Source organism: Allobosea lathyri (genome assembly GCF_900108245.1).
Taxonomy (GTDB): domain Bacteria; phylum Pseudomonadota; class Alphaproteobacteria; order Rhizobiales; family Beijerinckiaceae; genus Allobosea; species Allobosea lathyri.
This window is the reverse complement of the sequence record NZ_FNUY01000020.1, coordinates 7,501-61,863: the sequence shown is the minus strand read 5'-3', so window position 1 is coordinate 61,863 and position 54,363 is coordinate 7,501. Positions and strand designations below refer to the sequence as shown.

The following is a 54,363-nucleotide window of genomic DNA, read 5'->3' as shown; positions in this document are numbered from 1 at the left end:
TGGGCTGTCCTGTGCGTAGAGCAGCCATTCGTCGGCGCGGAACGGCCGATGGAACCAGAGCGCGTGGTCGAGGCTCGCCCCCTGGATCTTCTGGTCGAAGACGGTCGTGCCATGCGCGATCAGGCTGGAATCGAGCAGCATCAGGTCCGAGGCGTAGGCGAGTACGCTGCGGTGGATCGCCGGGTCGTCGGGCAAGGGATGCATCGCCTTGATCCAGACGTTGAACTTCGGCTCCATCTTGCCGCCGGTGGCGTAACGCGCCAGCTCGACCGGCCGGACCTCGATCGGCCTTTCGCGCTCGTAATAGGCGCGGACGGCCTTGGGCATATGCGGCAGCACGCTGCGCTTCATTTCCTCTCTATCGGGAAGCTCCTCGGGCATCGGCACGGCCGGCATCGGCATCTGGTGCTCGTAGCCGGGTTCCTCGATCTGGAAGGAGGCCGACATGGCGAAAATCGCCTCGCCCTTCTGGATTGCGAGAACCCGCCGCGTGGTGAAGGACCGGCCGTCGCGCAGGCGGTCGACTTCGTAGACGATCGGGATTTCGGGATCGCCCGGCAGCAGGAAATAGGCATGCAGCGAATGCGGCTGACGGTCTTCGACCGTCTTGCAGGCGGCGTAGAGGGCCTGGCCGATGACCTGCCCGCCGAAGACGCGCGGCCAGCCGATCTGGGGGCTGCGACCGCGGAACAGATTGCGTTCGAGCGGCTCGAGGTCGAGGATCGACATCAGGGAGTCGCTGATCTGTGACATGCTCTGCTCTGCTGAGGCGGGTTGAAGGGTGGAGCGGCTTGACGGGCCGGCCGGCGGCTCGCAGAGGATGGCCGGTCGTTTCGCATCAGCACCGACGCGTCCCGCGCCGTCAAGCTGACGGTGCAGCAGGAGTGGCCTCCGTCGATCCGTGTCGGAGGTCCGGTCGATGTCGGAACTTGGAGAAGCATGATGGCTGTAGAAACCAAGGCATCCGGCGATCGCATCGTGATCGCGGGAGGGGGGATTGCCGGGCTCTCCTTGGCGCTGGCCCTGAAACAGGCGCTGGGCACCGCATTCTCGGTCGTTCTTGCCGATCCGGCGCTGGCAACGCCTGTTCGCAACGACAATCGCGCCTATGCCGTTGCTGCCGCCGCACAGGCGATGCTGCAGGCACTCGGCATCTGGGAGGCTGTCGCGGCGACAGCGCAGCCGATGACGGAAATGATCGTCTCGGACAGCCGCAATGGCGACGCCGTCCGCCCGGTCTTCCTGACTTTCGACGGCGAGGTCGAACCGGGCCAGCCCTTTGCCCATATGGTCGAGAACCGCGCTTTGCTGACGGCCCTGCTCGAAGCCGCCACTGCGGCCGACGTCGAGTTCAGGCGGGAGGGTGTGCGCCGCTTCGAGAGTGATGATGCGGGTATCGAACTCACTCTATCGGGTGGCGAGAAGTTACATGCGACCTTGTTGGTAGCGGCCGATGGTGCGCGCTCGAAGCTGCGTGAACTTGCGGGTATCGGCTGGGTCGGCTGGGGTTACGGCCAATCGGGGCTGGTCGCGACGCTCAGCCACGAGCGCCCGCATGGCGGCCGCGCGGTCGAGCATTTCCTGCCATCGGGGCCTTTCGCCATCCTGCCCTTGACAGATGGCGGCAAGCTCGGACACCGCTCGTCGATCGTCTGGACGCAAGCCAGCGAGGATGTTCCGGCGCTGCTATCGCTTGATGAGGCCGACATGCTCGCCGAGATCGAGCAGCGTTTCGGTTTGGAACTGGGCGAGATCGCGCTGGAAAGCGCTGTTAGGTCGCATCCGCTGGGCTTCGGCGTGGCGCGACGCTTCGTCGGCGAGCGGCTGGCGCTGCTGGGCGACGCCGCCCATGTGATCCACCCGATCGCCGGACAGGGGCTCAATCTCGGGCTGAAGGATGTCGCGGCACTGGCCGAGACCATCGTGGACGCTGCTCGCCTGGGGCTCGATCCCGGCACGCTCGACGTGCTCGAAGGCTATGAGCGCGCCCGGCGCTTCGACACGGTGGCGATGGGCGCCGTTACGGACGGGCTCAACCGCCTGTTCTCCAATGACGTCACGCCGGTCCGGCTCGCGCGCGATCTCGGCCTGGGGCTGGTCGACCGCCTGCCGGGGCTGAAGCGCTTCTTTATCCGCGAGGCGGCGGGGCTGACGGGCGCGACGCCGCGATTGCTGAAGGGCGAGGCGCTGTAGTTTCAAGCGTCATGGTCGGGCTTGACCCGACCATCTCTCGCGGACGGAAGTGCCATTGCCCGCGCTTTTTCCGGGAAAGGATTCTCGGGTCTGTGCTTCGCTCCGCCCCGGGAATGACGGCTTCCTTCACCCTTCCAGCTGCCGCGCCTCTTCCGGCAGCATGATCGGGATGCCGTCGCGGATCGGATAGGCGAGCTTGGCCGCCTTGCTGATCAGTTCCTGCCTGGCGGCATCATATTCCAGCGTGCTCTTGGTCAGCGGACAGACCAGAATCTCGAGCAGTTTGGGATCGATCCGTGTCGTGGGTTCGGTTTCGGTCATGATCTCGTTTCCGATTCAGATGTGCTTGCGCGGCAGATCGGCAAGCATGCCGGCCGCTACCATCAGCTTGGGCAGCGAGAGGCCCGACGTGGCGATGGCCTGGACGGTGTTGCGGGTCCGCTCGGCCTCGGCTCCGCGTTCGCCGAGCCAGCTTTCGAGCGTGCCGGCGCCATTGGTGCCCGAAGCGATCTCCTGCGTCAGGCCGGAATGGGCGTCGTCAAGGGTCTCGACCGCGCGCTCGCGGGCAAGGCGCTCATAGTCGTCCGTGGCCGGCACGGCGGCGGCCGAACCACCGAGATTGGACAGGCCGAAGACCGAATCGACTCCGAAATGAATCCGCGCGACGTCGGTGATGCTGCGTCCTGTCCGCTCGGCGATATCGACGATATCGGTCGCCTCAGCCAGAGCCGGCAGGCTGGCGACACGGGCTGCAAGCACGTCGGGCACTCCCTCCGAGACGAGAACGGCGATGCGAGCGAGACGCGCTTGCGCCGCGGCCTCGGGCAGCAGGCTGTCCAGCCCCTCCGCCAATTCCGCGACGCCCTTGGCATAATGCGCGACGGTCTGCTCGATCGAACCGGGCTTTGCTACCCCGCGACGCAGGAACCAGCTCATCCGGTCGGAGACGAGCGCCTGTGCCGCGCCATAGAGGCCGAGCTGCGTCCTGCCGGGCACCTTTGCGTCGAGCGCATCGATCGCGCCGTTGAGCGCGATCAGGTCGAAGGAATCGCGCGCGATCGCATAGGCGGCGGCGATGGCCGGCGCTTCGGCGCGCGTCCGGTCGGCCAGCGTGGTGACGATGGCGGGGCCGCCACGGTTGATGATCGCGTTGGCAAGCTGGGTCGCGACGATCTCGCGGCGCAGCTTGTGTGTCGCGATTTCCGGCCCGTAGCCGTCGCGCAGGGCCTTGGGGAAATAGCGGACGAGCTCGCTGTTCAGATAGAGATCGTCGGGAACCGTCGATTCCAGCAGCGCATCGTGCAAGGCGAGCTTGGCGTAGGCGAGCAGGACCGCGAGCTCCGGCCGGGTCAGGCTCTCGCCGCGCTTCTCGCGCTCGGCGATGATGGCGTCGCTGGGCAGGTACTCGACCGTGCGGTCGAGCCGGCCTTCGGCCTCCAATGACTGCATCAGCCGACGCAGATCGGGTATTGCCGCCACGCCTTGAGCTTCCGTCAGCGAAAGCGCCAGCGGCTGCAGGTAGTTGTTGCGCAGGACGAGCAGGCCGACCTCGTCGGTCATCGTCGCCAGCAATGCGTTGCGGTCGTCCTCGGCCAGGCGGCCATCCTTGACCGGCCCTGCGAGGGCGATCTTGATGTTGACCTCAAGGTCGGAGGTGTTGACGCCCGCCGAGTTGTCGATCGCGTCGGTGTTGAGCTTCACGCCCTTGCGGGCAGCCTCGATGCGTCCGCGCTGGGTGCTACCCAGATTGGCGCCCTCGCCGATGACGCGGGCCCGGAGATCGCCGCCGGTGATGCGGATCGCGTCATTGGCGCGGTCGCCGACCTGAGCGTCAGTCTCGTCGGCCGCGCGGATATAGGTGCCGATGCCGCCGAACCAGAGCAGATCGACGCGGCTTTTAAGGATCGCCGTCATCAGTTCCGGCGGCGAAACCTCGGACTTGGGCAGATCGAGCATGGCCTGCACCGCCTTCGAGAGCGGAATGCTCTTGGCCTGGCGCGAGAACACGCCGCCGCCTTCCGAAATCAGCGACTTGTCGTAATCGCCCCAGGAGGAACGCGGCAAGGCGAACAGACGCTGGCGCTCGGCCAGGGATTTCGCGGTGTCCGGCTCGGGATCGAGGAAGATATCGCGGTGATCGAAGGCGGCGATCAGCTTGATCGCAGGCGAAAGCAGCATGCCGTTGCCGAAGACGTCGCCCGACATGTCGCCGACACCGGCAACCGTGAAGGGGGTCGTCTGGATGTCGATGTCGACCTCGCGGAAGTGGCGCTTGACCGCCTCCCAGGCGCCGCGCGCCGTGATGCCCATGCCCTTATGATCGTAGCCCTGCGAGCCGCCGGAGGCGAAGGCATCGCCGAGCCAGTGATGCTTCTCCAGCGAGAGCGCGTTGGCTGTGTCGGAGAAGGTCGCGGTACCCTTGTCGGCGGCGACGACGAGATAGGGGTCGTCGCCGTCGTGACGCACGGTGTCGGGCGGGGGCACGACGGTTTCGCCGTCGAGATTATCGGTCAGTTCGAGCAAGGTGCGCACGAAGATGCGGTAGCTCTCGGTGCCCTCGGCGAGCCAGGCCTGCCTGTCGGTCGGGGCCGGCAGCTGCTTGGGCACGAAGCCGCCCTTGGCGCCGACCGGAACGATGACGGCGTTCTTGACCTGCTGCGCCTTGACGAGGCCGAGCACCTCGGTGCGGAAATCCTGCGGCCGGTCGGACCAGCGCAGCCCGCCGCGCGCGACCTTGCCGAAGCGCATATGGATGCCCTCGACGCGGGGCGAATAGACGAAGATCTCGTAGAGCGGGCGCGGCAGCGGGAGCGAATCGACCTTGGCGCAGTCGTATTTGATCGAGATCGTGCCGCGCGGCTGCCCATCCGTGCCGATCTGGAAGAAATTGGTGCGCAGGCTCGCATCGATCAGATTGACGAGGCGGCGCAGGATGCGGTCCTCGTCCAGGCTGGTGACGGCATCGAGCGCGGTCTCGATCTTGGCGCGCTCGGCGGCGCAGGCTTTGTCGCGTTCGCCATCCGTCAGGCGGGGATCGAATTTGGCGACGAAGAGCGCGATCAGGCCGGATGCGATGCCGGCATGGCGGGTCAGGGCGTCGGCGATATAGCTTTGCGCATAGGGTGCACCGACCTGGCGCAGATAGCGCCCGAGCGCGCGCAGCAGTGCCGCCTCGCGCCAGGCGAGGCCGGCCGCCAGCACCAGTTGGTCGAAGCGATCGGATTCCGCGAGGCCGCGGAACTGCGCCATCAGCGCCGCCTCGATGGTCGGGTCGAGGCTGATGACGTCGATTTCGCTGTCGTCGGCGCGTTCCAACGTCATGTCATGCAGCCAGACGCGGGCATTCTCCGCGCCATTGCCGGCCGCCGTCTGCGGCATGATGTTGTAGGTGCGCTCGTTGACGACGCGGAAGCCCATGTTTTCCAGCACGGGCACGCGGGCCGAGAGCGAGATCGCCGCGCCGCGCGAGAACACCTTGAGATTGGCGCGCGTCGCCGGGTCGCCCTCGCGACGGTAGAGATTGACCGCGCGCGGGCGCTCGGGCGTGAGCTTCTGCAGCATGTCGATATCGACAAGCGCATCGCCGGCGGCGAAGCGCTCGCGATAGGCAGCTCCAAAAGCCTCGGCATAGCGCTCGGCCAGCGCGCGCGCGGCGGGGCCGGCCTTTTCCTGGTCGAGAACCTCCTTCAGCCCGTCGCCCCAGGTCCGCACGATCGCGGAGATCCCCGCTTCCAGGGTAGCGCGATCGACTTTCGGGGTTTTGCCCTCGTCGCGGCCGATAATGTAATGCGTGCGGGAGAGCCGCCCGTCGGGATAGGCCGGATAGGCAGCCGAAACGCGCCCCTGATAGATGCGCGCGAGGAAATCGCCCACGCGGCGGCGAACCTGCGTGTCGTAACGATCCTTCGGAATGAAGACCAGGATCGAGACGAAACGGTCGAATTCATCGACACGCGCCAGCGCGCGGATACGCGGCCGCTCGGTCAATTGCAGGATGTCGAGCGCAAAGCTCTCCAGCGTTCCGGCGTCGATCTGGAAGAGCTCGTCGCGCGGAAACGCGTCGAGAACATTGAGCAGCGCCCGGCCGGAATAGCTTGCGGCATCGAATCCGGTGCTCTTGGCGACGCGGGCGACTTTCAGACGCAGATAGGGGATCGCGCGGGCGCTGCCGGTATAGGCGTTGGAGGTGAGCAGGCCGAGAATGCGCAGCTCGCCGTCGAGACGGCCATCGGGCGTGAACAGCTTGACGCCGACATAGTCGAGATGGACGCGGCGGTGCACCCGGCTCTTGACGTTGGCCTTGGTAATGATGAGCGCTTGCGGCTTGGCGAGGAAGGCGCGGATTTCCGGCGTCGTCGTGACCATCTCGCTGTTCTTGCGGAGGACCTTGACGTCGGGATCGCGCAGGATGCCCAGGCCGGAGCCTTCGATCGGGTCGGCGGCAACGTCGCCGCCCGGAAAGCGATAGGCCCGCATGCCGAGCAGGGTGAAATTGTCGCCGGCGATCCATTCCAGGAACTGCAAGGCCTCTGCGACCTCGTCCTCCGGCAGCGGCGGCGGATTGGCGCGGTAGGCCTGGATGACCTCGGTAATGCGGCCGCGCATCGCGGCCCAATCCTCGACGGCGAGGCCCACATCGGCATAGACGCGTTCCAGTCCGGTCCGCAATCTGTCGCGGGCCTCGGCCGTGTCGATCCGGTCGAGATGGATATGGATCAGGCTTTCGCGACGCGTGCCTTCTGGCGCGCGGCCGGCAGCCTCGCCGGCCAGCGCGAGAAAGTCGCCCTGCGCATCACGCGAAACCGCCAGGATCGGGTGCGCAACGAGGCGCGGCTCATAGCCCTGCTCGGCCAGCTCGGCCAGCGTCGAATCGAGCAGGAACGCCTTGTTGTCGTTGACGACTTCGAGAATCGTCAGCTGCCGCTCGCGGCCCTCACTGCTGAAACCGTCGTCGCGGAAACGCAGATTGATGGTTTCCGGCTTCCTCGGCGCAATCAGGTGGTCATAGGCGGCAGCAGCGGCGCGCGCGAGCATATCGGGTGGCAGCGCATCGAGATCCTCGGCGACGGCCCGTCCGAAAAGCAGTCGCGGAAACTCCTGCGGCATGGCGCTTCCCAATCCGGAAGCCGCGGCCTCGATCGCGGCAATTGCCGCTGCCGTTGCATTCGTCACCCGCTTGGCCATCTTCCACCCCTGTTATTTTGCCGCAGCGATGACATAGGCTGTGCGGCCTTTCAACTTTGTCGCGCTTAACCTGCGGCAAATCCACGGCTCGAAGCGAGGCGACAGGACAGACCATGGCGATAAAGCATGACAAACCGAAGGTCGGTGAAATCCCGGCGCAGCAGGACGTCTCGCCACCGGCGATGGCGCTTGCCCTGCCCCAGGCCGAGCTTTCGGCGGAGAATCGGGCCTATTTCGACAAGTGTCTGGAAAAGCTCGGCTTCGTGCCGAATGTTCTTTTGTCTTACGCGCATGACGACGCCAAGCTGACAGCCTTCGGCGCCTTCTACAATGATTTGATGCTGGCGCCGTCGGGATTGTCGAAGCTGGAGCGCGAGATGATCGCGGTCGCGGTCTCCAGCGTGAACCGCTGCTACTATTGCCTGACCGCGCATGGCGCCGCTGTTCGCCAGCTTTCGGGCGACGCGGTGCTCGGTGAGCTGATGGTGATGAACTACCGGGCGGCCGCATTGTCTGCGCGGCATCGTGCCATGCTCGATTTCGCGGTGAAGCTGACCGAGACGCCGCATCTCATCGAGGAAGAGGACCGTGCGGCCCTGCGCGCGGCCGGATTCGGCGAGCGTGACATCTGGGACGTCAGTGCGGTGGCGTCGTTCTTCAATATGTCGAATCGGATGGCGTCGGCGGTCGATATGCGGCCCAATGCGGCTTATCACGGTCAGGTGCGCTGAGGCTTGCTCACGACGAGGCCGACAAAGAAAAACGGCCGACGCGAAGCGTCAGCCGCTGAGTTGGCCTCGACTCGCTGGCCCGACCCCACCGGAACTCCGGGGGGCTGGGGGGCTGACAAACCGGAGAACGGCAAGGTCGGGCCGTCGAGGCAACGATCCAGAGTTGAGCGCCGCAACTTGTCGGTGGCTTGGCGCGTTTCGGGCGAAAATGCGGCATTGCTGACGAAGGCGTGATCCGCCGCCGGGCGCATCCCAACGGGGTTGCTTGCCAGCGCAGCATCACGGGCGCATCATCGGGGCGATGAAACGGCGCGGCCAGCCGGCCGCCGATCGGGAGGCGCAATGAGCGAGAGCGAAACGCCGCAATCGCCGGTGGCCGGCGGGGTCGTTGCCTTCCCCAGCCCGGCCAGACCCGCGACAGTTACCTTCGATCGCCGCGAACTCTCCGAACTGCTGAACCTCTATGGGCGCATGGTCGCGGCCGGCGAATGGCGCGACTACGCCATCGATTTCCTCAAGGATACCGCGCAATTCTCGGTCTACCGCCGCGCCTCCGAGGTGCCGCTCTACCGAATCGTCAAGAATCCGGCACTGGCGAGACGCCAGGGCGCCTATTCGGTGGTGGCCGCGACAGGGCTGGTGCTGAAGCGCGGTACGGAGCTGTCGCGTGTGCTGCGTGTGCTCGACAAGCGGTTGAGCGTCGTGAGCTGAAGCTCACGCTTGAGGCGGCGTCCTGTCCGCTTCGCCCAGTTCCTTCTGCATCAGCATCTGATCGAGCCAGCGGCCGTGCTTGTAGCCGACCTTTTCAGCGACGCCGATCAGCCTGAAGCCGGCGCGTTCATGCAGGCGGCGTGAGCCGACCGAGGCGCCGGTGCCGTCGCCGATGACCGCGACCATCTGGCGAAAACCTCGCATCGTGCAGGCTTCGATCAGAGCTGCGAGAAGCGCTGCTCCGACGCCGGAGCCCTGCGCGCCGGGAGCGACGTAGATCGAATTCTCGACGGTGGAGCGGTAGGCCGGGCGCGGGCGGTAGGGGCCGGCATAGGCATAGCCGAGCAGCGCGCCATCGCGCTCGGCGACGAGATAAGGGTAACCGCCGGAGAGGACAGCGCCGAGGCGTCGCTGCATCTCCGCTTCGTCGGGCGGTGTCAGTTCCCAGGAGGCGGTGCCGTGGGTGACGGCGTGGCCGTAGATCGCCGTGATGGCCAGGATGTCGGCGGGCAAAGCCGGGCGGATCGCGAAGGTCGTCATGAGACGATCATGCCAAGCTCCACAACCAAAAGAAAAGCCCCGGCCTTGCGGCCGGGGCTCATGACCTCCGCCGAGGCGGAGACTTATGATCAGCGGCGATCGCCGAAGAGCGACAGCAGCATCTGGAACATGTTGATGAAGTTTAGGTAGAGCGACAGCGCGCCGTTCACCGAGAGCTTCGCAGCCGATTCCGCATCCATGTCCGAATGCAGGTACATGTCCTTCAGGCGCTGCGTATCCCAGGCGGTCAGGCCGGCGAAGACCAGCACGCCGATCACCGAGATGGCGAAGGACAGCGCGCTCGAGGCCAGGAAGATGTTGACCACCGAGGCGATCACGAGGCCGATCAGGCCCATGATCAGGAACGAGCCCATGCCCGAGAGCGACTTCTTCGTGGTGTAGCCGTAGAGGCTGAGGCCCCCGAAGGCAGCGGCCGTGATGAAGAAGACCTTGGTGATCGACTCGCCCGTGAAGACGACGAAGATCGACGCCATCGAGACGCCCATCACCGCCGCGAAGGCGAAGAACATCAGGCGCGCCGAAGCCGAGCTCATGCTTTCGGCCTTGAACGAGAAGAGCATGATGAAGGCGAGCGGCGCCAGCATCACGACCCATTTAAGCGGGCTGGTGAAAAGCGTCACACCGAACGGAGACAGGATCGCCTTGCCGCTCGGCGCAAATCCGGCAATCGCCAGCATGCTGATGCCGATGGCGGCGAGGCCGGTGATGGCCAGGCCGATCGTCATGTTGTTGTAGACGCCGAGCATGAACGAGCGCAGGCCCTGATCCATCTCGACGGCGCTGGTCTGCTGTGCGCGGCCGGCACCCCAGACTGGAGCATTGCGGTCGAAGTTGCTCATCGAGCGAGTTTCCCCTGTGATTTCGAAGACGGGCCTGCCTCCGCAGGCCGTCATCGCGCGCAATCGCGACGATGAGGGGAATATGATGGGGTTTGGCCGTCCTTACAAGGGGGCTCATGGTTAAGACGAGGCTCGCAATAGAAACGGCGGCCCTCAGTCATGCAAACTTACATGATTGTAATGTCTATCATAGGTCCGCTCCAGATAGTCATCATAAATTCCGCAGATGAGAAGCGGGCGCTTTCGATAGTATTCTCAGCGTGCCAGCGAGCCCGAACAGGACGGTAACGCCTACGGCAGCAGTCGCGGCCAGTAATGCCCCAGTGGGATCACTGACGAAATCGATCTTCATCACTTGAGTCACGACGCCCCAGCCCGCCAGAGCCCCAGCGACAACGCCGAACAGCGCCGAGACGAGGCCGATCGCGGCGTATTCAAGGGCGTACGACGAAAGTATAAAGCGCCTTGTCGCGCCGAGCGTCTTCAGGATCATCGCGTCATAGAGCCGCGCCCGCTGCCCGGCGGCGAGTGCGCCGCCCAGCACGAGCAGGCTCGCGGCGATGGCGAGGCCCGATGCGCCGCGGATCGCAGTGGCGAGCTGACCCACGATGGTGTTGACCGCTTCCAGCGCATCCTTGACCCGCACCGCCGTCACCGAGGGGAAGTCGATGGCGAGCCGGCGCATGAGCGCGGCGTCGGTCGCGCCGGCGCCATTGGGGGCCGTCGTCACGGTGGCGAGGTTGGTATGCGGCGCGCCGGCAAAAGTGTTGGGTGAGAACAGCATGACGAAGTTGATGCCGAGCGAGCGCCATTCCACCGTGCGCAGATTGGCGACGCGGGCGGTGATGTTGCGGCCGAGCACGTTGACGGTGAGCCGGTCGCCCAGTTTCAGGCCGATGCCGGCTGCGTTCTGCGCGTCGAAGGAAACCAGCGGCTCGCCGCGATAATCGGCCGGCCACCATTCGCCGCTGGCGATCTTCGAGCCCTCCGGCATGACGTCGGAATAGGTGATGCCGCGATCGCCATCGAGCACCCAGGCCGATTGCTCGGTAGCCTTGATGTCCTCGGCCCGGACGCCGTTTATGCTGACGATGCGGCCGCGCATCATCGGCACGCGCTCCAGCGTTGCGCCCGGCCGCTCCTGCGCCACGAAGGTGTCGAAACGCGCGGATTCGGCGTTGGGAATGTCGAGGAAGAAGAAGCTTGGGGCCTTCTGCGGCAGCGCCTGTGTGAGCTGCCGGGTGAGGCTGACATCGATGAAGGCGAGCGCCGAAAGCAGAGCGACGCCCAGGCCAAGCGAGAGCACGAGCGAAGGGGTGAGCGCGCCCGGCCGGTGGCTGTTGGCCAGTGCCATGCGCAGCGAGGGGCTGCGCGGGCGCGGGCTGCGCCGAGCCAGCGCCATCAGACCCCAGGAGACGCAGCGCAGCAGCAGGAAGATGCCGCTCATCACGCCGATATAGATCAGCGCGATGCGCCGCTCATAAGCGAAGGCGAGCGCGACGCCGACGAGCCCGGCCAGCGCCAGCGCGCAGATCACCAGATAGATCGCACGCGGCCGGCGCGCATCGGGCTCGATCTGGTCGCGGAACAGGGCGGAGACCGGCACGTCATGGGCACGCCCGAGCGGCAGGATGGCGAAGACGAGCGCAGTCAAAAGCCCGTAGAGCGCGGCGACGGCGAGTTCGCCCGGCGCCAGCGTCGGCTCGAAGGGCAGCGGCAGGATGCCCGACAGCGCATAGCCCAGCGCGAAGGGCGCGGCTGCTCCGAGGACAAGACCGATCGCGGTGCCGAGCGCAGCGACCAGCATGACCTCGGTCAGGTGGATCGCGACGACGCGGCCGCCGGTCGCTCCGATCGCCTTCATCGTAGCGAAGTCGAGCTTCTTGGCCTCGACAAAGCGGCGCACCGCATTGGCGACACCGACACCGCCGACGAGAAGCGCGGTCAATCCGACCAAGGTGAGGAACTGAGTGAATCGTTCGAGATTGCGCTGGAAGCCAGGCGCGGCATTGGCGCGCGAGCGGATCTCCCAGCCTGCATCGCGCTGTTCGCGGCCTGCTGTCGAGAGCAGCGTGTCGAGCGCTGCATCGTCGGAAGCCGCGGCGGGCAGCGAGACGCGGTAGGTCCAGCGCACGAGGCTGCCCGGCTGGAGCAGGCCGGTGGCGCGCAGGGCGTCCTGCGACATCAGCAGGCGCGGGCCGAAACCGACGCCGGCGGCGATCTTGTCGGGTTCTGAGACGAGATTGGCGCGAAGCTGGAGTTTTGCAGCACCCACGCTGATCACGTCGCCGGGCTTCAGGTCGAGCCGACCGAGCAGGACGGGATCGGCGACGGCGCCGAAGACATCATCGCCCCGGGCCAGAAGGCTCTGGATGGGTGCCTGCGGTTCGGTGACGAGATCGCCGATGCGGGGATAGGTCGTATCGACGGCCTTGATCTCGACCAGAGCCGCGCCTTTTTCGCCCGCATTGGCCATGCCACGCAGGGTCGCGATGGTCGACACGCTGCCATGTGACTGAAGAAAGGCGAGTTCCGGCGGGGTCGCTTCGCGGTGGATCAGGCTGAAGGCCGCGTCGCCGCCGAGAATGCGACGGCCCTCGCGTGACAGACCCTCTGTCAAGCCGCGTGAAGCTGAGGCTACGGCTGCGATCGCCATGACGCCGAGTGCGAGGCAGGCGATGAAGATGCCGAAGCCGCGCAGGCCACCGCGCAGATCGCGCCAGGCGAGCCTGAGCGCCAGGCCGAGGCCCGGTGAGCGGTAGGAGGGCGCGGGAGCAGGTTTGACGGGCGCATGCATGGTCAGGCAACCGCCATATCGGCGGAGGATTCGATCCGCCCGGCGCGGAGCCGCACTGTCCGGTCGCAGAGCGCGGCGAGCTGGAGATCATGGGTGACGAGCACCAGCGTCGCACCGCGCTCGCGCCGCAAGGCGAAGATCAGGTCGACGATCGAGCGGCCGGTGCCCTCGTCGAGATTGCCGGTGGGTTCGTCGGCGACGAGAATGGCGGGGTCGGGCGCGACGGCCCGTGCAATCGCGACACGCTGCTGCTCGCCGCCCGAAAGCTGCGCCGGATAATGGTCCATGCGGTCGCCCAGGCCGACATTGCGCAGTTCCGCCTCGGCGCGGGAGAAGGCCTCCGTTGCGCCTGCCAGTTCCAGCGGCAAAGCGACATTCTCGCGGGCCGTCATGGTCGGCACGAGATGGAAGGACTGGAAGACGATGCCGATGCGCCGGCCGCGAAACACCGCAAGCCCGTCCTCGTCGAGCGCGCCCAGATCCTGCCCCGCGACCCGGACGATGCCGGAATCGGGGCGCTCCAGCCCGGCCATGGTCATCAGCAGGGTGGACTTGCCGGAGCCGGACGGGCCGACCAGTCCGGTGGCCTCGCCTGAGGCCAAGGCCAAAGAAACACCCTTGAGGATATGGACGCGGGCAGCGGCACGCCCCAAACTAAGATGGACATCCTGCAATTCGATCGCCGGCAATCCGGCGGCTGGGACGCGCTCTTCGCTCATCGCTCAATGATCCTGACTTCAAAATCCATGACTTACCCCGCTCGCACCGGATCGCGGCCCGAGCGGGGCCAAATCGCGTCGCGCCCCGTCCTGCGGCGATATGGGCGCTGCGTTGCGCTTGTCCAATCGCTGTCGGCGCTTTTTCTGTTCGCCCTCACGCTGGCACTCTCCGCTGCAACCATGGCCCAGGCCCAGACACCCCCGCGAAAGCTCGTCGTTCTCGGGGACAGTCTCTCAGCCGGCTACAACCTGCCGGGCAGCGCCGCCTTTCCCGCGGTTCTGGAGCAAGCGCTACGCCAGAAGGGTATCGCTATCGAGATCGTGAATGCGGGTGTCTCCGGCGATACGGCGCAGGGCGGGCTCGAACGGCTCGACTGGTCGGTGCCGGACGGGACGGATGGCGTCATCCTGGAACTGGGCGCCAATGACGCGCTGCGCGGTCTCGATCCCGCAACGACCAAAAAGGCGTTGGACGCGATCATCTCCCGGCTCAAGGCGCGCGGTATTCCGGTCCTGCTTGCGGGCATGTATGCGCCGCGCAATCTCGGGGCGGAATACGTCACGCGGTTCGACGGGCTGTTTCCGCAGCTTGCCGAAACCTACGGGCTGGTGCTTTACCCGTTTTTCCTGGAGGGCATCGCAGGCGACCGCGCGCTGAACCAGGCGGACCTGCTTCATCCCACGGCCGAGGGCGTCCGCGTCATCGTCCGCAACATCCTGCCCACGGTCGAGCGCTTCCTCGCGACGTTGCCCGCCAAACCCTGAAACGGCCGTTCGGCCCGATCATTGCCAGTCACCTTTCACGGCGCCTTCCGCCCGTTTCTTCCGGAGTTGCATTGCCATGGAATATCGCCGCCTCGGGCGCACCGATCTCAACGTCTCGGTGATCTGCCTTGGAACCATGACCTATGGCGAGCAGAACACCGAAGCCGAAGGTTTCGAGCAGATGGATTACGCGCTCGACCAGGGCGTGAACTTCTTCGACACCGCCGAACTCTACTCGATTCCGCCCAGGGCCGAGACGCAAGGCTCGACCGAGCGCATCATCGGCAACTGGTTCAAGGCCCGGGGCAACCGCGACAAGGTGATCCTCGCCAGCAAGATCGTCGGGCGCTCGGCCAATGACTGGTTCCGCGACGACAAGGGACCGACCCGCGTCAACAGGGCGCAGATCCGGGAAGCTGTCGACAAGAACCTGAAGCGGCTGCAAACCGACTATATCGACCTCTACCAGATCCATTTCCCGGACCGGCCGATGGCCTGGGGTTCGAACCCGACGCGCTTCAACACGAGCGCATTCGAAAAAGCCGATGACGAGACGCCGATCGCCGAACAGCTCGACGCCTTCGCGGAGATCGTCAAGGCCGGCAAGATCCGCCATCTCGGCCTCTCCAACGAGAGCGCCTGGGGCACGATGAGCTTTGTGCACGATTCAGAAGCGCGCGGCGGCCCGAGGGTCCAGTCGGTCCAGAACGCCTACAACCTGCTTAACCGCACCTTCGAGACCGCTTTAGCCGAGATCGCGCTGCGCGAGGATGTCGGGCTTCTCGCCTATTCGCCGCTGGCACAGGGTTTCCTTACCGGCAAATATCTCGACGGCGCCCGCCCGGCAGGCGCCCGCACGACGCTGTTCGACCGCGGCCAGCGCTATCAGGGGCCCGGCTCCGAGGATGCGATCAAGCGCTACATCGCGTTGGCGCGCGAGGTGGGGCTCGACCCCGCCCAGATGGCGCTGGCCTTCGTCAATTCGCGTGCCTTCCTGACATCGAACATCATTGGCGCGACCACGATGGAACAGCTGAAGACCGATATCGCCTCGATCGACGTGGCGATTTCCGCCGAACTCGAGGGCAAGATCGACGCGATCCACCAGCTCGTCGGCAATCCCTGCCCCTGAGCAGCCAACCCTGCCCTTGAGCATGGTTATGTTCCGGGCTCGCTTCGCTGCGGGCCCGGAAAGCTCGCGGGGACGATGATGTCCGCCCCGTGAATTCCCGGCGCTTTGCTTGCGCATGACGCGCAAGCGGGGCGACCCTGTGGATGGAACCTCCCCGCTCACGGCTTTTCGTCTCGCCAGAGTCACAAAAAGCTGGCACTGATTCGTCATGCCGAGGCTGTTCACAGCTCTGGAGATACCCGCCGAGGTCGCCTCGGCGTTGACGCTGCATCGGGGCGGGCTGGTTGGCGCGCGCTGGATGGAGCCGGCGGACTATCACATCACCCTGCGTTTTCTGGGGGATGTCGACCGGCGCACGGCCAATGACGTCAACGACTTCCTGTCCGATGTTCAGTCCTACCCATTCGACGTCACGCTCGATGCGCTCGGCAGTTTCGGGGGCGACAAGCCGCGAGCGGTCTTCGCCCGCGTCCAGCCGAGCCAGAAGCTCACTGAACTCCAGGCCGATCTCGAAAGGCTGATGCGGCGGTTGGGCCTGCCGGCCGAGGGCCGCAAATTCGTACCGCATGTCACGCTGGCGCGGCTGCGCGACACCTCGCCCGTCGATGTCGCCGATTATCTCAGCATGCATCCGATCATCCGGCCGATCAGCTTCACGGCGCGGCGGATCGTGCTGATGTCGTCGCGCGATTCGATCGGGGGCGGACCTTATGTGGTTGAGGCGGCCTATCCGCTTGGACCCTCCTATCCGAACCGGCTGCCCCGCGCCGGGCTGCAGCGGAGATGACCATGCCCAAGCGACTCGGCATCGAGGCCCGCAACGAGGTACTGGCGACGCTGACCGGCTGGAAGCTCGTGGACGGGCGCGAGGCGATCACGAAGCGCTTCGTCTTCCGCGATTTCAGCGAGGCTTTCTCGTGGATGACGCGGGTCGCCATGCTGGCGGAGGCGATGAACCACCATCCCGAATGGTCGAATATCTACAAGACCGTCGATGTCACGCTGGCGACGCATGATGTCGGCGGCCTGACCGAACTCGACGTCAAGCTGGCGCGCGCCATGGATGGGTTCACCGGCTGAGGCGAAGGGCGCCGCGGGTTCAGGCCTTGCCGCTGGCCGCCCAGGCGGCGATGCGCCGGGTGACGGGAGCGGGCAGGCGCTTCAGCGTCGCTTTCAAGGCGGGGCGCAGTTTCGCGATGCCCAGACTGCAGGCGATCCTGCCCTTGAGCGAGAGCGGCAGCGCCAGATCGCTGACGCCCGTCTGCCCGTCGGCATGTTCGAGCTTGTAGGGATCGGCCGGGGCCAGAAGATCGAAGATCGCGTTGCCGCGCTCCCTGGCGCTGGCGAAGCTGTGATGGATCAGGATGCCGCCGAGGCCGCCGCGCTCATGGTCGGGATTGGTGGCGATGACGTGGCCGAAGCTGGTGCCCTTGCAGTCCAAAGCGAGATCGATGCCGACCGGCTTGTCGGCGCAAAGTATCAGGGCAACGCGGAGTGGCGAGCCTCCTGCGGCGTCACCGGCGAGATCGCGGAAGAAGGCCATGAAGCGCGGGTCCGAAATCGCCGGAGCTATGATGCCGTGGCGTTGCAGGGTGGCCTGCTTCATCGCGACGGCCTGTTCGACAAGTGCCGCGGCTTCCGGGCCCGGCGTAACGCAGGAAAAGCTGATCGGCCCGCGCTCGGTGAGCCGGCGCAGCCTCCTGCGATGGTTCGAGCGTTCGCGCGGGCGATAGGCCTGGCTCGGCCCGTCCGGCCCGACCCGAAAGTCGAGATCGGCGAAGGGCGCTTCCAGCCGGTCGCGCTCGACTGCGCCGCGGAGCAAGCCGGACGAGGCGAGCGCCGAGTCGGCGCGCAGTTTGCGGGCCTCGAAGATATCGCTTCCCAGCGATCTCACAGCTTTCCAGCCGGCCTGGAACAGGTCCTGGGCGTCGTCGCCGGCCTCGACCAGCACGTCGCCGAACTGGGCGACTGGGATGCCCATGAAACGCAGCGTATCGATGCCGAAACGGCGCTGGCGAATGAGCGGCCAGATCATGGCCAGCCTGCCATCGCGACGCACCGTCACGATGCTCAGCTTGCTCTGCGCGTCGAGATAGTGCCTTGCCCAATGGCGCAATACGACGTGGCTCTGGAAGACCTGCTGCGGCAGGGCGGCGCGGGCAAACAACGCCTCCCACTCCTCACGCAGCGCGATGAAATCCTGGGGGTTGTCGATGATGGCGATCGTCGGCGCCTCTTGTGCCGATGGCCTGTGGCGGCTTGCTGCGGGAGGAGCCGGGCTCGGCCGCGCCTTGACCCTAACCATGGCTCAGCTGCCGGCCCGGACATGCGCGATCAGCCGCTTCGTGCCGGCAAGCGGAAAGCGTGCCAGATAGGGCAGCAGGAGCAGGGGGTGGCGGGCCGCGAAGGGCGCGTCCTGCTCGACCATGTGGCGGATCGCGAGAACCGGCAGGGGCGCGCGCAATGGCCGGAAATCCGGGTTCCACAGGCCGGGCGCATCCGATTGCGCATACATCAGCCCGATCATCCGGTTGCGCACCAGCGAGTAGAATTTATGCCGCTTCTGCACGCGCTTGAGCATGGCGATGCCGTCCGCATCCGCGCAAGCCGGGAACCCGACGATCACGGTGCGGAACTGGGCCATGGAGGGCTTGGCCGGAATGGCCTCCAGCGTGCGAAAGCTCTCGCGGATCAAAGCGAAGGCCGAGTCCTCGTCGTCGGGGACGGCCTGCGAGATTCCGATGCGGACAGTGTCGAGCCGTGCCGCCTGCCGGGTGAAAGGACAGACCGCGCCGGTTCGCCCGAGATCGGGATGGGCGCTCATCAAATAGCCCTCGACCCAGGCAAGCAGCGTCGCCAGCGGCGGATTCCGGCCACCAGCGCAGCATTCCCTAGCCGCCGCGAAGGTCAGCAGGGCCTGGCTTGTCTCAGGTTCTAAGGTTTGCGTCTCGGGCATGCCGCGTTCCGGTTGTCCGGTGCGAGCCATAGCAAGGCCGGATTAGGGAAGCGTTGCAGGCGATAGTGCGCGGCTATGGGGTCGCGTTAGGAGTTTCGAAAGCCTCCAACCAGCCGCAGGCCTGCAAGGCTGCTTGCATATGCGACGGCGGCGGTGCCTCGACATGAACAGGCGCGCGCTTGCGGTAGAGCGGGACGGAGATCGAGCGGGCGTGCAATTGCAGGCCGGGACCGCCCTCGCGCGGTGCGGATCCGTAGATTTCATCGCCCAGCATCGGCCAGCCCGAAGCCGCGCAATGCACGCGCAACTGATGGGTACGCCCGGTGAGAGGCTCCAAAGCGAGCCAAGCCAACGGCCCGTTCTCGCCCGCAGCGCGCCCCAGCACACGGAAACGTGTCTGCGAGGGCAGGCCCTCGGGATCGACCTTCATCCACCAGCCGCGATCGGGCGCGCGCTTCCCCAGCGGGAGGTCGATCAAGCCCTCGTCCCGGTCGGGATGTCCCTCGACGACGGCCCAATAGGTCTTGTCGATGCGGCCTTCGCGAAACATCTGGTTGAGCTCGGCCATGGCGCGCGGGTGCCGGCCGAGTACGAGGCAGCCGGAGGTGTCCTTGTCGAGCCGGTGGGCGGCTTCCGGCCGGCGTGGCAGGCCAAAGCGCAGCGCGTCGAGATGATCTGTAAGCACCGGGATGACGCGGCGCTTGGCCTGGGGCCCGCGATGCGACGGCAGGCCGGCCGGCTTGTCGATGACCAGCATCATCGCGTCGCGATAGAGCAGCGGCACGGGCAGCGCGGAATCGCGCTCGGCGTGCGAAATCTCTGGTTGATCCGGTTCGGTCATGGCATTGCGCTAGCGAAGGCGGCCGGGCGAAGCAACCTCGGGATGAGGGCTGAAGATCGAATGGCCGGACGACAGGACGAGCGATGAGCGAGACCGAACCCAAGAAACGCGGCTTCTTTTCAAGGCTTTTCGGGCTTGAGGGCGAGCAGGCCAAGCAAGCGGAGCAGGAGGCCGCTCCGGGCGCCGTGGAGGCGGTGCCCGAAGCCGGGCCGCAGCCGGAACCCGATGGCCCTATCGCGCCGGAAGTCCTGCTGGGCGAGGCCGCGCCGCTGCCGATCGCGATGCCGGAGCCCGCGCCGCTGCCTGCCCCGCCGGTGATGGAGCCGCCCGTCGTTGCCGCACCGCCGGTGCCGAAGCGGAGCTGGTGGCGCCGGCTGACCGAAGGGCTGTCGCGGACCTCCTCGGCGCTGACGACCGGGATCACCGACCTCTTCACCAAGCGCAAGCTGGATTCCGGCACGCTTGAAGACCTCGAAGACATTTTGATCCAGGCGGATCTTGGCCTGGCAACCGCCGCCCGCATCGCCAAGGCGGTCGGCGACGGTCGCTACGACAAGCAGATCGAGCCCGACGAGGTCAGGGCGATCCTTGCGCGCGAAGTCGAGGAGATTCTGACGCCGGTCGCGCTGCCGCTTTCGATCGACGCCACGAAAAAGCCGTTCGTGATCCTGATGGTCGGCGTCAATGGTTCAGGCAAGACGACGACCATCGGCAAGCTCGCGGCCAAATTCCGGGCCGAGGGCAAATCCGTGATGCTGGCTGCCGGCGATACCTTTCGCGCCGCCGCGATCGAGCAACTCAAGGTCTGGGGCGAACGCACCGGCGCCGAGGTCGTCTCGGGGCAGCAGGGCGCAGACGCGTCGGGCCTGGCTTTCGAGGCCCTGCAGAAGGCGAAAGCCGCAGGAACCGATGTGCTGCTGGTCGATACGGCCGGCCGGCTGCAGAACAAGACGGGGCTGATGGACGAATTGGCCAAAGTCGTGCGGGTTATCCGCAAGCTCGATCCCGACTCGCCGCATGCGGCGCTGCTCGTGCTCGATGCCACGGTCGGCCAGAACGCGATCAGCCAGGTCGAGGCGTTCCAGCAGATCGCCGGCGTGACCGGGCTCGTGATGACTAAGCTCGACGGCACGGCGCGTGGCGGCATTCTTGTGGCGCTGGCGGCCAAATTCGGCCTGCCAGTGCATTTCATCGGCGTCGGCGAAAGCGTCGAGGATCTGGAACCGTTCTCGGCCCGCGATTTCGCGCGCGCCGTGGCGGGATTGGGAGAAGTGGCGTGAGTGAAACCGTGGTCGAGACGAAGCCTGGCAACACAGTGCCCGGCAAGGAGACAGCCGGCAAGGGCAAGGGCGTCAATCCGCTTTTGAAGCTCGCGCTCGAATTTGGACCCCTGGCGATCTTCTTTTTCGCCAATTCCTATGGCGACCGCCTGTTCGGCATCGCCTCGGACCGGCGCATCTTCGTCGCGACCGGCATCTTCATCGTGGCCTCGTTGATCTCGCTGGCGCTTGCCCGTGTGCTGCTGGGCCATCTGCCGCGCATGGCGATCGTCAATGCGGTCGTCGTATCTGTCTTCGGCGGGCTCACCATCGCGCTGGACGATGCCTTCTTCATCAAGGTCAAGCCGACGATCGTGAACGCGCTGTTCGGCTGCGTGCTGCTCGGCGGGCTCTATTTCGGCCGCTCTCTGCTGGCGCTGGTGCTGGAGACCGTGCTGCAGCTCGACGAGGAAGGCTGGCGCAAGCTCACTTTGCGCTGGGGCCTGTTCTTCTTCGTGCTGGCGGCGCTGAACGAGGTGGTCTGGCGCACCCAGACGCAGGACTTCTGGGTCGCCTTCAAGGTCTGGGGCGTGATGCCGCTGACCATGGCCTTCGCATTGGCGCAGACGCCGCTGATCCTCAAGCACGAACTCAAGAGCGCCGACGCTGCGGCTGAATAGCATCTGCCGAGTCAACATTGCCATTTGGCAGGATTGTATCTATTTTAGGCCAAATGGAGTTTTGCCATGACGGCCTTGCTGCGCATCGAGACGGCCCAGCGCGATTTCATCCCCGATCCGATTTCGGATGACGAGGCGGCGGCGATGTTTCGTGCCGCCATCAATCTGTTCCGGCTCTGGCGGGTCTCCGACGAGGAGGCCGCGACACTGGTGGATCTGCCATTGCGGACCTATCGGCGCTGGAAGGCCGGCGAAATCGGCCGGATTTCGCGCGATGGCAAGGCGCGCCTCTCCAATCTGATGGGCATCCACAAGGCGCTGCGGCTGATCTTCGTCGAGCCTCAGCGCGGCTACGACTGGATCCAGGCTCCCAACGCCGAATTCTCAGGTCGCTCGGCGCTCGCGCTGATGCTTGGCGGGGAATTGACCGACCTCATGCGGGTACGGCGCTATCTCGACGCCGAGCGTGGCGGCTGGTGATCGATCCCGCCAAGATCGATCCCGCCAAGATCGGTCGCACGGAGGTCGGATGGCGGGGGGCGGCACGGATCATCCGCAGCCTGTTCCCGCCGATCGACCTGTTCGAGGATATTGCCGATCCCGCCGACTGGCCGCTCATTCTCGCCGCGGAGCAGAAGACCAACCCCCGCCTGATGGAGAGCGTCGGCAATCTCGACCTCGTGCCGGTCAAGCGGCGCGTTTCGGGGCCGGGTGCGAGCTATCTGATGGCGCCGTTTACCCATGTCAGCCCCGATCGACCGAGCCGCTTCAGCGATGGCAGTTTTGGAGTGCTCTATGCCGGCGACAGCTTCGAGGTCGCGCTGCTGGAAACCGTGCATCATCATGCGCGATTCATGGCGGCGACACGGCAACCGCCCGGCTGGACCTCGCAGTTCCGCGAAATTCGGCTCGACATCACGGCGCGGCTGCATGATCTGCGCGGGCTTGGCGCCGAGGGGGCCGTCATCTTCGATCGCGATGACTATGCCCAGAGCCGGATTTTGGGCGCCGGGCTTCGGAAGGCGGGCTCCGATGGCATTGTCTATCCGAGTGTTCGTCGTGCAGGTGGCGAATGCGTCGGCCTGTTCTATCCGGATTGCGCGTCCGGCCCGGTTCAGGGCCGGCATCTCGACTATCATTGGGACGGGCAGCGCGTGGACCTCTATCGCGACCGCAGCGCAGGCGAGGTCTACCGGATCCTCTGATACCAACGGTTCCCAGGCTTGCCGTCTCGCAACCTTTCCGTCTCGCAGCCTTGCCGTCATTGCGAGCGTAGCGAAGCAATCCAGAAGGGCTCGCTCGACTACTCTTGGATTGCATCGTCGGTATCGCTCCTCGCAATGACGATAATCTGTCCGAAAAGGCTGTTGGGGAGCGCTATTTCGGCGCGAGGCGGATTGCGCCATCGAGGCGGATCGCGGTGCCGTTGAGCATATCGTTCTCGATGATGCTCCGGACGAGGGCGGCATATTCCGCCGGCCTGCCGAGGCGCGAGGGATGCGGAATCGAGGCCTCGAGCGCAGTCCGGAAGTCGTCGGGGACGCTGGCGAACATCGGCGTCTCGAACAGGCCGGGCATGATCGTCATCACACGGATGCCGAGCTGGGCGAGATCGCGCGCGATCGGCAGGGTCATGCCGACGATGCCGCCCTTCGAGGCGGAATAGGCGGCCTGGCCGATCTGGCCGTCCTCGGCCGCGACCGAAGCCGTGCAGATGAAGACGCCGCGGCTGCCATCTGCGGTGATGGGCTCTTCGCCGGCCAGTGCGAGCGCGCTGCGCGCGATCATGCGAAAGGTGCCGCTGAGATTGATCGCGATGGTTTTTTCGAAGGTGGCGAGGTCATGGGCGATCAACTCGCCGGTTTCACGCTTCTTCGAGACGATGCGGCGGCCGGGCGCGATGCCGGCACAATTGACCAGGATGCGCGCGACGCCATGGGCGGCGCTGGCCTTGGCCAGGGCAGCATCGACGGAGGAGTCGCTGGAGACGTCACAGGATACGAACACGCCACCGATCTCGGCGGCCACGGTCGCGCCGCGTTCGGCGTTCATGTCGAGGATCGCGACCTTGACGCCCTGGCTTGCCAGCATGCGCGCGGTGCCTTCGCCGAGGCCGGAGGCGCCGCCGGTTACGACGGCAGCGAGGGAGGAATCGAGTTTCATGGGCGTTTCCCGGTTTTGGCTCTGCTGCTCTTGGCTCTGCCATTCTGGCCTTGAATTCGGTTTAGAGGCCGCGCCGCGTCGCTCCAAGGGTGATTCTTCGCGAGCCTCTTGTGCAGCGTTTCAGCTGCGCCCACATTTTTTGACATTCACAAACCGGGCCCGAACCGGAATCATGCTGCAGGCCAGCAGAGGAGAGGCAAGACCATGACCGACGCGTTCCATTCGCGTTTCAGCGCCGAGGAGATGGCGGCGATCCGCCGGAGCCTGCGCGACGAGGCACGATTCGGCTCGGAGTTCATGGGCCGGCTGAAACGTGTGGCGAAGCGGATTCCCTTCGCAGAGGATTTGCTGGCAGCCTGGTTCTGCGCTCGCGATCCGGCGACGCCGCGTCGCGTCCGGATGACACTTCTGGCCGCAGTCGGCTATTTCGTGCTGCCGATCGACGCCATTCCCGATCTGCTGCCGTTCCTCGGCTTCACCGATGACGCCGCCGTGCTTGCGGCTGCCATTGCCGCTGTGGCGGGCTCGATCACGCCTGTGCATCGCGAGAAGGCGAAGCAGGCGATGGCGGAGCTTTGAGGCGCTGCCGGGATGTTCAGCCCTCATCCTGAGGAGCCGCGAAGCGGCGTCTCGAAGGATGATGCAGTGGACACAAGAGCCTCCTGAACCATCCTTCGAAACGCGCTCCGGTGGGGCGCTCCTCAGGATGAGGGCTGTGGGTTTTGCGCGTTGCGCTCACAGCGTCAGGACGATCTTGCCCTTGGCCTTGCGGTCGCCGATCAACGCGTAACCCTCCGTCCAGCGCTCCAGCGGGATCGTCGCATGGACATGGGCGCGGATATGCCCGCGCGCGGCCCAATCGAGCAGGCGCATCATGTTGCGGCGATGTGCCGCCGGCTCGCGGGTTACGAACTCGCCCCAATACACGCCGCGCAGGTCGCAGCCCTTGAGCAGCAGCAGGTTGAGCGGGATCTTTGGAATCGCGCCGCCCGCGAAGCCGACGACGAGATAGCGCCCTTCCCAGGCCATGGCGCGCAAGGCCGGTTCTGCGAGATCGCCCCCGACGGTGTCGTAGAGCACGTCGACGCCGCGGCCCTCGGTCAATCGCCGAAGTCCGACCTTCAGGTCATCAGCGATGTAGTCGAGTTCCTCCTGCGCGCCATGCTCGCGGGCCAGCGCAAGCTTTTCAGGGGAGGAGGCGCAAGCGATGACATGGGCGCCGAGCAGGGCGCCGATCTCGACCGCAGCCAGCCCCGCGCCACCCGCGGCACCGAGAATCGCGAGCGTCTCGCCGCCTTTAAGCCCGGCGCGCTGGATCAGCCCGTGCATCGCAGTGCCATAGGTGACGAAGAGGCTCGCTGCCTGCGCATCGTCAAGCGCATCGGGCACGCGCACGATCGAATCGGCGGAGACGGCGACCTTTTCTCGGGCCGCCCCGAAACCCAGCCAGGCAGCGACACGCTCGCCCACCCGCCATCCGGTGACGCCTTCGCCGACGGACGCTATCGTTCCCGCGCATTCCGCCGATGGCGAGAAGGGCAGAGCCGGCTTGGTCTGGTAGCGGTTCTGGATGATCAGCGTATCGAAGAAGTTGAGCGCGGCCGCCTTGACCGCGATGACGACCTCGCCGGGGCCGGGCTCAGGCTCGGGCAGGTCGCGGATGACCAGCCCTTCGGCTGGCCCATAAGTCTCGCAGAGCAATGCTCTCATCGTCGTCCCACCCCACGCGACGGCGTATTGTCGCCGAATGTCGCATGTCCGCGCGCCGAGCGGAACAGTGGGGCTGGGGTTTCGCCTTCAGCAGCCGACATTCGCATTTTCGCCAGGATCGTGACATCCTATGGTTGCTGCGATCTTGAGGTTCTGGGCCAAATGCCCCGGAAATAGAGACGTTGTTAAGATTTCTGCTGATTGATGGCGGTCGATGATTTTCAATTCCCTCCGCACCGGCGTCACCGCCTCCTCCCGTATCCGTCTGGTTCTGGCGCTCGGCGCCGGGCTGGTGGCGGTGTTACCTGCCCATGCGCAGACGAAGCCGCGTGCGGCAGCCGCTGCGCCGGCGGCGTCCGGCCAGGCGCAGGCGATGCTGCTCGAAACCGCCGGCAAATGGCAGGCCTTCTCCTCGCAGCAGGGCCGCAACAAGGTCTGCTACGCGCTATCGAAGGCCGAAGCCCGCATTCCCACCAATCTCAAGGATGTCGAGGGCCTGCTCTTCGTCTCCAGCCGCCCGGCCGAGGGCGTGCGCAACGAGATCAGCTTCGTGATGAATTTCGACCTCAAGGAAGATGTCGAGCATCAGGCCATCATCGGCTCCGAGCGCTTCGCTCTGGTCGCCAAGGGCCAGAACATGTGGCTGAAGAATCCGGCCGAGGAGCCGCGCATGCTCGATTCGCTGCGCAAGGGCGCCGGGCTCGAGATCAAGGGCACCTCCAAGCGCGGCAACCCGACCAGCGACAAATACTCGCTCGCCGGCATGAGCCAGACCGTCAAGCGCGCCGAAGACGCGTGTAAATAGGAAAGACGCCTGCAAATAGGACGGCGCCGCTCCATCTGGAGTCACACCGTCTGTCATAAGCTCCGACGTCATCCCCCGGACGAAGCGAAGCGTAGATCCGGGATCCATCGTAGAGTGTGGTGGCTTCCGATGGATCCCGGATCTGCGCCGCTGAAGCGGCTTGTCCGGGATGACGGAGGTCGTGCTTGCACGCGCGATTTCGCGGCTGGGCGATCTTGTGCTATGAGCGCGCCCATCCGGGCCCGAGCGCTCCGATCCGAACAGAGTTCCGATGACCCTTGCTGTCCTAGAATCCGCCGCGCCTGCGGCCGAAGCCGTTGTTTCAGGCCGCGTCTCGCTGATCGGGCGCACGCGCGTCGGTCTCGCCGAGGCGCTGGCCGAGATCGGCATTCCCGAGAAGGAACGGCGCATGCGCGTCGGCCAGCTCTGGAACTGGATCTATCACTATGGCGTGCGCGATTTCGCGGCCATGACCACGATCGGCAAGGGGCTTCGCGCCGCGCTGGCCGAGCGTTTCACGCTCGATTTGCCGGAGGTCACCGCCGAGCAGGTCTCGACGGACGGTACCCGCAAATGGCTGATCCGGATGGCCCCGACCGGCCCGCGCGATCGCGGCGCCGAGATCGAGTGCGTCTACATTCCGGAAGTCGACCGCGGCACGCTTTGCGTTTCCAGCCAGGTCGGCTGCACGTTGACCTGCACCTTCTGCCACACCGGCACGCAGCGCCTCGTGCGCAACCTCACCTGCGAGGAGATCGTGGCGCAGTTGATGGTGGCGCGAGACCGGCTCGGCGATTTCCCCAATCGGGCCAAGCCTGACGGTGCCTTCGTGCCGAATGATGGCGGGCGCTTCGTCTCCAACATCGTCTTCATGGGCATGGGCGAGCCGCTCTACAATTTCGACGGCGTGCGCGACGCGATCGATGTGATCTCTGATAATGAGGGGCTGTCGCTCGGCCGTCGCCGCATCACGGTCTCGACCTCGGGCGTCGTGCCGCAGATCGGCCCGCTGGGCGATGAGATGGGCACGATGCTGGCGATCTCGCTGCATGCGGTGCGCGACGAGCTGCGCAACGAACTCGTGCCGCTGAACAAGAAGTATCCGATCGCCGAGCTGCTCGATGCCTGCCGGAATTATCCCGGCGTTTCGAATTCCAAGAGAATCACTTTCGAATACGTCATGCTCAAGGGCGTCAATGATAGTGACGCGGACGCGCGCGAGCTCGTGCGCCTGCTCAAGGGCATTCCGGCCAAGATCAACCTGATCCCGTTCAATCCCTGGCCCGGCACCAAATACGAGTGCTCGGACTGGGACCGGATCGAGCGCTTCTCGGAGATCGTCTTCCGGGCGGGCTACGCCTCGCCGGTGCGCACGCCGCGCGGGCGCGACATTCTCGCCGCCTGCGGCCAGCTCAAGAGCGAGACCGAGAAGCTTTCTGCCCGCGCAAGGCTGATGCTCGATCAGGACGAGGCGGCCGCCGCTTCGGTCGCTGGCTGAAGCACATGTTGCGCTGGCTGCTGTTGATTCCCTTTGCACTGCTCTTCGCCATGGGCACGGGGCTGTTCGCCATGATGGCGGCGAGCGTCGTCTCGCCCGGGATCGCGCTTCTGATCGGCGGCGGCGTCGAGCGGCTGCTGGACGCGCTGTTCGGTCTGGCCGAGAACGGCATCGACCCCACTCCCGCTGCCCAGGCGGCAGTCAGCCTTCTCGGACGGCTCGGCCTTGCGATCATCGTCGCACCAGTCGTGCTGGTGGCGGTCGGATCGGAGCTGTTCCGGCTGCGCAGCGGCTTGATCCAGAGCGGGCTCACCGGCCTGCTGGCGGCGCTGCTGCCGCTTGCCATGCTGCGTCTGGCACGCACGCCGACAAGTGCGGAGTTGCAGGTGATCAGTGCGCTGTTCCTGATCGGAGCCGCCATGGGCTTCGTCTACTGGCTGATCGCCGGGCGAGGCGCTGGCGGCGAACGATCGGTCACCGGCTGACCGCTTCAATCACCGATCGCGACGCCCTCGCGCCGGCCGTCGGCCCCTCCGACAAAGCCCTCCGGCGTCTTGACGATAGCCTGGATGCCAGAGGTCATCTCCAGCAGGCGGACCTCGTGGCCTTTGGCTTCCAGCGCCGGCTTCCAGGCCTCGGCCTCGGTGCCCTGCTCCAGCTCGGTCGGGCCGTTGCGGCTGCCGAGATTGGGGAAGTCGACGGCGGCCTGCGGATCCATCTTCCAGTCGAGCAAGGCGACCAGAGTCTTGGCGACGAAGCCGATGATCTGGCTGCCGCCGGGCGAGCCGACCACCGCATAGAGCCGGCCGAAGGCATCGAAGACGATGGTCGGCGCCATCGAGGAGCGCGGGCGCTTGCCCGCCTCGACGCGGTTGGCGACGGGCTTGCCATCGTCCTCGGGCACGAATGAGAAATCGGTCAGCTCGTTGTTGAGCAGGAAGCCGCTTTTGGTCATCAGCCGCGAGCCGAAACCGTCCTCGATCGTCGTGGTCATCGAGACGGCGTTGCCATCGGCGTCGACCACGGAGATGTGGCTCGTGCCGTTCTCTATGCCATCGGAAGGTGCGAGGAGCTGCGCGCGCTTGTTGGGCGGATCGCCGGCCGTGGCGCGACCCATCGACCTGTCGGGGCTGACGAGCCCGGCGCGGGAGCGGATATATTCGCGGTCGATGAGGCCGGACACGGGAACGCTGATGAAGGCGGGGTCGGCGAGATAAAGGGCTCTGTCGGCGAAGGCTAGCCGCCCGGCCTCGCTGAACCAGTGCGCGGCGTCCGGGCCAGCGCCGATTCGCCCCAGATTCTGCGTTTCCAGGATGCCGAGCATCTGCTGGACCGCGATGGCACCGGAGCTCGGTGGGCCCATGCCGCAAATCCGCCAGACACGATAGGGCCCGCAGACGGGCTCGCGCTCCACGACTTTGTAGGCGGCGAGGTCGGCCAGCGTCATGTCGCCGGGGCTGGTGGGATGGCCGGTGACGGTCGACACGATGTCTTCAGCAACGGGCCCGGCATAGAAGGCATCCGAGCCCTTTTCGGCGATGGCCTTCAGGGTCGCGGCGAAAGCGGGGTTCTTCAGGACCGTGCCGACGGCCTTCGCCTTGCCGTCGGCCTCGTAGAAATAGGCGGCGGCGCGAGCGTCCTTGGCCAACGATGTTTCACGTGAAAGCAGACCGTTCAGCCGGGGCGAGATCGTGAAGCCGTCCTCGGCCAGCTGGATCGCGGGTGTCAGCACCTGCGCCCATGGCAGCCGGCCCCAACGTTTGTGCGCGTCCTCCAGCAGCTTCAGCGTGCCGGGAACGCCGACAGAGAGACCACCGACGACCGCGTCGACGAATTTCAGCGGCTTGCCGTCGCGGCCGATGAAGCGGTTCGGCCTTGCCGCCTGCGGCGCGGTTTCGCGGCCATCCAGTGTAAGCAGGCTCTTCCTGGCCTCGTCCCAATGGACGAAGAATGCGCCGCCGCCGATGCCGGAGCTCTGCGGTTCGACCAGATTGAGCACAAGCTGGATCGCGATGGCAGCGTCCGTCGCGCTGCCGCCTGCACGCAGGATCTCGCGGCCGGCGCTGGCGGCGAGCGGATTGGCAGCAGCGACCATGAAGCGCTGCGCCGTGCCATGCGTCTTTACGATGCGTCCGGTGGCAGCTTCGGGTGCCGCGGGCAGCGTTTGCGCGGCTGCGGGCAGGGCGAGTGCGGCGATGGCGAGCAAGGCGAACGCAGCTCGCAAGGGCATGCGGTTTGCCGACGAAGAGATGTGCATGATCCGAACTCCGGCCCGGCGGCGATCAGCCCGCCTGTTTGCGAGACTAGCGCATATCCGTCGGGGCACGCCATCCGAGCATCCGCTTGATGCATTCGCCTTGAAGCATTGCCTTGAAGCATTGCCTTGGAGCCGTGATGTTGGAAGGCTAAGGTCCGAATCGTACTTCCCTGACACTGCCAAAAGGGGTTTGGGCATGTCGTTCGCGCTTCCCACGATTCTTCGCCGCCATTTCGCCTTTCTGGCGGTCGCCCTGCTTGGCCTTACGCTTGCCGGCTGCGGTTACAACAATGTCCCGACGCTCGAGGAAAAGGCGAAGGCAAGCTGGAGCGAGGTGCAGAATCAGTATCAGCGCCGCGCCGACCTGATCCCGAACCTGGTCGAGACCGTGAAGGGCTATGCGGCGCAGGAGCGCGATGTGCTCACCGCGGTGGTCGAAGCGCGCGCCAAGGCGAGCTCGATCAAGGTCGATGCATCGACGATCACCGATCCCGCCAAGTTCAAGGAATATCAGGACGCGCAGAACCAGCTCACGGGCGCGCTGGGGCGGCTTCTGGTCACGGTCGAGCGTTATCCGGACCTGAAGTCCAACCAGAACTTCCTGGCCCTGCAGTCGCAGCTCGAAGGAACGGAAAACCGCGTCACTGTCGCGCGACGCGATTACATCCAGGCCGTGCAGGCCTTCAACACCGAAATCCGGACCTTTCCGGGCGTGATCTGGGCAAAGCTGTTCTGGGGCGCCAAGGCGATGGAGACGTTCACGGCGACTGCGGGCGCCGAGCGGCCGCCAGCGGTGAAGTTCTGACAGCGTAGAGGGGTTCAGCGTGAGCGCGCAGGGCACGTCATGCGCGGGCTCGGCCTGGGCATCTCGTGAGGGAAGCTCCCGGGTCTTCGCTTCGCTGCGCCCGAGAATGACGCAAATCCTTTGTTCGGGATCATTGCGTCTGGCTGCCGCGCTTGTCCTCTCGCTTGTCCTCGCCCTCCTGAGCCCGCTATCGGGCTTGGCTGCCGATCCGTCCTATCCTGCCCTCACCGGCCGGATCGTCGACGGGGCGAAGCTGATCGGGACTGATGCCCGCGAGCGCATCGAGGCCAAGCTCAAGGCCCATGAGGACAAGACCAGCGACCAGCTCGTGGTCGCGACCGTGCCGTCGCTTCAGGGCATCGGCATCGAGGATTTCGCCAACGGGTTGTTCCGCTTCTGGAAGCTCGGCGAGAAGGCGCGCAATAACGGCGTCCTGCTGCTGGTCGCGCCAAACGAGCGCAAGGTTCGCATCGAGGTCGGCTACGGGCTGGAAGGCGCGCTGACCGACGCGCTGTCCAAGGTCATCATCACCACGGCGGTGGCGCCCAAATTCAAGACCGGCGATTTCGCGGGCGGTATCGAAGGTGGCGTCGACGCGATCCTGACCATTCTCAGCGGCGATGCCGAGGAGTGGCAGCGCCGTGCCACGGTCCGCGACGATGAGAGCAGCTTTTCCGAGGATATCGCCGTCATCGTGGCGATGATCTTCATCTTCCTGTTCATCGTCGCCTTCCTGCGCGGCATCAATCAGCAGGGCGGTGCAAGGAGGCATCGGCTGCGTGACGGGCGCTGGGTCACCCTGCCGCAAAGCACGGGCTGGAGCAGGGGCTCAGGCTCGGGGTGGAGCGGTGGAGGGGGCGGTTGGAGCTCCGGCTCCGGTGGCGGTGGCTTTTCGGGCGGTGGAGGCTCGTCTGGCGGCGGCGGGGCCTCGGGAGACTGGTGATGGATTCAGAGGACAGGGACGCGATCGCCGAGGCCGTCGCGCAGGCGGAAAGCCTGACATCGGGCGAAATCGTCGTGGTGATCGACCGCGCCGCCTCGAGCTATCGGACCGTGCCGGTGGTGATGGCGCTGGCGCTGGCCTTGTTCGTGCCCTGGCCTTTGCTGGCGCTGACCGCGACGAGCGCGCCGCGCATCTTCCTGATCCAGCTGATCTGCGCCGCGCTGCTGCTCGGCGTGCTGCTCTGGTATGGCCGGGCCGGGCGCTTCGTGCCCGGCTTCGTCAAGCGCCGGCGGGCTCATGATGTCGCTTTGCGGGAATTCACCGCGCGCGGCCTGACGCGGACGCAAGGGCGCACCGGCGTGCTGCTCTATGTCGCCCTCCAGGAGCGCTATGCCGAGATCGTTGTGGATACGGGCATCGAGGGCAAGGTCGATCAGGAGACATGGCGCGGCATCATCGAGCCGCTGCTGGCGTCGGCCAAGCAGGACTTGCTGCGCGAAGGGCTGATCGAGGCGGTGGGAGCGGTCGGGCGCGTGCTGTCGAGCCATGCGCCGCGTGCGGCGGATGATATCGACGAGCTGCCGAACAAGGTGGTGATATTGTAGGGCGCCTCAGCGCGTGCCGCGTGCCGCGCCGAGGATCGCGCCAGGCATCATACCATAGCGGCCCGGCTGATCGGCCTGGACGATGACGACATAGCCATCAGCCTCGGGAGCCTGGGTCGCCGTCAACGGCGCTGTCACCACGGCTGCCTTGCCGTCCCAATCGCCGACCCGCACCATGCCGCGCACGACATTGGCATAGGAAATCGTCTTGCCCTGGTTTTCGCCGCGCGTGATCGGAACGGTGACCATGCGCGTGATCGGGAGCACCCAGACACCGGCGGTCTTGTCCAGATCGCTGTCGACGGGGGTGAGCCTGATCCGCAGCGTCCCGTTATCTTCCTCGACTTCGACCTTTGCCGCCAGGCTCGCAGTCGGCAGCTGCTTCACCGTGCGCTCGATCTCGTGCTTGTCCGAGCCGACAATATGGGACGCGCCGTTGATCACCGCCTGCGGGGTGTAGACCTGACCGTCGCCACGCGCCTTGGCGTAGAACTTCTGGCGCTTGGCGAAGCTGTCCTTGCCGAGCGTGTCCTTCCAGCCAAGATAGTCCCAATAGGTGACGGGCATGGTCAGCGCGATCAGGTTTGGATTCTTGCTGAGTTCGACGAACAGCGCGTCGGCCGGCGGGCAGGAGGAACAGCCCTGGCTCGTGAACAGCTCGATCACCGCGTTGGGTTGTCCGCCCGGATTCTGGGCAAACGCCACCGCGCCGCCGAGAATAAGGGCGGCGATCGTGGCTGAGAAAAGGCGCGTGCGCAGGACCATGATTTTGAACTCGAGGGGACATTATACTGTCAGGCCTTACCAAAGCCCTCAACAGCCCTCACTTGGAAATCACGTTGCCTTGAAAAGCGGCGTTCTCGCAATGGTGTGATCATATTCGGCCAAAGCGGCGGCGCTGATCATGTTCGGGCGCCAGCGCCGATGCATCCAGAGCCATTGTTCGGGGTGTTCGCGGACCCAGCCCTCGACCACCGCCGTCATCATCGCCATCGCGCCCTTGACGTCGATCTCGCCGCCGGCGTCGCGCGGCAGATCGAGCTGTGGCGTCAGTTCGAGCCGAAAGCGCTGGTTAGGCAGGCGGATGACGCGCACGCCATGAACGGGGCATTCGAAGCGGCGGGCGAACTTGCCGAGAATCGGATTGGTCAGGGCCGGGCGGCCCATGAAGGGCACCACCACGCCGCGCGTGAAATGCTGGTCGATCAGCATGCCGAGATGGCCGCCTTTCTCCAGCACGCCCTGCATGGCGAAGGCTGCGCCCTGCTTGGCGGCGGCGAGGCCACCCATGGCGCCCGAGCGGATCTCATGCACGATGCCGGCGATCGCAGGATCGTTGGGCGCGCGGAAGACGGCGGTGGTGTCGAGATCGTAGGCGGCGGCGCAGATCGCCGGCAGCTCCCAATTGGCGAGGTGGGAGGAGAAGATCAGTCCGGGCTTTTCGTCATCCTTGAGGGCGATGAAGTGCTCGATGCCGGAAACCTCGACGCGAGAGGCTGCATCGGGGTTGAGGTAGTCATAGTCGAACAGCGTCTTCAGATGGGCATATTCCGCGGCGGTGCGGCCGAGATTGTCCCAGGCGCCGCGGGCGATGCGCTTGACCTCCGCCTCGTCCTTCTCGGGAAAGGTCGCGCGGATATTGGCGAGCGCGACACGGTTGACCGGGATAAGCGGGCTCACCGTCCGCAATAGCCAGCCGCCGAGATCGCTGGAGCGCTCGGGACCGAGCAGTCTCAGGAATCCGAACAGCGCCCGAATCAGGCCGATCATCGCCAGCGCGCCGGCTTGCGCGGCGAAAGCTTTCAGTCGTCTCAAGGTGCCCCGGCCCCGTATCGCCCGTGAGTTTGCTTCAAACCAGGCAGGAAACCGGCGACTTGCGGCAGGAATGCCACCCCCGTCAAGCCTTTCGGTCCGCCAGGGTCCCTGTCAGAAGGTGACGACGACCTTGCCGAAGACCTGACGGCCTTCGAGCCGCGCGAGGCCCTTCTCGAAATCGGCGAGGGGAAACACGGAATCGATCACCGGTTTCATGCCGCCGGCCATCTTTTCAAGCGATTGCGCGATGTTCTCGATGCGGCAGCCGAAAGAGCCGGTGATGCGGTATTGCTGCTGGAAAAGCTGCATCAGGTTCATCGTGGTCGAGGCGCCCGAGGTCGCGCCGCAGGTAACCAGCCTTCCGCCGCGCTTCAGGCAGAGCAGCGAGCCGTTCCAGGTGTCGGCCCCGACATGCTCGAACACGACATCGACGCCCTTGCGCTTGGTGAGCTGGCGGACCTCGCCCTCGAAGCGCTCGGTCTTGTAGTTGACCACGAAATCGGCGCCCAATTCCTTGGCCTTGCGACCCTTCTCGTCGTCGCCGACTGTCGTGTAGACGGTGCAGCCGATCGCCTTGGCCATCAGGATCGCGGCGGTCCCGATGCCAGAGCCGCCTGCATGGACGAGAATGGACTCGCCGGGCTCCAGCTTGGCGTTGTCGAACAGCATGTGCTGGACAGTGCCGAAGCCGATCGGCGCGCAGGCGGCGTCCTCGAACGAAACGCCGGGTGGTGCCTTGATGACCAGACGGGCGGATTTGTTGAGCAATTCGCGAGCGAAGCCGTCGATATGGAAGCCCATGATGCCGGCTACGTTCTCGCAGAGATTGTCGCGGCCCTCGACGCAGGCCTTGCAGTGGCCGCAGGTCTCGGCGCCATAGGCGGTGACGGTGTCGCCGACCTTCAGATTGGTGACGCCTTCGCCGACGCAGACGATCTCGCCGGCAGCCTCGACGCCGGCGGCCTGGGGCATCTTGCGCTTGGCGAAGGCCATGCCACGAAAGCCCCAGACGTCCAGATAATTCAACCCAACCGCGCGGATGCGGATCTGCACTTCGCCTGGAGCCGGCGGCGGCGGCGGTTCGATCTCCTCGAGCCGGAGGTCGCGGTCGCCGTGGAGCTGGAGTGAACGCATCGGGAAATTTCGTCTTTCAAAGTTCGTCGGGCCACTGCCGCGAAGAGTGGATTACCGCAAGGATCTCGATGGTATCGTGATGCACGCGGTAGGGCAGAAGGTAGGCGGTACCGGTGACCACGAATTCGCGGGTTCCGTCGATGCGGCCTGGCCGCCCACTGGCAGGATACTGGAGCAACTGTTGCGGCGCAGCGCGGAGGGTTCGCACCATCGATAGGGCGGCCAATGGATTGAACTGCGTCAGGTAACGCGCGGCGTCGCGCAGATTGCGTTTCGACCGCGGCGTCCAGGCGATCTTCATTGACGATGGATCTTGGCTTGAATCTCGGCCTCGATCTCATCCAGCTCGGCTTCGGTCACGAACTCGCCACGATCAGCTTCTGCCAGACCGGCCTTGATCTGTTCGATCTGCCAAGCATTCAGCTCGACATAGGACTCGATCGCTTTGGCTGCGATCCAGCTGCGCGAGCGGTCGGTGTCGGCGGCCAGAGCATCGAGCTTGGCCAGCATCTCGTCATCGAGGCGGATGGTGAAGGCTGCGGTCACGGTTTGAATCCTTGGCGGTGCGCTGCGGTTCATTGTGAACCTAGCACATCGGCGCCGCCGGGTCGATATCAGCGATGGACGCCCAGCTGCGCGGTCACGCCACCGTCGATCGGGATCACCGTGCCCGTGATGTAGGCGGCGGGCCCGCTCATCAGGAAGGCGGCGAGACCCGCGACCTCCTCGGGCCTGGCGAAACGGCCGGCAGGGATCTGGGGCTGCATCTTGTCGCGATAGGCGGCGTAGGGCGCCATCATGTCGGTATCGACGAAGCCGGGCGCGATGATGTTGACGGTGACGCCGCGCTTGCCAGTCTCGACTGCGAGCGTCTTGGCGTAGGAGATCAGCGCGCCCTTGGAGGCGGCATAAGCCGCGTTGCCGGGATTGCCGCGCAACGCCGCAACCGAGCCGATCGCGACGATGCGGCCGGTTTTGGCGCGGATCATGCTCCGCATCAGGCTCTTGGCGAGGCGGGTGAAGGCCCAGAAATTGACCTGCATCGCGGCTTCCGCCTTGTCCTGCACGATCATCGCGGCCAGCGAATCATAGGGCTGGCCGGCATTGTGGACGAGGCCGAAATAGCTTTCGCCCTCGCGCTCCTCGCAGAAAGCGTCGAGCGCGGCCTTGTCGGAGAGATCGAGCGGCAAGGCGGTGACAGTACGTCCCGGATGGGCCGCGCCGATCTCGCCTGCCAGCGCCAGGGCCCGCTCTGACGATGAACGATAGGTGAAATCGACATCGTGGCCGGCGGCCGCGAGTGCGCGCACGATCGCCGCGCCGACGCCCTTTGCGCCGCCTGTAACGAGAATGCGCGTCATGCCCGGGCGGGCTCCGCGGTCAGGACGAGCGAGGTGTTCTGGCCGCCGAACCCGAAGGAATTGGAGATCACGGTGCGGACCTTAGCGTCGCGGGCGGTATTGGGCACGACGTCGAGCACGATAGCCGGATCGGGATTGGTGTAGTTGATCGTTGGCGGTATCCGGCCGTTGGCGATGGTCATGAAGGAGATCACGGCCTCGACCGCGCCGGCCGCGGTCAGCGTATGGCCGAGCATCGACTTGTTGGAGGAGATCGGCAGGGTCGCCATGCGCTCGCCGAAGACGGCGGCGCAGCTCATCGCCTCCATCTTGTCGTTTTCCGGCGTCGATGTGCCGTGGGCGTTGATGTAGTCGACGTCATCGGGCTTCAGGCCGGCATCGTCGAGCGCGTCCCGCATGGCGAGGATCGCCGGCTTGCCGTCGGGGCTCGAGCGGGTGCGGTGAAAGCCGTCGCCACGTTCGCCGCAACCGGCGACAATGCCGAGAATGGTCGCGCCGCGCGCCAGAGCGTGGTCGTAGTCCTCGAGCACCAGCGCGCCGGCGCCTTCGCCCATGACGAAGCCATCGCGGTTCTTGGAGAACGGCTTGGCGGCGCCCTCCGGCGGATCGTTCTGGGTGGAAAGGGCCGACAGTAGCGAGAAGCGGATCAGCGCCTCGGCATGGATCGAGCCGTCGGTGCCGATGCAGAGCGCGGCCTGGGTATCGCCGCGCCGGATCGCCTCGACGCCCATCTGGATTGCGGTCGCACCCGACGAGCAGGCTGTCGAGAGCGAGATCGGCGAACCCTTCGTGCCGAAGGCATCGGCGATATGGTCGGCGACGGCACCGAACAGGAAAAGTTCGTGCATTGCCGTGAATTTCTGCGAGGCAGCCGCGCGCAGCAGGCCGTCATAATCGACATCGCCATCAATGGCCGCGGCGAGTTCCTGCTTCTGGGGCCACTCCATCTCGACGGGGGGGACCGCCATGAAGAGTTCGCCCGGGAAATCGCCGGGCTGGCCAAGCCCGCTCTGGCCCACGGCCTCTTCGGCCGCAAGCGTTGCGAGCTTCTCCGAGAGCTGCGGGGCAGTGAACGGACCATCGAACAGGAAATCGACGGTTCCGCCGATCGTCGTGCGCAGGCCTTCGGTCGCGAAGCGCTCGATTTTGTGGATGCCGGACCGGCCAGCGGTCAAGGCTTCCCAATTGGCCTCCTTGCCCTGTCCGAGCGAGGTGACGATGCCCAGCCCTGTGACCGCGACGACCGGGCGGCCTTTTGCGTCGCGATGGGGTTTGGCGTCGCGATGGGGTGATGTCTGGTTCGGTGATGTCTGGTTCTTGGTGCTCATCGACTGATCCTCACGCCTTCACCAGCCGCGCTGCGCCTTCGCCGCGCCAATGCCCGGCGCCCGTGACGATTGCCTCGTTTGCCTGCCCGTTTGCGATGGCGGCGGCAGCCAGCGCGACCGAAACCGGGAACGCCGCTTCCACGGCATGGCCGACGAGATCGCCTGTCGCAACGCTTTTGACTTGGGGCAGCGTGGCTATGGCGCTTGCCTCTTCGGCAGTGATGCCTGCAGCGCCTGTCGCAGCCGAGACTGCCAGGGCACCGGAATCAATCGGGCCAAAGCCGGAGATGAGGCCGCGCAAGGCCGCCTCGACCGTGCCGGGCTGGCGCCTTGAGCGGGTTGCGCCGACATGGGTCAGTTTCGCATGGATTTTTGCCCCGCGCGAGGCGGCACGATCGGCCGCTTCGAGCACGAGGAATGCCCCGGCACTGCCGGTGATGGCGCCCGGCGCAGCTTCGCGCGCAAAGACCGGCGCAAATTCGCCCTTGCGCAGATAGCCGCCGAGTTCGAGCAACAGCAGCATGTCGCGGCGCTCGGCGTTATAGGCGCCGCCCACCAGCATGACCTCGGCCTGGCCGGCCGCGATGCGGGCATGGGCCGTGCGGATCGCGTCGACGCCGGCTTGTTCCTCGCCCATGAAGGTGCGCGATGCCCCGGTGACGCCGTGGACTATGGCGATGTTGCCGGCGAGCAGATTCGAAAGCTGCGCCAGGAAAAGCGTGGGGCGCAGATCGCCCATCAGCCGCTCGTTCAGATAGGAGCCGGGCGCATTGGCGCCACGCAGGCCCGTCAGGATAGCGCCGTCGACGGCGTGGTCGCGCTCGCCGCCACCTGCAGCGACGATGACCTGCAGCACGCTCTTGGCCTCGGCATCGTCCTTCAGACCGGCATCGTCGAGCGCCAGGCCGGCGGTGTAGACGCCGATACGCTGCCAAGGCTCCATCTGGCGCTGATCGGACTTCTTCGGAATCTGGCGGTCGAGTTCAAGCGGCTTCAGCGGATGAACCGGGTAGGGCGCGAAGCTCGTGGCATCGACATTGGGGGCTGTGCCCGCGCCAAGCGCCTGTGCGTGGACATCGGCGCCTTCGCCGAGGCTCGAAGCAAGGCCTATTCCGGTGATGACGACGTCGCGTAGGCTCATCGGGCAGGCTCCGGCTTCAGGCCGATGGCGGCGATGCGGCCTTCCATCAGTACGCGCATGTCGGCGGGGAAGGGCATCAATCGAAAGCGCAGCTCCGCATCGCAGATCGGCTTGCCTGCGATGGTGATCTTCGCCTTGGTCGCGGCATAGCCAGAGCCTTCGATAACAAGTTCGGCCGTGACATCGAGGACGGCATCAGGCTCGACGAAGGTGCGGAAGCGCGCCTTGTCGACCGTCATCAGGAAGGGCATCTGGGTCAGGCCGTTCAGCCCGAGCAGCAGATAGCCGGAGGCCTGCGCCATGGTTTCGGTGAGCAGGACGCCGGGCACCAGCGGGTGGCCGGGGAAATGTCCTTCGAAGACCGGGCTTGCCGTCGCCGAAGGGACGGTCGAGCGCGTGACGATGCGCTTTTCCGAAGGTTCGAACGCGACGACCGTGTCGATCATGTCGAAATATTCGAGGCGCATGCGATCCTTGGCCATGTCAGGCGCGACCGGAACGGCGCGCGGACGCGGCGCGGATCTCACGTCCCCACGTCGCGTGCTTATGCTCTATCGGGAGAGTGTGCCCGGCTCAAGGCCGGGCTCAGCGAAGGCCTGCTAGGTCGTCAGGCCTTCTCGCGTCAGGCCTTCTTGGCGGCGACCAGGTCGTCGATGCGCTTGCACAGGTTCTCGAGCACGAAATACTGCTCGGCCGGCGCCTTGCCTTCGTTGACTTCCTGCGTCCATTGCTCGAGCGGAAGCTTGATGCCGAAGGCCTTGTCGATCGCGAAGGCGATGTCGAGGAAAGCCAGGGAATCGATGCCGAGATCGTCGATGGCATGGCTCTGGGGCGTGATCTTCTCGCGCGGAATATCGCAGGTCTCCGAAATGATTCCGGCGACCGTCTCAAACGTAGCGGACATGCGGGTGCTCCCGTCTTGGATGCAAGGAAGGCGGATGACATCCGGGCGCAGGGGATACCCCGCGCCTGCCCCAAGCCCCCCGCCGAGGATGACTGTGACGCCCCCTTACACCTCGGGGCGGGAGAGGACAACCATCAGCTCCCTAACCTTCTCCCCTCGGGGGAGAAGGTGACCCGGGGCAGCCGGGTCGGATGAGGGACGGATGGGCTGGATGAGGGCTGGCCAGCGTAAGCGGCTCTTCCCTCATCCGTCAGTGCTTCGCACTGCCACCTTCTCCCCCGGAGGGGAGAGGACAATCAGGCCGCGATGCCGCGGAGCACATATTGCAGGATGCCGGCGTTCTTGAAGTAGTCGAGCTCGTCCAGCGTATCGATGCGGCAGAGGATCGGAACCTTCTTCACCGTGCCGTCGGCATAGGTGATCTCGGCTTCCAGCGTCTGGCGCGGCTTGACCGTGGCGAGGCCGCGGATCGTGACGCTCTCATCGCCCTTGAGATCGAGCGTCGCCCAGCTGGTGCCCTCCGCCAGGGTGAACGGGACGACGCCCATGCCGACGAGGTTCGAGCGGTGGATGCGCTCGAAGCTCTGCGCGATCACCGCCTTGACGCCGAGCAGATTGGTGCCCTTGGCCGCCCAGTCGCGTGAGGAGCCGTTGCCGTATTCGACGCCGGCGAAGACGACCAGCGGCACCTTCTCGGCCTGGTAGCGCATGGCCGCATCATAGATCGGCAGCTCTTCCTTGCTCGGGTAGTGGATGGTGTAGCCACCCTCGCGGCCGTTGGGGCCCATCATGTGGTTGCGGATGCGGATGTTGGCGAAGGTGCCGCGCATCATCACCTCATGATTGCCGCGCCGCGTGCCGTACTGGTTGAAGTCGGCGACGGCAACGCCGTGCTCGGAAAGATAGGCCCCAGCCGGGGAGGCGGCCTTGATCGAGCCAGCCGGCGAGATGTGGTCGGTGGTGATCTTGTCGCCGAAGAGCCCGAGAATGCGGGCACCCTGGATGTCGGTGACCGGCGAGGGCGTCTTGCCCATGCCCTGGAAATAGGGCGGGTTCTGCACATAGGTCGAATCGTCGTCCCAGGCATAGGTCTGGCTTTCAGGCGTCTTCACGGCCTGCCAATGCGCGTCGCCCTTGAAGACATCCGCATATTTGGCCTGGAAGATCGCGCGGGTGACGTTCTCGGCGATGAAGCGCTGGATCTCCTTATTGGAGGGCCAGATGTCCTTGAGAAAGACGGGCTGACCATCCGAGCCCGTGCCGAGCGGCTGCGTCGTCAGGTCCATCTGCACGGAGCCCGCCAGCGCGTAGGCGACAACCAGCGGCGGCGATGCCAGGTAGTTCGCCTGCACGTCGGGCGAGACGCGGCCTTCGAAGTTGCGGTTGCCGGAGATGACGGCGCCCGCGATCAGGCCCTGATCGTTGATCGCCTTCGAGATCGGCGCCGGCAGCGGGCCGGAATTGCCGATGCAGGTGGTGCAGCCGAAGCCGACCAGGTTGAAGCCGAGCTTGTCGAGATCGGCTTGGAGGCCGGCCTTGGCAAGATATTCGGCCACGACCTGCGAGCCAGGGGCCAGCGAGGTCTTCACCCACGGCTTCACCTTGAGGCCCTTGGCGACGGCGTTGCGGGCGAGCAGGCCGGCCGCCATCAGCACCGAGGGGTTCGAGGTGTTGGTGCAGGAGGTGATGGCGGCGATGACGACATCGCCATGGCCGAGATCGTGATCGCGGCCCTCGACGGGCACGCGGCGCGAAATCTCGCCGCCCTTCTTGTATTCGGTGTCCATCGCGGCTTTGAACCCGGCAGCGACGGCGCCGAGATCGACGCGGCCTTCGGGGCGCTTGGGGCCGGCCATCGAAGGCTGCACCGTGCTGAGGTCGAGTTCGAGCGTGTCGGTGAAGACCGGATCGGGCGTCTCGATCGTGGCGAACAGGCCCTGCGCCTTGCTGTAGGCTTCGACCAGCGCGATCCGCTCGGCGGTGCGGCCGGTGGTGGTGAGATAGTCGATCGTTTCGGCATCGACGGGGAAGAAGCCGCAGGTCGCGCCGTATTCCGGGCCCATATTGGCGATGGTGGCGCGGTCGGCCAGCGTCAGATTGTAGAGGCCGGGGCCGAAGAACTCGACGAACTTGCCGACGACGCCCTTCTTGCGCAGCATCTGCGTGACGGTCAGCACGAGGTCGGTGGCGGTGATGCCCTCGCGCAGCGCACCGGTCAGCTTGAAGCCGATGACTTCCGGCAGCAGCATCGACTGCGGCTGGCCGAGCATTGCGGCCTCGGCCTCGATGCCGCCCACGCCCCAGCCGAGCACGGCCAGGCCGTTGACCATGGTGGTGTGCGAATCCGTTCCGACGACGGTGTCGGGATAGGCGACCTCGACCTCGACGCCTTCCGCGTTCTTTTCAGCGCGCGTCCAGACGGTCTGGGCGAGATATTCGAGATTGACCTGATGGCAGATGCCAGTGCCGGGCGGCACGACGCGGAAATTGTCGAAAGCGAGCTGGCCCCATTTCAGGAAGCGGTAGCGCTCGCCATTGCGCTCGTATTCAAGCTCGACATTCTGCGACAGCGCCTTGGGCGTGCCGAATTCGTCGACGATGACGGAATGGTCGATGACCAGATCGACCGGCACCAGCGGGTTGATCTTGGCGGGATCGCCGCCCAGCGCCTTGACGCCGTCGCGCATCGCCGCGAGATCGACGACGGCGGGAACGCCGGTGAAGTCCTGCATCAGCACGCGGGCGGGGCGGAAGCCGATCTCCTTGCCGGCAGTGCCCTTGTCGTTGATCCAGGCGGCGACGCCTTCGATGTCGGCCTTGGTGACCGAGCGGCCGTCCTCGAAGCGCAGCAGGTTCTCGAGCAGCACCTTCATCGAGAAGGGGAGCCTGGAGACGCCGGCGAGGCCGTTCTGCTCGGCGATCGGCAGGGAGAAGTAGTCATAGGATTTGTCACCGACAACCAGTGTCTGGCGGCATTTGAAAGAGTCGAGCGAAGCCATGCGGGCGATCCTGATCAAGGGGTTGCGGTCGCGACCCGGACGAACCTTGCGGAGGTGCCGGATCGAAGGCCTAATGCGCATGACGCGCGCGCCGCCTCGGGAGTGCCCGAGCCCCGCGCCGGATCGGCGTGCGGCGTAGCCACGGGTTCTATAGAGCAATTCCAAGAAGCGCGCTACATGAACGAAATAGGGTCGGATACGTTGGTGGCGCTGAGGTCTTGACGCAATTCTCATTCCCGAAACGGACGCTCAGCGTGGAAAACCTCGCCTGTCGTCGCGGCGGAAGGCTGATTTTCGAAGATGTAGGCTTCCGCCTCGGCAATGGCGAAGCGATCGCGCTCACCGGCCGCAACGGTGCCGGTAAGTCGAGCCTGATCGCGATGCTGTGCGGGCGGCTGCGGCCGGAGGCGGGTGTCTTGCGAATCGAAGGCGCCGACGATGCGCCGCTCCAAGAGCTGATCCATCTCGTCGGCCATCGCGACGGGTTGAAGACGAGTCTGAGCGCGCGCGAAAATCTCGACTTCGCGCAGGCGCTGCTCGGCGATGCCGCCCTGCCGGCCGACGCGGCGCTGGAGCGCGTCGGGCTGGCCCATATTGCGGAGCTGCCGGTCGGCTATCTCTCGGCGGGCCAGCGCCGTCGCGTTGCACTGGCGCGGTTGCTGGTATCCCGGCGGCCGTTCTGGCTGCTCGACGAGCCGATGTCGGCGCTGGATATTTCGGCGCAGGCGATGCTGACCGGGTTGATGGAGGCGCATCTGGGCGAAGGCGGCGCGATCCTGGCCGCGACGCATGGCCCGCTTGGGCTCGATGGCGCCACCGAGGTGAGGATCGGGCCGTGAGCCGCGCCTTCCTCGCCATCCTCCAGCGCGATCTTGTGCTTGCGACCCGCGCGGGCGGCGGCGGGGAGCTCGCGCTCGTCTTCTTTCTGACGCTCGTGGTGCTGGTGCCCTTCGCGCTCGGTCCCGATCTCAACCTGCTCTCGCGGATAGGCCCTGCGATTCTCTGGCTTGGGGCGCTGCTATCGGTGCTGATCGGGCTCGACCGCCTGTTTCAGAGCGACGAGGATGACGGCTCACTCGATCTGATCCGGTCGTCCGCGCTGCCCTTGGAGCTGGCTGTTCTGGCAAAGGGACTGGCGCATTGGCTGACGACGGGATTGCCGCTGGCGCTGGCTGCGCCTCTGCTCGGGCTGCTCGTCGCGCTTCCCGCGGAGGCAATGCTGCCGGTCTCGGCGACGCTGCTGGTTGGAACGCCGGCGCTGAGCTTCATCGGTGCGGCCGGTGCGGCGTTGACAGCCAGCCTGCGCCGCGGTGGCCTGATCGTGCCGATCCTTGTCGCGCCGTTGACTGTGCCTGTGCTGATATTCGGGGTTTCGGCGGCGAATGCCGCGATCGGCGGGACGATTCCGTTCCTGACACCGTTCCTGATCCTGTGTGCGCTTTCGCTCATCGCGCTCGTCGTCGGGACGATAGCGGCAGCGGTCGCCTTGCGGCAGGCCGAATAAATCAGGCCGACTGCTTGATCTGATCGTTCGAGTGCATACCGTCGAGTTCGACGGCGCAGCCGCATTGCGCTGCCAGCCGCGCGACGGTCGCGGCGAGAGCGTTGAGGCCGGTCTCGGGCATCGCATGCCTGCGCCTGATTTGCTCGGCAGTCGCATAGACGTCAACCACCAGGGATTGGCTGGCCTTCGACCTGATCGCGATTTCGACCTCGCGCTGGATCTCATCCGGCAATTGTATCTGCATGGTCGCTCCTCGCGTTCATCCGGAGGCTAGCCAATGATGGGCTCAACCGCAACCTTTCAATCCAGGAATGGTAATATATTCAATGAGTTAGTAAGGGACTGAAACGACGCCAAAGGAGGCGCCGCCGAATCCGGCGCAAGAACCGATAACGGCATAGAATATTGATTATCAGTCAAATGTGCTTACAACGGCTCTTACTCACTCCACTAATCACGCAGGGCTGGGCGATGGCGGAACTGGAAAGGCCCGAGCGCCTTCAAATCATGTTGAGCCAGGACGAGTTGCGCGCGCTGGAAGATTGGCGTTTCAGCAAGCGGATGCCGAGCCGTGCGTCCGCAGTGCGCGAATTGTTGAGGCGCGGCCTTGCCGCCGACGGCTTCAATGTTGCCGGCGAGGGGGTGCGCTCGCAGGATTTCAGTGTGGTCGGCGAGGCCCACCCGAACGGATCGTCGCCCAGCGAGCAGGGCTGATCGACGCTTCCTCGCATAATGTCGCCAATGTCGCAGCGTCTCTAAGCCGATTGCTGGACGCCGCGCGCGTTGCTAAAGCTGCGCCGGCGGCCCCGAGACTTCGCGGATGACATGGCTAGCCTGATCGACCTGGCGAATCCGACGCGCTTCATGCGCTTTTCAGCCGCCCTGCTGCCCTGGCTTGCAGGCGTATCGGTGCTGCTGCTGGCTGTCGGGCTCTATCTCGCCTGGTTCGTGGCCCCGGCCGACTACCAGCAGGGCGAAACCATCCGGATCATGTTCGTGCATGTGCCGGCCGCCTGGCTTGCCTTGATGTTCTATACTCTTATGGCGGTATCCGCGCTGGGCACGCTGGTCTGGCGCCATCCGCTGGCCGATGTCGCCCAGAAGGCGGCCGCCCCGATCGGCGCTTGCTTCGCCCTCATCTGCCTTTTGACCGGTGCCTTCTGGGGCAAGCCGATGTGGGGCACCTATTGGGTCTGGGATGCGCGGCTGACTTCGGTGCTCGTACTGTTCCTGATCTATCTCGGCATCATCGCGCTCTGGCGCGTGCTCGACGAACCCTCCCGCGCTGGCCGCGCGGTCGCGATCCTGACGCTGATCGGCTTCGTCAACGTTCCGATCATCAAGTTTTCGGTCGACTGGTGGAATACGCTGCACCAGCCGGCCTCGGTGCTGCGCGTCGGCGGCCCAAGCATCCATCCGAGCATGCTCTGGCCGCTGCTGATCCTGGCGCTCGGCTTCACCTTCCTGGCGCTGGCGCTGCATCTCGTCGCGATGCGCGCCGAGATCATGCGCCGGCGGGTGCGGACACTGACGATCCTGGAGGCCGAGCGGCTCGACAGGCTGGCGGCGCAGGCGGTGCCGGCATGAGCGGCTTCCCTGCAGACGGTCTGGGGCCGCATGCCGGCTTCATCCTGGCGTCATATGCAGCAGTAGTCGCTATCCTTGGCGGGCTGATCCTGTCGATTGCGCTCGATCATCGGGCGCAGAAGCGGGCCCTGGCCGCGCTCGAAAAGCGTGGCGCCGGACGCCGTTCGGACAGGGTGAACTCATGAGCACGACCGAGACGGCCCCGGCCCGGCGCTCGCCGCTGCTGTTCCTCATACCGCTGATCCTGTTCGGAGCTCTGGCGCTGGTTTTTGCCGCCGGCCTGTTCTCGGGCGATGCCAGCAAGGTGCCGTCCGCGCTGATCGGGAGGCCTGCACCGACGATCGCGCTGCCTCCGCTCGAGGGCCTTCAGCGGAACGGCCAGCCGGTTCCGAGTTTCGCGATGGCCGATCTCAAGGGCCGCGCCACGATCGTCAACATCTTCGCCAGCTGGTGCGCGCCCTGCCGCGTCGAGCATCCGTTTCTGGTCGCGCTGGCTGAATCCGACGCGGTCAAGCAGGGGCGGGTCGCGCTGGTCGGCATGAACTACAAGGACGAGGCCGAGAATGCCCGCCGCTTTCTAGGCGCACTCGGCAACCCTTATTCGGCGATCGGGGTCGACCGGGCCGGCCGGGCCGCCATCGAATGGGGCGTTTATGGCGTGCCCGAGACTTTCGTCGTCGGTCCTGACGGGCGCATTCTGGAAAAACATGTCGGGCCGCTGGATGCTGCCGTTGCAGGGCGGCTGCTGGTCAGAGCTGCGTCGGGTCGCTGACGCGGCGGTTCAGGCGGCCTTGCGACCGCCCATCAGGCTTTCGAACATGCCGCGACCGTCGGTGCCGCCGGTGAGCGAATCGATCAGGTTCTCGGGATGCGGCATCAGGCCGAGCACGTTGAGCTTGGGCGAATAGATGCCGGCGATGTTGTTGAGCGAACCGTTGGGGTTGGCTTCGGCGGTGACCGCGCCCTGCGCATCGGCATAGCGGAACGCAACCAGGCCTTCGCCTTCAAGCCGAGCCAGCGTGTCGCTGTCGGCGATGTAGTTGCCTTCGCCATGGGCGATGCAGACATCGATGACCTGGCCCTTGGCATAGGCGTTGGCATAGGGCGTGTCAGCGCGCTCGACGGTGAGATGCTGGCGCTTGCAGACGAATTTGAGGTCGGCATTGCGCATCAGGATGCCCGGCAGGAGCCCGGCCTCGCAGACGATCTGGAAGCCGTTGCAGATGCCCAGCACATAGCCGCCGCGTTCGGCATGGGCGCGGGTCGCGTCCATGATGTTGGCACGGCCGGCGATCGCGCCGGTGCGCAGATAATCGCCATAGGAGAAGCCGCCGGGCAGGACCACGAGGTCGGTGCCGGCAGGCAGGGTGGTGTCGGCGTGCCAGACATGGGCAACCGTCGCTCCCGCCTGCTTCAGCGCCTTGGCGACGTCGCCCTCGCGGTTGGAACCGGGAAAGGTGATGACTGCGGCTTTCATCGGATCAGGCTCCGATCTCGACGCGGTAGTTCTCGATCACGGTGTTGGCCAGAAGCTTCTCGCAGGCGGTCTTCAAGGCCGCTTCGGCCGCAGCCTTGTCGGCGCCGGCCAGTTCGATGTCGAAGATCTTGCCCTGACGGACGGCGCCGACGCCGTCGATGCCGAGGGATTTCAGCGCGCCTTCGATCGCCTTGCCCTGCGGATCGAGCACGCCGGTCTTCAGGGTAACGGTGACGCGGGCTTTCATGGGTCTCTCCGGGGAATGATCGGGCGTGGCTTAGCGGCGAATCGGGTAAGGCTCAACCTCTACGCGTCGTTTCACGTGAATCAGCGGGCGTGCCAGGCCGCGAGCGCCTGGCTGCGAGCCGCGTCTGAGTCGGGGCTGATGCCGAGCGCGACGACTAGGTGTCCGGCCTCGCGGCCAGACAGGATCGCGGTGACGGCGCGTTTGCCGCTGGTGTCGCGCGCGGCGATTTCGACGAGCAGCCCCGCAATGCCTTCGGCGCTGAAGCGGGAGACGGTGGTGGTGCTTTTCGGGCTCGCCGCGTTGTCGGCCGCTGGCTTGGCAGGTTTCGCGGGGGCCTTCCCGGCTGCCTTGGTCTTGTTATCGGAGGTCGGTTTGGCAAAATCGCGGGCGAGGCGGGTCGGGTCTTCCGCCAGCGTCCGTTCCATCGCGTCGGCCTCGCGTCCATCGAGGGTGATGAGCGCGGCGAACCCCTGTCGCGTGCAGGTCGCGCGCGGGCAGAAGGACATGGCCTTTGCCGAGAGCCCGTCATTCAGCACCCAGGATTCGATCGGCAGGGGCTGCCAGCCGCGCTCGGCGGGGAGTTCGGCGATGCCGAAGCCGAAATGATTGGCGCAGCCGGCGAGGAAAGCGATACCGGCGAGCAGTGCAGCAACGTGAAAACGGGAGCGCAAGCGCTCCCGTTTCAAATCCGGCGGTCGTTCCGGGCGGAGGTTCACTGCGCCGGCGCGACGATTACTGCACCAGCCGTGGGCCTGCCGGTCCGGCTTTCTCGTTCTCGCCGAGAATGCCGAGGCGGCGCGCCACTTCGGTATAGGCCTCGATCAGCCCGCCCATGTCACGGCGGAACCGGTCCTTGTCCATCTTGTCCTTCGACTTGATGTCCCAGAGACGGCAGGAATCGGGGCTGATCTCATCGGCGACGACGATGCGCATCATCTCACCTTCCCAGAGTCGGCCGCATTCGATCTTGAAATCGACGAGGCGGATGCCGGCGCCCAGGAACAGGCCCGACAGGAAGTCGTTGACGCGAATGGCAAGCGCCATGATGTCGTCGATCTCCTGGGGCGTCGCCCAGCCGAAAGCGGTGATGTGCTCTTCGGAGACCATCGGGTCGTTCAGCGCATCGTTCTTGTAATAGAACTCGATGATCGAACGGGGCAGCTGGGTGCCTTCCTCCAGCCCGAGGCGGGTGGAGAGCGAGCCGGCGGCGACGTTGCGCACGACAACCTCGAGCGGAATGATCTCGACCTCGCGGATGAGCTGCTCGCGCATGTTCAGCCGGCGGATGAAATGCGTGGGAACGCCGATATCGTTGAGGTTCGAGAAGATGTGCTCGGAGATCCGGTTGTTCAGAACGCCCTTGCCGTCGATCACTTCGTGCTTCTTGGCATTGAAGGCGGTCGCATCGTCTTTGAAATGCTGGATCAGCGTGCCGGGCTCGGGTCCTTCATAAAGGACCTTCGCCTTGCCTTCGTAGATGCGACGGCGGCGATTCATGGGGATGTACCGTGGCTTGAGGAAATCCAAAGGTCGGCCTTTCTCTGGTCGCGGTTGCCCGCGGCGGGATCGTGGCCCCTGATCAGCCGGTCCTTCGCAATCTGCGCCATTCCGACGGATCGGAATCACCCTAGACTGCGCTGCCGGCTGGCTCAATGCGCTCGCGACCGCCAGGGCCGTCTGCGCGCCCGCTATATGGCGCTTCTGCACCGCAAACGCAACAAATGGGTCTTTGCAGTGCAATTTGGTCGCAAGCATGACGCCGCTTGGTCAATCCGCGCTAGCCCTGTGCCACGCGTCATCCTATATGGCTGTCATTCACGCCGCCGAAGCTCCGGAAGAGGATCAAAACCGCATGTCGACCTTCGATCAGCGCAAGGATGCCTTCGAGAACAAATTTGCCCATGACGAGGAGCTGCGCTTCAAGGCCACGGCCCGGCGCAACAAGCTGCTCGGCCTCTGGGCCGCCGAGAAGCTCGGCAAGAGCGGCGCCGAGGCCGACGCCTACGCCAAGGAGGTCGTCGTGGCCGATTTCCAGGAAGCCGGCGACGAGGATGTCGTGCGCAAGGTCAAGGGTGACTTCGCGGCGGGGGATGTCGCGGTCACCGATACCGAGATCAGGACGGTGATGAACGAGCTTCTGATCCGGGCCGCGGAAGAGATCCAGGCCGGGCGCTGAGCGTAAAGCCGGCCGCTAAGGTGCAGAGCACGCGCTACGCGGGGCTTGGCATGGGCGCAGGGCTTGACATGGGCGCAGGGCTTGGCATGCGCAAACGCAGGGCTTGATTGAAACGGGCGCATGGGCGCCCGTTTGCATTTCCGCCACTCCCTGGTCCAACGTGGCTCACCCGCCGCGACGTCAAGAGCGGGTCTGAAACGGATGAACGCACCATGGCCAAGCCCACTATCCTGTCTTCGCTCGCCGACCGTCTCGCCAAGGGCGATACGATCGTTTCGGCCTGGTGCGGCCTGCCCGAGCCCGGCATCGCCGGCATCCTGGCGCAGGAAGGGTTCGACGCCGTCACGCTCGACATGCAGCATGGTCCGATCACGCTCGGCGAGGTCATCCGCGCGATTCCGCTGATAAATGCCGCCGGCAAACCTGCCATGGCCCGCATCCCGGTCGGCGAGTTCCAGAACGTCTCGAAACTGTTCGATGCCGGCGTGTCCGGCGTGATCGCGCCCATGATCAACACCATGGAGGACGCGCGGACCTTCGCGGCCTACACGAAATACCCGCCGATGGGCGAGCGCAGCTGGGGCAGCTATGGCGGTCTTGGCGCGTCGGGCCTCGACGCCAATACTTACCTCAAGGAGGCGAATCGCTTCTCGCTCTCCTTCGCCATGATCGAGACGCGCGAAGCGATGGCGATCCTCGACGATATCCTGGCTCTGGAGGGGATCGACGCTGTTTTCGTCGGGCCGTCCGACCTGTCGATCGCACTGTCCGGCGGCAAGCAGGTCGACGCGCTGTCGGCCGAGGTCGACGAGACGATCCGGCATATCGTCGCGCGGGCCTCGGCGGTGAACAAGCCGGTCGCGATCTACGCGCAGTCGGCAGAACGGGCCAAGGCCTTCATCGACATGGGCGCGAAGCTCGTCACGGTGATGAGCGATACCGCGCTGCTGCGCACGGCCACGCAGGCCGCGCTGAAGGTCATCCGCGGCTAGCTCTTTGTTCCTGCATCGGCCTTTCCCGAAAACCGCATTCCACTTTTCGGGCCGATGCTCAAGGCACCCTCACGCGTTGATGCCTTCGCGCTTCTTGAGCGCGGCGTAATAGGCCCAGAGCAAGCGGGCCGCGACGCCGCGCCAGGGTCGCCAGGCCTCGGCCAGCAACTCCAGCTCCGAGGCCTTCGGCCGCGCGTCCAGCCCGAAGGCGACGCGCGCGGCCTCCTGGATCGCAAGGTCTCCGGCGGCGAAGCCGTCGCGATGGCCAAGGCAGAAGAGCAGATAGACATCGGCCGTCCAGGGGCCGATGCCCGAGATCGCCGTCATATGCGCGTGAACCTGTTCGGGCGTCGCGGTGTCCAGCGATTCGAGCACGAGCTCTTCCCCGACGATGGCAGCCGCCACCGCGCGCAGCGTGCGCTGCTTGGGACGCGACAGCCCAGACAGCCGCATCTCCTCGTCGCTGGCCGCCAGGACCCGCTCCGGCGTCAGCGGCGTCAGCACGCTCTCGACCCGCGCCCAGACGGCGCGCGCGCTGGCCACCGAAAGCTGCTGGGCGACGATGATCGCGGCCAGCCCCGAAAAGCCGCCCTCGCGCCGCCGCAAGGGCGGCAGCCCGGTTCGCTCGATGATGGTGGCCCAATGCGGGTGGAGGCCGCGCAAGGCGGCCATGCCCTCTTCGAGATCGGCGTCGCAAGTAATCTTCTGCATTGGACACTCAACAAGACCGGCCTTGCGACCGGATCTGTCAGCAGTCTGCCGCCGACGCCCCCTTGGCCGCTTCGGGGCGAGACCATAGAGAGGGGAGATGGCGACGTCCCCTCCCGATTGCGACAAGGCGGTCTTCCGTTTCGCGCCGAGCCCGAACGGGCTGCTGCATCTCGGGCATGCGCTGTCGGCCCTGACCAATGAGCGGTTCGCGTCGCTGTTCGAGGGCCGGTTGCTGCTGCGGATCGAGGATATCGATCTTAGCCGCTGCAAGCCCGCATTCGAGCAGGCGATGCGCGATGATCTCGACTGGCTTGGCCTTCATTTCGCGAGCGAGGTCCGACGGCAATCCGAGCATTTCGCCGATTATGCGCAGGCGTTGTCGGTGTTGCGCCGGCGCGGATTGGTCTACCCCTGCTTCTGCTCGCGGCAGCAGGTGAGGGTGGCGGTTGCGGCCGAAGAAGCGCAGTCCGGGCGTCCCTGGCCGGTCGATCCCGATGGGGCTCCGCTCTATCCGGGGCTTTGTCGGGAGCTCGATCCGTCAGAGGCGGAACGGCGCGTCGCGGCCGGCGAGCCGCATGTGCTGCGTCTCGATATGAAGCGCGCCCAGGCGCTTGCGGGCGCTGCCGTCGGCTATCGCGTCTTCGACGACAGCGGCGAGGAGCGCCAGATTCCTGCTCGCCCGGAGCGCTGGGGCGATGTCGTGCTGGCGCGCAAGGACGTGCCGACGAGCTATCATCTGTCCGTGGTCGTCGACGATGCCTTGCAGGGGGTGACGCATGTGGTGCGCGGCCGCGATCTCGAGGCCGCGACCGATATCCATGTCGTGCTGCAGCGCCTGCTTGGCCTGCCAAGTCCGGCCTATCATTTTCATCCGCTGCTGATCGACGAGACCGGCCAAAAGCTGGCCAAGAGCCGATCGTCTGAAAGCCTTGCCGATCTAAGGGCAAGGGGCATCACGGCCGCAGCGATCCGTGCGCAGCTCGGCTTTGCCTGACCGCGCTCAGCCGACGCCGAGCCAGGTCAGCCATGCGGCAGTGGTAAAGAGCGACAGCAGCGTCGACAGCGTGATCGCGCTCGAAGCGTCCGCCATGCCCTGGCGATAGCGCTCGGCGAAGAGATAGGCGTTGATCCCGCAGGGGCAGGCGGCAAAAAGCACTGCGACGCCCGACCAGTGCGGCGGCATCTGGAACACCCGCGTCGCCAGCAGATAGACGATCAGCGGGTGCAGTCCCAGCTTGAGCGCGCTCAGGACCGTCGGCAGGCCGATGCCGGATTCCAGACCATAGCGGCGCATGGCGATGCCCAGGCTGATCAGCGCGCAGGGGACTGCGGCCCCGGCCAGAATATCGACGATCGTCCAGAATGGCAGGGGAACCTGATCGACGAAGGGACGCACGGCCGAGCCAAGCAGGATGCCGATGATGATCGGATGGGTGAACAGGCGCCGTATCAACATCGGCACGGAGGCCGAGCGGCCCTCCGCCAGCAGGGTCGCAACCGTCATCGTGACCGGCAGGTGGATCGCGAGGAGCAGGCCGAGCGGCACCGCGCCGGCATCGCCATAAGCCTTCAGGATCATGGGAACGCCGACGAAGACGGTGTTGGATTGCGCGGCTGCGAAGCCGGAAACGACGAGTTCCGGCCCCGTTCGCGCGAAGAAGCGACTCGCGATCAGCATTGCCAGCGCCCAGACGATGGCGAGCCCGGCGAAATAGGCGATCCAGTAGCCCCAGGGCTGGGTCGCCGGGATATCGGCTTTGGCAAGCGTGCGGAAAAGCAGGCAGGGCACGGCGAGCACGAAGACGAAATCCGAAAGGCCTTCGCCGGTGGATTCGCGCAGCAGCTTGGTCCAACGCGCGACATAGCCAAGGCCGATCAGGCCGAACACGGGCAGGACGACGAGAAGGGAAGCGAGCATGGCGCTGACTTGCGAGACCGAAAAGGGGCGTTGCCGGGCAATATACCGTTTGGCGGTGTGCCTTTAGACGGCCGGAGTCAAGCGCGTGGAGCGGGTTTGGCGGCGTTCTGGTTGGGGCGCATGCGCTCAGCGCAGTTGTGCGACCGTTCCGCCGGCGCGCTCGATCAGCCCGCGGATCTCGTCGCGCTGGCGCTTGTACTCGGCGAGCGTGCCGCCCTGAAGCTCGCGCCCGCGCGGGACGCGGATCTTCATCGGATTGACGAAGTTGTCGTTGACCTTGACCTCGTAATGCAGGTGCGGGCCGGTCGAGAGGCCCGTCGAGCCGAGATAGCCGATGACCTGACCCTGCCGGACCTTTGCGCCGGGCACGATGCCATTGGCGAAATTGGACTGGTGCGAATAGGTCGTGACATAGCCGTTGGCGTGCTGGATCTCGGTGTGCTTGCCATAACCCGACGACCAGCCGGCCTTGAGCACGGTACCGTTGCCGGCGGCCAGGATCGGCGTGCCGATGCGGTTGGCCCAGTCCACGCCGGTATGCATCTTCGAATAACGCATGATCGGATGGTAGCGCATGCCGAAGCCCGAGCGCATCTCGCCATCTGCGATCGGCTTGCGCAGCAGGAACTTCTTCAGCGAGCGGCCGTCCTCGTCGAAATATTCGATCAGACCGTCTTCCGGTGCCTGATAGCGGAAGACGCGGCGCGTTTCACCGCCGATGGTCAGTGAGGCCGACAGAATCTCAGCCCGCTCGCCTTCGTCTTCCTCGGTGAAGATGACCTCGAGATTGTCCCCGCCGCGCACACGCTGCTGGAAATCGAGATCGTAGGAGAAGATCCGTACCAGTTCGTCGATCAGCGGACGCGGCAGGTCATGGCGCATGCCGGTTTCGTACAGGCTCTCGTAGAGCCGGGC

59 protein-coding genes (2 of these 59 cut by a window edge) are annotated in these 54,363 nt (G+C 65.7%); 27 read left to right on the top strand and 32 right to left on the bottom strand.

Going from position 1 to position 54,363, the window contains the following annotated elements:
• On the bottom strand, positions 1-753 hold the 5' portion of the coding sequence (gene tesB / locus C4S73_RS27010) for an acyl-CoA thioesterase II (RefSeq protein WP_103875679.1). The gene continues 114 nt to the left of window position 1, outside the view; the window shows 753 of its 867 coding nt (coding positions 1-753); it begins with the start codon at positions 751-753; its stop codon lies off the left edge, out of view.
• 189 nt (positions 754-942) lie between these two features.
• On the opposite strand from tesB, the gene C4S73_RS27005 reads away from it, so the two are divergent.
• A complete protein-coding gene (locus C4S73_RS27005) occupies positions 943-2,193 on the top strand; it encodes a ubiquinone biosynthesis hydroxylase (RefSeq protein ID WP_103875689.1) in 1,251 nt (416 codons plus the stop codon).
• 126 nt (positions 2,194-2,319) lie between these two features.
• Here C4S73_RS27005 and C4S73_RS27000 read toward each other — a convergent pair whose 3' ends face one another.
• Both C4S73_RS27000 and C4S73_RS26995 read right to left on the bottom strand, forming a co-directional pair.
• A complete protein-coding gene (locus C4S73_RS27000; RefSeq protein ID WP_103875678.1) occupies positions 2,320-2,514 on the bottom strand; it encodes a Trm112 family protein in 195 nt (64 codons plus the stop codon).
• 15 nt (positions 2,515-2,529) lie between these two features.
• The gene (locus tag C4S73_RS26995; protein ID WP_200828109.1) at positions 2,530-7,377 is read right to left on the bottom strand and encodes an NAD-glutamate dehydrogenase; all 4,848 of its coding nucleotides are present in this window, start codon (positions 7,375-7,377) and stop codon (positions 2,530-2,532) included.
• Positions 7,378-7,559: 182 nt separating this feature from the next.
• Between C4S73_RS26995 and C4S73_RS26990 the strand changes: the two genes are divergently transcribed.
• Together C4S73_RS26990 and C4S73_RS26985 are read left to right on the top strand one after the other, a co-directional pair.
• Positions 7,560-8,108, top strand: a complete 549-nt coding sequence (locus C4S73_RS26990) for a peroxidase-related enzyme (protein ID WP_244595818.1) — start codon at positions 7,560-7,562, stop codon at positions 8,106-8,108.
• Between the two features lie 342 nt (positions 8,109-8,450).
• A complete protein-coding gene (locus C4S73_RS26985) occupies positions 8,451-8,819 on the top strand; it encodes a DUF2794 domain-containing protein (RefSeq protein WP_103875676.1) in 369 nt (122 codons plus the stop codon).
• A 3-nt stretch (positions 8,820-8,822) separates the two neighbouring features.
• On the opposite strand, the gene C4S73_RS26980 is transcribed toward C4S73_RS26985, so the two are convergent.
• The 4 genes from C4S73_RS26980 to C4S73_RS26965 form a co-directional block, all read right to left on the bottom strand.
• Positions 8,823-9,359: a GNAT family N-acetyltransferase gene (locus C4S73_RS26980; RefSeq protein ID WP_103875675.1), complete on the bottom strand. Its 537-nt coding sequence runs from the start codon at positions 9,357-9,359 to the stop codon at positions 8,823-8,825.
• A gap of 89 nt (positions 9,360-9,448) precedes the next feature.
• On the bottom strand, positions 9,449-10,219 hold the full coding sequence (locus C4S73_RS26975; protein ID WP_103875687.1) for a Bax inhibitor-1/YccA family protein: 771 nt from the start codon (positions 10,217-10,219) through the stop codon (positions 9,449-9,451).
• 211 nt (positions 10,220-10,430) lie between these two features.
• Positions 10,431-13,016 carry an ABC transporter permease gene (locus tag C4S73_RS26970; protein WP_103875674.1) on the bottom strand — a complete coding sequence of 862 codons (2,586 nt, stop codon included), beginning with the start codon at positions 13,014-13,016 and terminating at the stop codon, positions 10,431-10,433.
• Positions 13,017-13,018: 2 nt separating this feature from the next.
• The gene (locus C4S73_RS26965; protein ID WP_103875673.1) at positions 13,019-13,735 is read right to left on the bottom strand and encodes an ABC transporter ATP-binding protein; all 717 of its coding nucleotides are present in this window, start codon (positions 13,733-13,735) and stop codon (positions 13,019-13,021) included.
• A 180-nt stretch (positions 13,736-13,915) separates the two neighbouring features.
• Here C4S73_RS26965 and C4S73_RS26960 point away from each other — a divergent pair, with 180 nt between their 5' ends.
• From C4S73_RS26960 to C4S73_RS26945, 4 genes are all read left to right on the top strand, one after another.
• On the top strand, positions 13,916-14,500 hold the full coding sequence (locus C4S73_RS26960; protein WP_244595816.1) for an arylesterase: 585 nt from the start codon (positions 13,916-13,918) through the stop codon (positions 14,498-14,500).
• 76 nt (positions 14,501-14,576) lie between these two features.
• Complete coding sequence (locus tag C4S73_RS26955; protein WP_103875672.1) at positions 14,577-15,632, top strand: aldo/keto reductase; 1,056 nt, start codon at positions 14,577-14,579, stop codon at positions 15,630-15,632.
• Between the two features lie 208 nt (positions 15,633-15,840).
• Entirely contained in the window at positions 15,841-16,419 is a 579-nt protein-coding gene (gene thpR, locus C4S73_RS26950) for an RNA 2',3'-cyclic phosphodiesterase (protein WP_103875671.1), read from the top strand.
• Between the two features lie 2 nt (positions 16,420-16,421).
• A complete protein-coding gene (locus tag C4S73_RS26945; protein WP_103875670.1) occupies positions 16,422-16,712 on the top strand; it encodes a 4a-hydroxytetrahydrobiopterin dehydratase in 291 nt (96 codons plus the stop codon).
• 19 nt (positions 16,713-16,731) lie between these two features.
• Here the strand turns inward: C4S73_RS26945 and C4S73_RS26940 are convergent, their stop codons facing one another.
• The 3 genes from C4S73_RS26940 to C4S73_RS26930 form a co-directional block, all read right to left on the bottom strand.
• Positions 16,732-17,937 carry a GNAT family N-acetyltransferase gene (locus C4S73_RS26940; protein WP_103875669.1) on the bottom strand — a complete coding sequence of 402 codons (1,206 nt, stop codon included), beginning with the start codon at positions 17,935-17,937 and terminating at the stop codon, positions 16,732-16,734.
• Positions 17,938-17,940: 3 nt separating this feature from the next.
• A complete protein-coding gene (locus C4S73_RS26935; protein ID WP_103875668.1) occupies positions 17,941-18,588 on the bottom strand; it encodes a DUF6875 domain-containing protein in 648 nt (215 codons plus the stop codon).
• A 73-nt stretch (positions 18,589-18,661) separates the two neighbouring features.
• Entirely contained in the window at positions 18,662-19,429 is a 768-nt protein-coding gene (locus tag C4S73_RS26930) for an RluA family pseudouridine synthase (protein ID WP_103875667.1), read from the bottom strand.
• Positions 19,430-19,512: 83 nt separating this feature from the next.
• Here C4S73_RS26930 and ftsY point away from each other — a divergent pair, with 83 nt between their 5' ends.
• The 4 genes from ftsY to C4S73_RS26910 all read left to right on the top strand — a co-directional run bounded on the left by ftsY (position 19,513) and on the right by C4S73_RS26910 (position 22,573).
• Positions 19,513-20,709 (top strand): signal recognition particle-docking protein FtsY, encoded by a 1,197-nt coding sequence (gene ftsY / locus C4S73_RS26925; RefSeq protein WP_103875666.1) that lies wholly within the window; start codon positions 19,513-19,515, stop codon positions 20,707-20,709.
• A gap of 35 nt (positions 20,710-20,744) precedes the next feature.
• Positions 20,745-21,368: a septation protein A gene (locus C4S73_RS26920; protein ID WP_103875685.1), complete on the top strand. Its 624-nt coding sequence runs from the start codon at positions 20,745-20,747 to the stop codon at positions 21,366-21,368.
• 66 nt (positions 21,369-21,434) lie between these two features.
• On the top strand, positions 21,435-21,848 hold the full coding sequence (locus C4S73_RS26915; RefSeq protein ID WP_103875665.1) for an MbcA/ParS/Xre antitoxin family protein: 414 nt from the start codon (positions 21,435-21,437) through the stop codon (positions 21,846-21,848).
• Positions 21,845-22,573 (top strand): RES family NAD+ phosphorylase, encoded by a 729-nt coding sequence (locus tag C4S73_RS26910; protein WP_244595815.1) that lies wholly within the window; start codon positions 21,845-21,847, stop codon positions 22,571-22,573. The genes C4S73_RS26915 and C4S73_RS26910 overlap by 4 nt, the downstream gene beginning before the upstream one ends.
• Before the next feature lie 172 nt (positions 22,574-22,745).
• On the opposite strand, the gene C4S73_RS26905 is transcribed toward C4S73_RS26910, so the two are convergent.
• Positions 22,746-23,531, bottom strand: coding sequence for an SDR family NAD(P)-dependent oxidoreductase (locus C4S73_RS26905; RefSeq protein WP_103875664.1), 786 nt, complete (start codon positions 23,529-23,531; stop codon positions 22,746-22,748).
• A gap of 243 nt (positions 23,532-23,774) precedes the next feature.
• On the opposite strand from C4S73_RS26905, the gene C4S73_RS26900 reads away from it, so the two are divergent.
• Positions 23,775-24,110 carry a YkvA family protein gene (locus tag C4S73_RS26900; protein ID WP_244595817.1) on the top strand — a complete coding sequence of 112 codons (336 nt, stop codon included), beginning with the start codon at positions 23,775-23,777 and terminating at the stop codon, positions 24,108-24,110.
• Positions 24,111-24,266: 156 nt separating this feature from the next.
• Here the strand turns inward: C4S73_RS26900 and C4S73_RS26895 are convergent, their stop codons facing one another.
• Positions 24,267-25,241: an NADPH:quinone oxidoreductase family protein gene (locus C4S73_RS26895; protein WP_103875662.1), complete on the bottom strand. Its 975-nt coding sequence runs from the start codon at positions 25,239-25,241 to the stop codon at positions 24,267-24,269.
• 214 nt (positions 25,242-25,455) lie between these two features.
• Here C4S73_RS26895 and C4S73_RS26890 point away from each other — a divergent pair, with 214 nt between their 5' ends.
• The 3 genes from C4S73_RS26890 (at position 25,456) to C4S73_RS26880 (ending at position 28,029) form a co-directional block, all read left to right on the top strand.
• Complete coding sequence (locus C4S73_RS26890; protein WP_103875661.1) at positions 25,456-26,046, top strand: hypothetical protein; 591 nt, start codon at positions 25,456-25,458, stop codon at positions 26,044-26,046.
• A 271-nt stretch (positions 26,047-26,317) separates the two neighbouring features.
• On the top strand, positions 26,318-27,544 hold the full coding sequence (rlmN, locus tag C4S73_RS26885; RefSeq protein WP_103875660.1) for a dual-specificity RNA methyltransferase RlmN: 1,227 nt from the start codon (positions 26,318-26,320) through the stop codon (positions 27,542-27,544).
• Positions 27,545-27,549: 5 nt separating this feature from the next.
• The gene (locus tag C4S73_RS26880) at positions 27,550-28,029 is read left to right on the top strand and encodes a hypothetical protein (protein WP_103875659.1); all 480 of its coding nucleotides are present in this window, start codon (positions 27,550-27,552) and stop codon (positions 28,027-28,029) included.
• 5 nt (positions 28,030-28,034) lie between these two features.
• On the opposite strand, the gene ggt is transcribed toward C4S73_RS26880, so the two are convergent.
• Positions 28,035-29,801, bottom strand: coding sequence for a gamma-glutamyltransferase (gene ggt, locus C4S73_RS26875; protein WP_244595814.1), 1,767 nt, complete (start codon positions 29,799-29,801; stop codon positions 28,035-28,037).
• Positions 29,802-29,997: 196 nt separating this feature from the next.
• Here ggt and C4S73_RS26870 point away from each other — a divergent pair, with 196 nt between their 5' ends.
• From C4S73_RS26870 to C4S73_RS26860, 3 genes are all read left to right on the top strand, one after another.
• Positions 29,998-30,606, top strand: coding sequence for a LemA family protein (locus tag C4S73_RS26870; RefSeq protein WP_103875657.1), 609 nt, complete (start codon positions 29,998-30,000; stop codon positions 30,604-30,606).
• A 106-nt stretch (positions 30,607-30,712) separates the two neighbouring features.
• On the top strand, positions 30,713-31,549 hold the full coding sequence (locus C4S73_RS26865) for a TPM domain-containing protein (protein ID WP_103875656.1): 837 nt from the start codon (positions 30,713-30,715) through the stop codon (positions 31,547-31,549).
• Positions 31,549-32,154, top strand: coding sequence for a TPM domain-containing protein (locus C4S73_RS26860; RefSeq protein ID WP_103875655.1), 606 nt, complete (start codon positions 31,549-31,551; stop codon positions 32,152-32,154). Before C4S73_RS26865 ends, C4S73_RS26860 begins: the two co-directional genes overlap by 1 nt.
• Before the next feature lie 6 nt (positions 32,155-32,160).
• Here C4S73_RS26860 and C4S73_RS26855 read toward each other — a convergent pair whose 3' ends face one another.
• The 11 genes from C4S73_RS26855 to acnA form a co-directional block, all read right to left on the bottom strand.
• Entirely contained in the window at positions 32,161-32,919 is a 759-nt protein-coding gene (locus tag C4S73_RS26855; RefSeq protein WP_103875654.1) for a DUF1223 domain-containing protein, read from the bottom strand.
• Positions 32,920-32,988: 69 nt separating this feature from the next.
• Positions 32,989-33,969, bottom strand: a complete 981-nt coding sequence (locus tag C4S73_RS26850; protein WP_280177622.1) for a lipid A biosynthesis lauroyl acyltransferase — start codon at positions 33,967-33,969, stop codon at positions 32,989-32,991.
• 111 nt (positions 33,970-34,080) lie between these two features.
• The gene (locus C4S73_RS26845) at positions 34,081-35,103 is read right to left on the bottom strand and encodes a zinc-binding dehydrogenase (RefSeq protein WP_103875652.1); all 1,023 of its coding nucleotides are present in this window, start codon (positions 35,101-35,103) and stop codon (positions 34,081-34,083) included.
• 16 nt (positions 35,104-35,119) lie between these two features.
• Entirely contained in the window at positions 35,120-35,404 is a 285-nt protein-coding gene (locus tag C4S73_RS26840; protein ID WP_103875651.1) for a type II toxin-antitoxin system RelE/ParE family toxin, read from the bottom strand.
• Entirely contained in the window at positions 35,401-35,649 is a 249-nt protein-coding gene (locus tag C4S73_RS26835) for a CopG family ribbon-helix-helix protein (RefSeq protein WP_103875650.1), read from the bottom strand. Before C4S73_RS26835 ends, C4S73_RS26840 begins: the two co-directional genes overlap by 4 nt.
• A gap of 68 nt (positions 35,650-35,717) precedes the next feature.
• A complete protein-coding gene (locus C4S73_RS26830) occupies positions 35,718-36,464 on the bottom strand; it encodes an SDR family oxidoreductase (protein WP_103875649.1) in 747 nt (248 codons plus the stop codon).
• The gene (locus C4S73_RS26825; protein ID WP_103875648.1) at positions 36,461-37,792 is read right to left on the bottom strand and encodes a beta-ketoacyl-ACP synthase; all 1,332 of its coding nucleotides are present in this window, start codon (positions 37,790-37,792) and stop codon (positions 36,461-36,463) included. Before C4S73_RS26825 ends, C4S73_RS26830 begins: the two co-directional genes overlap by 4 nt.
• Positions 37,793-37,802: 10 nt before the next feature.
• Positions 37,803-38,933 carry a beta-ketoacyl-ACP synthase gene (locus tag C4S73_RS26820; RefSeq protein WP_103875647.1) on the bottom strand — a complete coding sequence of 377 codons (1,131 nt, stop codon included), beginning with the start codon at positions 38,931-38,933 and terminating at the stop codon, positions 37,803-37,805.
• Positions 38,930-39,400, bottom strand: a complete 471-nt coding sequence (locus C4S73_RS26815; RefSeq protein ID WP_103875683.1) for a 3-hydroxyacyl-ACP dehydratase FabZ family protein — start codon at positions 39,398-39,400, stop codon at positions 38,930-38,932. The genes C4S73_RS26820 and C4S73_RS26815 overlap by 4 nt, the downstream gene beginning before the upstream one ends.
• A gap of 155 nt (positions 39,401-39,555) precedes the next feature.
• Complete coding sequence (locus C4S73_RS26810) at positions 39,556-39,837, bottom strand: acyl carrier protein (RefSeq protein ID WP_038358122.1); 282 nt, start codon at positions 39,835-39,837, stop codon at positions 39,556-39,558.
• Positions 39,838-40,133: 296 nt separating this feature from the next.
• A complete protein-coding gene (gene acnA / locus C4S73_RS26805) occupies positions 40,134-42,836 on the bottom strand; it encodes an aconitate hydratase AcnA (RefSeq protein WP_103875646.1) in 2,703 nt (900 codons plus the stop codon).
• 218 nt (positions 42,837-43,054) lie between these two features.
• Here acnA and ccmA point away from each other — a divergent pair, with 218 nt between their 5' ends.
• The gene (gene ccmA / locus C4S73_RS26800; RefSeq protein ID WP_103875645.1) at positions 43,055-43,675 is read left to right on the top strand and encodes a heme ABC exporter ATP-binding protein CcmA; all 621 of its coding nucleotides are present in this window, start codon (positions 43,055-43,057) and stop codon (positions 43,673-43,675) included.
• Positions 43,672-44,340, top strand: coding sequence for a heme exporter protein CcmB (gene ccmB / locus C4S73_RS26795; RefSeq protein ID WP_103875644.1), 669 nt, complete (start codon positions 43,672-43,674; stop codon positions 44,338-44,340). Before ccmA ends, ccmB begins: the two co-directional genes overlap by 4 nt.
• 1 nt (position 44,341) lies before the next feature.
• Here ccmB and C4S73_RS26790 read toward each other — a convergent pair whose 3' ends face one another.
• A complete protein-coding gene (locus tag C4S73_RS26790; protein WP_103875643.1) occupies positions 44,342-44,584 on the bottom strand; it encodes a hypothetical protein in 243 nt (80 codons plus the stop codon).
• A gap of 227 nt (positions 44,585-44,811) precedes the next feature.
• Between C4S73_RS26790 and C4S73_RS26785 the strand changes: the two genes are divergently transcribed.
• The 4 genes from C4S73_RS26785 (at position 44,812) to C4S73_RS26770 (ending at position 46,699) form a co-directional block, all read left to right on the top strand.
• Positions 44,812-45,054 carry a hypothetical protein gene (locus C4S73_RS26785; protein ID WP_103875642.1) on the top strand — a complete coding sequence of 81 codons (243 nt, stop codon included), beginning with the start codon at positions 44,812-44,814 and terminating at the stop codon, positions 45,052-45,054.
• 111 nt (positions 45,055-45,165) lie between these two features.
• Positions 45,166-45,927 (top strand): heme ABC transporter permease, encoded by a 762-nt coding sequence (locus C4S73_RS26780; RefSeq protein WP_103875641.1) that lies wholly within the window; start codon positions 45,166-45,168, stop codon positions 45,925-45,927.
• On the top strand, positions 45,924-46,112 hold the full coding sequence (gene ccmD / locus C4S73_RS26775; RefSeq protein ID WP_103875640.1) for a heme exporter protein CcmD: 189 nt from the start codon (positions 45,924-45,926) through the stop codon (positions 46,110-46,112). The genes C4S73_RS26780 and ccmD overlap by 4 nt, the downstream gene beginning before the upstream one ends.
• Positions 46,109-46,699, top strand: coding sequence for a DsbE family thiol:disulfide interchange protein (locus C4S73_RS26770; protein ID WP_103875639.1), 591 nt, complete (start codon positions 46,109-46,111; stop codon positions 46,697-46,699). Before ccmD ends, C4S73_RS26770 begins: the two co-directional genes overlap by 4 nt.
• A 9-nt stretch (positions 46,700-46,708) precedes the next feature.
• Here the strand turns inward: C4S73_RS26770 and purQ are convergent, their stop codons facing one another.
• The 4 genes from purQ to purC all read right to left on the bottom strand — a co-directional run bounded on the left by purQ (position 46,709) and on the right by purC (position 49,178).
• Complete coding sequence (gene purQ, locus C4S73_RS26765; protein ID WP_103875638.1) at positions 46,709-47,404, bottom strand: phosphoribosylformylglycinamidine synthase subunit PurQ; 696 nt, start codon at positions 47,402-47,404, stop codon at positions 46,709-46,711.
• Positions 47,405-47,408: 4 nt separating this feature from the next.
• On the bottom strand, positions 47,409-47,651 hold the full coding sequence (gene purS, locus C4S73_RS26760; RefSeq protein WP_103875637.1) for a phosphoribosylformylglycinamidine synthase subunit PurS: 243 nt from the start codon (positions 47,649-47,651) through the stop codon (positions 47,409-47,411).
• An 80-nt stretch (positions 47,652-47,731) separates the two neighbouring features.
• A complete protein-coding gene (locus C4S73_RS26755) occupies positions 47,732-48,322 on the bottom strand; it encodes a hypothetical protein (RefSeq protein WP_103875636.1) in 591 nt (196 codons plus the stop codon).
• 61 nt (positions 48,323-48,383) lie between these two features.
• Complete coding sequence (gene purC, locus C4S73_RS26750) at positions 48,384-49,178, bottom strand: phosphoribosylaminoimidazolesuccinocarboxamide synthase (RefSeq protein WP_103875635.1); 795 nt, start codon at positions 49,176-49,178, stop codon at positions 48,384-48,386.
• Between the two features lie 325 nt (positions 49,179-49,503).
• On the opposite strand from purC, the gene C4S73_RS26745 reads away from it, so the two are divergent.
• Both C4S73_RS26745 and C4S73_RS26740 read left to right on the top strand, forming a co-directional pair.
• On the top strand, positions 49,504-49,827 hold the full coding sequence (locus tag C4S73_RS26745) for a DUF1476 domain-containing protein (protein WP_103875682.1): 324 nt from the start codon (positions 49,504-49,506) through the stop codon (positions 49,825-49,827).
• Positions 49,828-50,039: 212 nt separating this feature from the next.
• Positions 50,040-50,819, top strand: a complete 780-nt coding sequence (locus tag C4S73_RS26740; protein WP_103875634.1) for an HpcH/HpaI aldolase family protein — start codon at positions 50,040-50,042, stop codon at positions 50,817-50,819.
• Between the two features lie 69 nt (positions 50,820-50,888).
• On the opposite strand, the gene C4S73_RS26735 is transcribed toward C4S73_RS26740, so the two are convergent.
• Positions 50,889-51,530, bottom strand: a complete 642-nt coding sequence (locus C4S73_RS26735; RefSeq protein WP_103875633.1) for a DNA-3-methyladenine glycosylase family protein — start codon at positions 51,528-51,530, stop codon at positions 50,889-50,891.
• Positions 51,531-51,627: 97 nt separating this feature from the next.
• Between C4S73_RS26735 and gluQRS the strand changes: the two genes are divergently transcribed.
• Complete coding sequence (gene gluQRS / locus C4S73_RS26730; RefSeq protein WP_103875632.1) at positions 51,628-52,524, top strand: tRNA glutamyl-Q(34) synthetase GluQRS; 897 nt, start codon at positions 51,628-51,630, stop codon at positions 52,522-52,524.
• A gap of 6 nt (positions 52,525-52,530) precedes the next feature.
• Here gluQRS and C4S73_RS26725 read toward each other — a convergent pair whose 3' ends face one another.
• Together C4S73_RS26725 and C4S73_RS26720 are read right to left on the bottom strand one after the other, a co-directional pair.
• Positions 52,531-53,448 carry an AEC family transporter gene (locus C4S73_RS26725; RefSeq protein WP_103875631.1) on the bottom strand — a complete coding sequence of 306 codons (918 nt, stop codon included), beginning with the start codon at positions 53,446-53,448 and terminating at the stop codon, positions 52,531-52,533.
• Positions 53,449-53,574: 126 nt separating this feature from the next.
• Positions 53,575-54,363 carry the 3' end of a M23 family metallopeptidase gene (locus tag C4S73_RS26720; protein ID WP_244595813.1) on the bottom strand. 1,239 nt of this gene lie beyond the right edge of the window, so the window shows 789 of its 2,028 coding nt (coding positions 1,240-2,028); its start codon lies beyond the right edge, outside the window; its stop codon occupies positions 53,575-53,577.

Coding starts and splice junctions, on each gene's coding strand:
- C4S73_RS27005 (WP_103875689.1), top strand. CDS start 943: ATGGCTGTAGAAACCAAGGCATCCGGCGATCGCATCGTGATCGCGGGA.
- C4S73_RS27000 (WP_103875678.1), bottom strand. CDS start 2,514: ATGACCGAAACCGAACCCACGACACGGATCGATCCCAAACTGCTCGAG.
- C4S73_RS26995 (WP_200828109.1), bottom strand. CDS start 7,377: ATGGCCAAGCGGGTGACGAATGCAACGGCAGCGGCAATTGCCGCGATC.
- C4S73_RS26990 (WP_244595818.1), top strand. CDS start 7,560: ATGGCGCTTGCCCTGCCCCAGGCCGAGCTTTCGGCGGAGAATCGGGCC.
- C4S73_RS26985 (WP_103875676.1), top strand. CDS start 8,451: ATGAGCGAGAGCGAAACGCCGCAATCGCCGGTGGCCGGCGGGGTCGTT.
- C4S73_RS26980 (WP_103875675.1), bottom strand. CDS start 9,359: ATGACGACCTTCGCGATCCGCCCGGCTTTGCCCGCCGACATCCTGGCC.
- C4S73_RS26975 (WP_103875687.1), bottom strand. CDS start 10,219: ATGAGCAACTTCGACCGCAATGCTCCAGTCTGGGGTGCCGGCCGCGCA.
- C4S73_RS26970 (WP_103875674.1), bottom strand. CDS start 13,016: ATGCATGCGCCCGTCAAACCTGCTCCCGCGCCCTCCTACCGCTCACCG.
- C4S73_RS26965 (WP_103875673.1), bottom strand. CDS start 13,735: ATGAGCGAAGAGCGCGTCCCAGCCGCCGGATTGCCGGCGATCGAATTG.
- C4S73_RS26960 (WP_244595816.1), top strand. CDS start 13,916: ATGGCCCAGGCCCAGACACCCCCGCGAAAGCTCGTCGTTCTCGGGGAC.
- C4S73_RS26955 (WP_103875672.1), top strand. CDS start 14,577: ATGGAATATCGCCGCCTCGGGCGCACCGATCTCAACGTCTCGGTGATC.
- thpR (WP_103875671.1), top strand. CDS start 15,841: ATGCCGAGGCTGTTCACAGCTCTGGAGATACCCGCCGAGGTCGCCTCG.
- C4S73_RS26945 (WP_103875670.1), top strand. CDS start 16,422: ATGCCCAAGCGACTCGGCATCGAGGCCCGCAACGAGGTACTGGCGACG.
- C4S73_RS26940 (WP_103875669.1), bottom strand. CDS start 17,937: ATGGTTAGGGTCAAGGCGCGGCCGAGCCCGGCTCCTCCCGCAGCAAGC.
- C4S73_RS26935 (WP_103875668.1), bottom strand. CDS start 18,588: ATGCCCGAGACGCAAACCTTAGAACCTGAGACAAGCCAGGCCCTGCTG.
- C4S73_RS26930 (WP_103875667.1), bottom strand. CDS start 19,429: ATGACCGAACCGGATCAACCAGAGATTTCGCACGCCGAGCGCGATTCC.
- ftsY (WP_103875666.1), top strand. CDS start 19,513: ATGAGCGAGACCGAACCCAAGAAACGCGGCTTCTTTTCAAGGCTTTTC.
- C4S73_RS26915 (WP_103875665.1), top strand. CDS start 21,435: ATGACGGCCTTGCTGCGCATCGAGACGGCCCAGCGCGATTTCATCCCC.
- C4S73_RS26905 (WP_103875664.1), bottom strand. CDS start 23,531: ATGAAACTCGATTCCTCCCTCGCTGCCGTCGTAACCGGCGGCGCCTCC.
- C4S73_RS26900 (WP_244595817.1), top strand. CDS start 23,775: ATGGCGGCGATCCGCCGGAGCCTGCGCGACGAGGCACGATTCGGCTCG.
- C4S73_RS26895 (WP_103875662.1), bottom strand. CDS start 25,241: ATGAGAGCATTGCTCTGCGAGACTTATGGGCCAGCCGAAGGGCTGGTC.
- C4S73_RS26890 (WP_103875661.1), top strand. CDS start 25,456: ATGATTTTCAATTCCCTCCGCACCGGCGTCACCGCCTCCTCCCGTATC.
- rlmN (WP_103875660.1), top strand. CDS start 26,318: ATGACCCTTGCTGTCCTAGAATCCGCCGCGCCTGCGGCCGAAGCCGTT.
- C4S73_RS26880 (WP_103875659.1), top strand. CDS start 27,550: ATGTTGCGCTGGCTGCTGTTGATTCCCTTTGCACTGCTCTTCGCCATG.
- ggt (WP_244595814.1), bottom strand. CDS start 29,801: ATGCACATCTCTTCGTCGGCAAACCGCATGCCCTTGCGAGCTGCGTTC.
- C4S73_RS26870 (WP_103875657.1), top strand. CDS start 29,998: ATGTCGTTCGCGCTTCCCACGATTCTTCGCCGCCATTTCGCCTTTCTG.
- C4S73_RS26865 (WP_103875656.1), top strand. CDS start 30,713: ATGACGCAAATCCTTTGTTCGGGATCATTGCGTCTGGCTGCCGCGCTT.
- C4S73_RS26860 (WP_103875655.1), top strand. CDS start 31,549: ATGGATTCAGAGGACAGGGACGCGATCGCCGAGGCCGTCGCGCAGGCG.
- C4S73_RS26855 (WP_103875654.1), bottom strand. CDS start 32,919: ATGGTCCTGCGCACGCGCCTTTTCTCAGCCACGATCGCCGCCCTTATT.
- C4S73_RS26845 (WP_103875652.1), bottom strand. CDS start 35,103: ATGCGTTCACTCCAGCTCCACGGCGACCGCGACCTCCGGCTCGAGGAG.
- C4S73_RS26840 (WP_103875651.1), bottom strand. CDS start 35,404: ATGAAGATCGCCTGGACGCCGCGGTCGAAACGCAATCTGCGCGACGCC.
- C4S73_RS26830 (WP_103875649.1), bottom strand. CDS start 36,464: ATGACGCGCATTCTCGTTACAGGCGGCGCAAAGGGCGTCGGCGCGGCG.
- C4S73_RS26825 (WP_103875648.1), bottom strand. CDS start 37,792: ATGAGCACCAAGAACCAGACATCACCGAACCAGACATCACCCCATCGC.
- C4S73_RS26820 (WP_103875647.1), bottom strand. CDS start 38,933: ATGAGCCTACGCGACGTCGTCATCACCGGAATAGGCCTTGCTTCGAGC.
- C4S73_RS26815 (WP_103875683.1), bottom strand. CDS start 39,400: ATGCGCCTCGAATATTTCGACATGATCGACACGGTCGTCGCGTTCGAA.
- C4S73_RS26810 (WP_038358122.1), bottom strand. CDS start 39,837: ATGTCCGCTACGTTTGAGACGGTCGCCGGAATCATTTCGGAGACCTGC.
- acnA (WP_103875646.1), bottom strand. CDS start 42,836: ATGGCTTCGCTCGACTCTTTCAAATGCCGCCAGACACTGGTTGTCGGT.
- C4S73_RS26790 (WP_103875643.1), bottom strand. CDS start 44,584: ATGCAGATACAATTGCCGGATGAGATCCAGCGCGAGGTCGAAATCGCG.
- C4S73_RS26785 (WP_103875642.1), top strand. CDS start 44,812: ATGGCGGAACTGGAAAGGCCCGAGCGCCTTCAAATCATGTTGAGCCAG.
- C4S73_RS26780 (WP_103875641.1), top strand. CDS start 45,166: ATGGCTAGCCTGATCGACCTGGCGAATCCGACGCGCTTCATGCGCTTT.
- ccmD (WP_103875640.1), top strand. CDS start 45,924: ATGAGCGGCTTCCCTGCAGACGGTCTGGGGCCGCATGCCGGCTTCATC.
- C4S73_RS26770 (WP_103875639.1), top strand. CDS start 46,109: ATGAGCACGACCGAGACGGCCCCGGCCCGGCGCTCGCCGCTGCTGTTC.
- purQ (WP_103875638.1), bottom strand. CDS start 47,404: ATGAAAGCCGCAGTCATCACCTTTCCCGGTTCCAACCGCGAGGGCGAC.
- purS (WP_103875637.1), bottom strand. CDS start 47,651: ATGAAAGCCCGCGTCACCGTTACCCTGAAGACCGGCGTGCTCGATCCG.
- C4S73_RS26745 (WP_103875682.1), top strand. CDS start 49,504: ATGTCGACCTTCGATCAGCGCAAGGATGCCTTCGAGAACAAATTTGCC.
- C4S73_RS26740 (WP_103875634.1), top strand. CDS start 50,040: ATGGCCAAGCCCACTATCCTGTCTTCGCTCGCCGACCGTCTCGCCAAG.
- C4S73_RS26735 (WP_103875633.1), bottom strand. CDS start 51,530: ATGCAGAAGATTACTTGCGACGCCGATCTCGAAGAGGGCATGGCCGCC.
- gluQRS (WP_103875632.1), top strand. CDS start 51,628: ATGGCGACGTCCCCTCCCGATTGCGACAAGGCGGTCTTCCGTTTCGCG.
- C4S73_RS26725 (WP_103875631.1), bottom strand. CDS start 53,448: ATGCTCGCTTCCCTTCTCGTCGTCCTGCCCGTGTTCGGCCTGATCGGC.